Source organism: Pseudomonas sp. NPDC087817, from assembly GCF_044742875.1.
In the GTDB taxonomy this organism is placed as follows: domain Bacteria; phylum Pseudomonadota; class Gammaproteobacteria; order Pseudomonadales; family Pseudomonadaceae; genus Aquipseudomonas.
Genome location: NZ_JBIUVJ010000038.1, coordinates 1 through 49553, shown reverse-complemented (window position 1 = coordinate 49553; position 49553 = coordinate 1). Strand labels below are relative to the sequence as shown.

Sequence of the window (49553 nt, the reverse complement as noted above, 5' to 3'; positions counted from 1 at the left end):
CGGGGATCCCCCTGAACGACGACGACCGTGCCGGCTGGCTCGACAGCCTGTGCGATGAACTGCGTCGCGTCGATGCGCTGGGCGAACACCCGGTGCTGACCTGCTCGGCCCTTAAACACAGTTATCGCGAAGTGTTGCGCAGCGCCTTGCCGGGCCTGGGCTTCGTGTTTCTTGAGCTGACCCCTGAAGTCGCGGCCGACCGCGTGTCCCATCGTCCGGGCCATTTCATGCCGGCCACGTTGATCGAAAGCCAGTTCGCCACCCTCGAATCGCCCAAGGGCGAGCCGTTGACCCTGGCGTTGAATGCCTCGATCCACAGCGTTGAAGAACTGGCGTCCCAGGCTCATGTCTGGTGGCAGGCCCACGGTTTGAAGCAGGCGGTATGAGTGTGTTGAAAGAGCTAGCGCTGTCCTCACGAATTCTGTTTAACCCGCTTTAATAACAACAACAAGCCAGGAGACACCCCCAATGTTTGGCATGTCCCACGACGCCTACCTGCTGCTCGATGCAGTAGTGACGGTGATCGGACTCATCATCCTGATCACCAAGTTCAAGATTCATCCATTTATCTCCCTGACCATCGCGGCCGCGTTCCTCGGCCTGACGTCCGGCATGCCGATCGGCACGATCATCAAGGCGTTTCAGGACGGCTTCGGCGGCGTGCTCGGCTTCGTCGGCATCATCCTCGCGCTGGGCACCATGCTCGGCAAAATGATGGCCGAGTCTGGCGGCGCCGATCAGATCGCGCAGACCCTGATTCGCGCGTTCGGTAAAGACAAAGTCCAGTGGGCGATGATGTTCGCCGCGTTTCTGGTGGGCATTCCGTTGTTCTTCGAAATCGGCTTTGTCCTGCTGATTCCGCTGGTGTTCATCGTCGCTCGTCGTACCGGTGTGTCGATCATCAAGATCGGTATCCCGCTGCTCGCTGGCCTGTCCGCCGTGCACGGTCTGGTGCCACCGCACCCGGGCCCGCTGCTGGCCATCGGCGTGTTCGGCGCCGACATCGGCAAGACCATTCTGTACGGTCTGATCGTCGCGCTGCCGACGGCAATTATCGCCGGTCCGATCTTCGGTACGTTCATCGCCAAGCACATTCCGGGTCACCCGAACCAGGAACTGGTCGATCAACTGGCCCGTGAAAACGATGACTCGGCGAAACTGCCGAGCTTCAGCATCACCCTGATCACTGTGCTGCTGCCGGTGTTCCTGATGCTGCTGAAAACCTTTGCTGACGTGGCGCTGCCGGACGGTCATTTCTTCCGCACCTGGATGGACATGATCGGTCACCCGATCTCGGCACTGCTGCTGGCGTTGCTGCTGTCGCTGTACACCTTTGGCCACAAACAGGGCATCGGTTCTCAGCAGATGCTCAAGTGGCTCGACGCGAGCCTGGCGCCGACCGCCGCGATCATTCTGATCATCGGTGCCGGCGGCGGCTTCAAGCAGATGCTGGTGACCAGCGGCGTGGGCGACGTGATCGGCCACATGGCGGTCAGCGCGCAGATCTCGCCGATTCTGTTGGCTTGGCTGGTAGCTGCGGTGATCCGCATTGCAACCGGTTCGGCGACCGTTGCGACCATTACCGGTGCAGGCATTGTGGTGCCGGTGGTGGGGATGATTCCGGGCGTCAACCGTGAGCTGCTGGTGCTCGCGACGGGTGCCGGTTCGCTGATCCTGTCCCACGTCAACGACGCCGGTTTCTGGTTGGTGAAGCAGTACTTCAACATGACCGTCGCTGAAACCTTCAAGACCTGGACCGCGATGGAAACCATCCTCTCCATCGTCGCGTTGGGCTTTATCCTGCTGTTGTCGCTGTTCGTTTAAGCGGCGCTTTCGCAGGCACAAAAAAACCGCAGCGATGCGGTTTTTTTGTGGGCGGATCGTTCCCACGCTCTGCGTGGGAATGCCTCAATGGACGCTTTGCGTCCGCTTTGGGACGCGGAGCGTCCCGGGCTGCATTACCACGCGGAGCGTGGGAACGATCATGCGTTAACCAGTGGTTTTCGGGGCCAGGCCATCCGCCCGAAACATCCCGCGAATCCCGCGCACGGCCTGACGAATCCGGTCCTGGTTTTCGATCAACGCAAAACGCACGTGATCGTCGCCATACTCACCAAAGCCAACCCCCGGCGAGACGCAGACCTTGGCCTCGGCCAGCAGCTTCTTGGCGAACTCCAGCGAACCCAGATGCGCATACGCCTCGGGAATCTTCGCCCAGACATACATCGACGCCTTTGGATTCTCGACCATCCAGCCCAGTTCATGCAGGCCTTTGACCAGCACGTTGCGGCGCTGACGATATTGCTCGGCGATATCGCGCACGCACTGTTGATCGCCTTCCAACGCAGCAATCGCCGCGACTTGCAGCGGGGTGAAGGTGCCGTAGTCGTGATAGCTCTTGATCCGCGCCAGAGCGTTGACCAGTTCCGGATTGCCGACCATGAAGCCGATGCGCCAGCCGGCCATGTTGTAGCTCTTGGACAGGGTGAAAAATTCCACCGCGATGTCCTTGGCGCCCGGCACCTGCATGATCGACGGGGCTTTCCAGCCGTCGTAGACGATGTCGGCGTAGGCCAGATCATGAATCACCAGCACGTCGTATTGCTTGGCGAGGGCGATCACCCGTTCGAAGAAATCCAGCTCCACGCACTGCGCGGTGGGGTTGGACGGGAAGCCGAGGATCATCATTTTCGGCTTCGGAATCGAGCCGCGAATCGCTCGTTCCAGCTCGGCGAAGAAGTCTACACCGGGTACTAACGGCACCGAACGCACCTGCGCGCCGGCAATCACCGCACCGTAGATGTGAATCGGATAACTCGGGTTTGGCACCAGCACCGTATCGCCCTGATCCAGGGTCGCCAGCATCAAATGCGCCAGGCCTTCCTTGGAACCGATGGTGACAATGGCTTCGCTTTCCGGGTCGATATCGACCGCGTAGCGTTCCTTGTACCAGTTGGAAATGGCCCGACGCAGGCGCGGAATGCCCTTGGACGTGGAGTAACCGTGGGTGTCTTCACGCTGTGCAACCTGTACGAGTTTTTCGACAATGTGCGGCGGCGTGGCCCCGTCGGGGTTGCCCATGCTCAAGTCGATGATGTCTTCACCACGACGCCTGGCGGCCATCTTCAGCTCGGCGGTGATGTTGAAAACGTAAGGGGGGAGTCGATCTATGCGCGCAAAGCGGCGCGGCGAACCTTGTTCGGCCATTGTTGCCTCGGATAACGTAAGCGCCCGGAACCGTCCGAGCGACGCTGGTCACTGCGGTGACCTGTTGGCGAAGATAAGGGCTGTGATGGCAGACTGTCCAGCCTGTGCGTAAACAAATTTTCCCAAGGAAATCGGTAGATGGAATTCACCAGCGGCTTCTTGCTGAGCCTTTCGCTGTGCCTGGACATTGGCGTGGCCAACATCGCAATGATCACTTTGGCGATGCAGCGTGGTTACTTTCAGGGCTTCGCGCTCGGCCTCGGCACCTGCGTTGGTGATCTGATTTATGCGGTGCTGGCGCTGGCCGGGATGACCGTTTTGCTGCAATACGAAAGCGTGCGCTGGGTCCTGTGGATCGGCGGTTCGGCGCTGCTGATCTACTTTGCGGCGAAGATGATTTATTCGGCGATCCATCACGAGGCGCAGTTGGCGGCGACGGCCGAAGTGGGGCATAACTCCCATCGCAAGGAGTTCTTTCGCGGGATCTTCCTCGCGATGTCCTCACCGAGCGCAATCCTCTGGTTCGCCGCCGTCGGTGGCACGCTGATCGCCCGTTCCGGTGGCGGCGGGCCCCTAAGTTCGGCGTTGTTCCTTGGTGGTTTTCTCTGCGCGGGGCTGCTGTGGTCGGCCGGTTTGTGCTTCGCCGCGAGCCACGGCGGCAAGCTGCTGGGTGACAAGCTGTTGCGCTATTCCTACATGGCATCTGCGGCGATCTTCTGCTATTTCGCGGTGTACGTGATCGTATCGGGTTATAACGAGTTTGTCGGGTCCGGTGCCGTCGAGCAGTTGCATTCGCTGTAATCGTGCGAATTGGTTTTGGCTTTCTATACTCCCAGCCGAACCCCTTTTCTGTTCCAGGAGTCGAGTCATGGATGAGCAAAAACGCGTCGAAGTGGCTGAACCTCGCTTCGAACATGGACACTTTCTGCTGATTGCAGGTTTTCGCGGTCGATTTACCCAAGACACCGCAAAGGACATTCCCGCGCTGTGGGAAAAGTTCTTGCCGCACCTGGGGAAGATTCAGGGACAAAAAAACGAAGTGACCTACGGGGTTTGCAGCAACTTCGACGGCAAGGGTGGCTTCGATTACATCGCCGGGGTGGAAATCAGCAAACTCGATGACCTCGACCAGAAGGTCTACCAGTGGGTCGAAGTGCTGCCTCGGCAGTACGCGGTGTTTGAACACAAAGGGCCGCTCGATCAGTTGCCGCAGACCCTGCAATACATCTACAAAACCTGGCTGCCGAGTTCCCACTACGTGGAACTCAACGCCCCGGAGCTGGAACGCTACAGCGCCGATTTCAATCCGAAGCTGCACACCGGCAAGCTGGAAATCTGCGTGCCGGTCGACAGCAAAAGAGCCTGAGCACACAACAATGAGGCGGATCAATGATCCGCCTCATGCTTTCACCGCTGTTTACGGCGCGCCCGCAACAGGTCGATGCCCAAGGTGATAAAGCCGAACGTACTGATGCCCAACACCATCAACAGACCGATTTCAACGCTGCTCATAAACGGTTTCCCCCAAGGGTAATCAGAGACACCCCACAGCAATAGCCGCCCATGGACCTGAAGAAAAGCGCTTATACGCAGGCTTTACGCTGCCCGCACGGATCGATATGAACACCTTATTCCTTTAAGCTGGGCGCACTTTTTCCGCTGATTTCCGAGCTGCCATGAACACCGTCATTCGCAACGTCACCGCTGCCGACCTGGACCGCTGCTACGCCATCGAAACCGTTGCCTATGAAGGCGACGAAGCCGCCACCCGCGAAAAGATCGCCACGCGCATTGCCACCTGGCCCGAGGGCTTTATCGTGGCCGAAGTGGATGGCGTGGTCGCCGGTTTCGTCAACTCGGGAGCGGCGTTTGATGTGCAGATGTCGGACGAGGCGTTCAAGGAATTGATTGGCCACGATCCGGCGGGGCCGAACGTGGTGATCATGTCGGTGGTGGTGCACCCGGATTATCAGGGCCAGGGCCTGGCCAAGCGCTTGATGGCCGAGTTCATCGACCGCATGCGCGGGATGGACAAGGCGACCATTCACCTGATGTGCAAGGAAAAGCACATTCCGCTGTATGCCGGGTTTGGCTTCGCCTACATCAAACCCTCGGAGTCCGACCACGGCGGCATGGCGTGGCACGAGATGATCCTGACTCTGTAAGACATCACACATAACCTGTGGCAACACATAACCTGTGGGAGCTGGCTTGCCAGCGATAGCGGTTGGTCAGTCGACACCAATGTTTTGATGTGCCGACGCCATCGCTGGCAAGCCAGCTCCCACAGGGTTCTGCGTTGTTTGTAGTTCAGCGTTTAGTAGAGCGTGTCGAGTACCCTTTTTGGCGCTTCGCGGTCGTAGCTATCCGCATCAAACTGGCCGTCATTCAATCGCTTGTGAAAAGCGCCGGCAGAGGGCAACGCCGATCGCGGCAGGTGGGTCTCGGGGTTCCACGCATCCGAGCGCACAAACGCTTTCGAACAATGGAAAAACGCCGCTTCCACTGTTACCAGCAACACGGTTTTCGCCGGTTTGCCATTCACTGCAAAGCTTTCCAGCAACTCAGGATCAGCACTGATCTGCGCCGTGCCATTGACTCGCAAGGTCTCGCCAATCCCCGGAATGATGAACAGCAGCGACACCCGTGGATCGTGCAGCACATTGCGCAAGGTATCGATGCGGTTATTGCCTGGGCGGTCCGGCAGGGCCAGGGTGCGTTCGTCGATAATGCGCACAAACCCCGGCGCATCGCCACGGGGTGAATTGTCGAGGCCATCGGCGCCGACCGAGCTGACCACCACCAAGGGCGAGACGCGCACCATCGCCTGATAGTCGTCGTTGAGAAAGGTGATCTGCTTGCGCACCGCACGTTCGTGCGGCAATCCGTAAATAGCTTCCAGTGCTTCGATTGAATCGATCATCGTGCATCCCCTTGATGACTTAAAAAAACATTCCCATGCGCCGCTCGTAACCGATTCGACCTTTGTACGCTTCGCCGCTGTCGACGAAACCGTATTTGGCGTACAGCGCGATCGCCGCCTCGTTGTCGGCGTCCACCGACAATTCCAGCCCCTTGATCTCTGGCCATGCCTCGCGCGCAACGTGCGGTAGCGCTTGCAGACAGGCCTTGCCGTAGCCTTTGCCCTGGGCGCGATGATCGACCTGCAACGCATGCAGTGTGGCGCTGTGTTCGTCGGCCCAGGCGGGTAACACAGGCGGGCGCTTGAGCAACAGAAATGCCACCGGCACTTCCTCAGCCAACAGCGCAAAGCCTTTCACGCCAGGGCCGGGTTTCGACAGCAAAGTGTGCAGGGCGCCATGAATGTCGCCGGAGAACTTGATTTGCTCGGGGTGGATCTCAATCGCCTCGACCTGCTGTCGCTGTAAAGCGTTCAGGCTGTCGTACGGCACGAGTTGGGCTGACACGGGAATTTCCTTTTTCCTACAAAGATGAGTCTCGGATTCTAGCGATTTTGTCTTCGGCGGAAATTTTTTGTTTCGTCTGTCGATCTGTCCAATGGCCGAACGACTAAAGGTGTCTTCACAACAAAAACACGGAGAACACCATGAGCGCACAAAGCGAAATCCAGACCCTGATCAATACCTACCGCGAAGCGGTCATGACCAAGGATGTGGAAAAGGTCATGGCGCTGTACGCCGACGACATCGTTTCTTTCGATGCGATCAAGGCCCTGCAATTCAAGGGCAAACCGGCCTACCGCGCGCACTGGGTGGCCTGCATGGAAATGTGCCCCGGCCCGCACATTTTCGAATTCCACGAAATCGCCATCGAGAGCGCCGACAACATCGCTTTCGCCCACTGGGTGGCCAATTGCGGCGGCACCAATGACAAAGGCGAAACCCAAAGCTGCTGGATGCGCGTCACCGCCTGCTATCGGCAAGTCAGTGGGCAGTGGCGGATCGTCCACGAGCACTGGTCGGCGCCGTTCGATCCGATGAGCGGCGCCACCCTGTTTGATGTGCAACCCTGATCTTCAGCCATAGTTGATCCGTTCGAATCAGGAGAACGCCATGAAATATCTATGCCTGGTCTACAGCGATGAGCGCCTGCTGCATTCATCGCCCGACAGCCCGGAAGACGCCGAATGCTGGGCCTACGCCGAGTCGATTCAGGGCAGCGGGCGGATGGTCGCGGCCGAAGCGCTGGAGTCGGTGCAGACCGCCACCACGGTGCGCATGCGTAACGGCAAACTGTCGATCACCGACGGTCCGTTCGCTGAAACCAAGGAGCAGTTGGCGGGGTTCTACCTGATCGATGCCAAGGATCTCAACGAAGCGATTCAGGTGGCCGGCAATATCCCGGCAGCGCGAGTCGGCAGCGTCGAAGTGCGCCCCGTGCGGCAGTTGAATGTCTGAGGTCCGGGCGCGGGTCGAGCAGGTCTACCGCGAAGAATCGCGGCGGATCCTGGCGACGCTGATTCGCCTGCTCGGCGATTTCGACCTCGCCGAAGAAGCCTTGCATGAGGCGTTCTTCGTCGCGGTCGAGCGCTGGCAGCGCGACGGCGTACCCGACAACCCGCGCACCTGGCTGGTGTCCACCGGGCGCTTCAAGGCGATTGATGTGTTGCGCCGACGGGCGCGCTTCAAGGCTTCGCAACCGTTGTTGCTGGCGCAACTTGAAGCGTTGGAGCAGGCCGACTGGAGTGGCGAAGACGTGGAAGACGATCGTCTGCGGCTGATCTTCACTTGCTGTCACCCGGCGCTGGCGGCGGATGCGCAAGTGCCGCTGACCTTGCGTGAAGTCTGCGACCTGACCACCGAAGAAATCGCCCGGGCGTTTCTCTCGGCACCGGCGGCGATCGCCCAGCGCATCGTGCGGGCGAAAGCGAAGATTCGTGACGCGAAGATCCCCTATCAGGTTCCGAGCCTGAGCGAATTGCCCGAACGCCTCGACAGTGTGTTGCGGGTGATTTATCTGGTGTTCAACGAGGGTTATTCGGCGTCGATGGGCGCGGAAGTGACGCGTGAGGAGCTGACCCGCGAAGCGATCCGGCTGGGGCGGTTATTGATGGAGTTGTTGCCGGAACCGGAGGTGATGGGGCTTCTGGCGCTGATGCTGTTGCATGAGTCGAGACGGCCGGCGCGTACCTCGCCCAGTGGTGAACTGGTGCTGCTGGATGATCAGGATCGCGCGCAGTGGGATGCCGAGCTGATCGCCGAAGGTTGTGCGCTGGTGGAACGGGCGCTGACTACGCGGCGGTTCGGGCCGTACTGTTTGCAAGCGGCGATTGCGGCAGTGCATGCCGAAGCGCCAACGGCCGCAGAGACGGATTGGCAAGAGATCGTCGGGCTGTATGACGTGCTGCTGCGGGCGGTGCCGTCGCCGGTGATCGAGTTGAACAGGGCGGTGGCAGTGGCCAAGCGTGATGGGGCGCTGGCCGGGTTGCGATTGATCGAAGGGATTCTGGATCGCGGTGAACTGCAGGATTACCACCTGGCGCATTCGGCGCGGGCGGAGTTTTGTCGGCAGTTGGGCAGGGTGGAGGAGGCGCGGGCGGCATACCTCCGCGCTTTGGAATTAACCCGACAAGAGCCCGAGCGGCGATTTATCGAGGCGCGCCTGTCGCAATTGGATTGATCCGAAACCTTCAATGGCAGTGCCGACCCTTTCGCGAGCAGGCTCGCTCCCACATTTGGAATGCATTCTCCTGTGGGAGCGAGCCTGCTCGCGAATGGGGTCACCCCTATTCCAACATCTTGCTCAGCAACCAGCTCCCCGCCGGTCCCGGTGGGTACAGCCGCGACCACAGCGCATCGACAAACACCGGTTTCGGCCAGCCGCGCACGTTCAATTCCACCAGCGTGTCATTGCCGAAACGCTCCACCAGCCAACGCGGCAGCGGTGCCCAGCCGAAACCCATTTCGGCCATTTCCATCAGCATCAGGTAGCTCGGCGCCGACCACACACGGCCTTTTGCGCGACTGTCGTACGGATTGATGATCGTCGCCAGGCGCAGTTCTCGATGTTGTTCCAGGATGGTTTGATCGATGTTTTCCAGTGTCGTCAGCGGATGCTCAGGGCTGACAAACAAGGCGATATCAGTGCGCTCGGCGACGGTCGATGTCACCAGGTCTGGCGGATAAATATCCTGCATTTCGGCAAAGGCCAGATGCGCCCGGCCGCGCTGGACCAGCTCGATCAAGTCATCGCACTCGGCAATCAGGCATTCCAGCTCCAGATCCGGATAACGCTGCTCGAACTCCATCAGCGCCGCTTCGAAACGCGCCGATTGGTAGGTGTCGGACAGCGCCACCGTCAGTTTCGGCTCGACGCCCTGGGACAATTGCCGCGCAGTCATTTCCAGACGGCTGTTGGCCGCGAGAATCGCCTCGGCTCGCTGCAGCATGACGTGACCGGCCGGGGTCAGGGTCGGTTTGCGGCTGCTGCGGTCGAACAGCACAAGGTCCAGATCAATTTCCAGACTCGCCACTGCCGCACTGATGGTCGACTGACTGCGCCCCAGTTTGCGTGCCGCTGCGGAAAACGAACCTTGGGTTGCCGCCTGGACAAACGCCAACAGCACTTCTTGGGAGGCCATGAACTATCGCCTTGATCGATGGTTATTGGTTATGAAGTATCGGTGTGAGGGCAGATCATGGCAACCATCTTCACTCAAGGAGTCAGGCCATGACTGCCAACAAGTCCCTCACTGAACGTATCTTCCAGGCCATCGGTTTCGAGCTGCTGGCGATCATTATCTGTACGCCGCTGCTGGCGTGGATCATGCAAAAACCGCTGCTCGACATGGGCGCGGTGACGGTGTTGATCGCGTTGCTGGCGCTGGCCTGGAACGTGGTGTTCAACCGCTTCTTCGACCGCATGCTTGAGCGCATGAACATCGCGCACAACGCTTGGGTGCGGGTGGTGCACGCGTTGCTGTTCGAGGGTGGTTTGATCGTGATGGGCGTGCCGTTGATTGCGTGGTGGCTGTCGGTCAGTCTGTGGCAGGCGTTTTTGCTCGACGTTGGTGTGCTGTTGTTCTTCCTGCCGTACACCTACGTGTATCACTGGGGCTATGACGTGCTGCGTGAGCGCTTGATGACCCGCCACGCCTGTGAGGGTTAACTAAACCTGTGGCGAATGTAAAACCTGTGGTGAGGGGATTTATCCCCGATGGGGCGCGTAGCGGCCCTTCTTTTGATCCAGAAAGGAGGGGCCTGCTGCGCAGTCCATCGGGGATAAATCCCCTCGCCACAGAGGTATCACCGCGCTGGATAAGTTAGAGGAACATCCCGCCGGATGCCTCAACCCGCTGGCCGTTGATCCACTGCCCACCGTCCGACAACAGCAGCGCCAACGCCCCGCCAATGTCATCCGGCTGACCGGCCCGGCCCAGCGCCGTGTTGCTGGCAACCATCGCGTTCAATGCCGAATTGTCGCGCACCGCGCCGCCACCAAAGTCCGTCTCGATCGCCCCCGGCGCCAGAATGTTCACGCCGATCTGCCGCGCGCCCAGCTCCTTGGCCTGGTATCGGGTCAGCACTTCCATCGCACCCTTCATCGCTGCGTAGGCGCCGTAACCCGGCAGGCTGAAGCGGGTCAGGCCGCTGGAGATGTTGATGATCCGCCCGCCGTCGTTGATCAGCGGCAGCAGTTGCTGGGTCAGGAAAAACGGTCCTTTCAACTGAATGTTCATCAGCAGGTCGAACTGCTCTGGCGTGGTCTCGGCAAACAGTGCATGTACGCCAATCCCGGCATTGTTGATCAGGAAATCGAAGCGCTGACGATCAAACTGCTGCAGCGCCTGTTCGACTCGCGCGGCGAAATCGGCGAAGCCTTCGCTGCGGCCGACATCCAGTTGCAGCATCACGGCTTTGCCGCCGAGTGCAGCGATTTCGCTCTCCAGCGCCTGGGCTTCATCGGCGCGGCTGTTGTAGGTGCCGATGATGTCCACGCCCTGGGCGGCGAGGTGCAGTGCGGCGTTTTTGCCCAGGCCACGACTGGCGCCGGTGATCAATGCGATTTTGCGGTTCATGGGACTTCCTCGGGTGCAGTGGAGTAGATGGATCAAAGTTTATTTATCCGCCCCGAGGTGATAAACAGGCTGAAAGCGGAATCACTGGTCGGTTAATCCGAACAATCAACAGGTGGCCCATGAACAAACTGGAATTGCTGCGCACCTTCGTCCGGGTCAGCGAGTTATCGAGCTTCACCCTCGCCGGAGAAAACCTTGGCCTGCCGCGCTCCACGGTGTCCGAACATGTGCAGGCACTGGAAGCCTTGCTCGGCACACGGCTGTTACAACGCACCACGCGTAAGGTGCAAGCGACGCAGGACGGGCTAGTGTTGTACGAGCGCAGCAAGGATCTGCTGTCGCACATGGACGAGATCGAAGGCTTGTTTCGTCAGGACGAGGCCTCACTGACCGGTCGCATTCGTGTCGATATGCCGAACATTCTCGCCCGGCGCGTGGTGATGCCACGGCTGCCGCAATTCATCGATCGCCATCCCAATCTGGAGATGGAAATCAGCAGCACCGACCGCCGCGTCGACCTGCTCAGCGAAGGTTTCGATTGCGTGCTGCGCGTCGGCGCGCAGCCGGACCAGTCAGTGGTGGCGCGGCATCTGTGCGACGTCAACATGATCAACTGCGCCAGCCCTGCTTACCTTGAACGATATGGCGTGCCGCAGACACTTGAGGATCTGGCGCAGCATCGGCTGGTGCATTACGTCGGTGTGTTGGGCTCGCGTTCGGAAGGGTTTGTCTATGAGGAGGCGGGACAGACCCGCCGCGTACCGATGGCCGGCAGTGTGACGGTCAACAGCACCGATGCTTATGAGTCGGCGTGTCTGGGCGGCTTCGGGATTGTGCAGGTGCCCAATACCGGCCTGCACTCATATCTGCAAACCGGCGAGTTGGTGGCGGTGCTGCCGCAGTTCAATGCGCCGGCGATGGGGGTTTCATTGTTGTATGCGCGGCAACGGCATTTGCCGCTGCGGGTGCGGGTGTTCATGGATTGGCTGGGCGATGTGATTCGCTCCGCTCTCTGATCGACACCCGGAACACTGTGGGAGCGGGCTTGCCCGCGATGGCGCCGGCACATTCAGCATTGATTTAGCTGATACACCGCAATCGCGGGCAAGCCCGCTCCCACAGGGATTTTCCTTGTTCAGAAAATCTGGGTGAACAGCCAGTAGAGGCTGCCCGACAGCAGGATCGCCGCCGGCAAGGTCAGGACCCAGGCCATCAGCAAATTGCGGATGGTCTTCATCTGCAAGCCGCCGCCATTGGCGACCATGGTCCCGGCCACGCCCGAGGACAACACATGGGTGGTCGACACCGGCAAGCCGAACATATCGGCGGCGCCAATGGTCAGCATCGCCACGGTTTCCGCCGACGCGCCCTGAGCGTAAGTCAGGTGGGTCTTGCCGATTTTTTCACCCACCGTCACCACAATCCGCTTCCAGCCGACCATGGTGCCCAACCCCAGAGCGATGGCCACGGCGATCTTCACCCACAGCGGAATAAACCGCGTGGCGTTGTCGATCTGCTGCTTGAACAGCTGCAGCTTGCTGCTGGTGTCAGCGTCGAAGTTACCGACCTTGTTCTTGTCCATCAGGCGAATGCTTTCGCTGGCCAGGTACATGTCGTTACGCACGTTGCCCATGGCCTCAGCCGGAACTTTCGCCAGCGAGCCGTAGCCTTTGACTTCTTCGCCGATGTGCCCGGTGAGGGCGGCGAGGGCGGGGATCAGCTGCGGCGTGGCTTCCTTGCTGCGCACGTAATCGGAGAGCACTGCGCGGGGATCGGCCGGTGTCGGCAGCGGCGCACTCTTCACCAGCGCTTGCTGGGTGACTTGCGCGACGGCGGCGAACTGCAACGATTGCTCTTCTGGCATGGTGCGGTTCAATGCGTAGGCCATCGGCAAGGTGCCGACCAGAATCAGCATGATCAGGCCCATGCCCTTCTGGCCATCATTGGAGCCGTGGGCGAAAGACACGCCGGTGCAGGTGAGGATCAGCAAACCGCGAATCCACCACGGCGGCGGGGTGTTGCCTTCCGGAGCTTTGTACAGCGAACGGTTCTTCACGAAGGCGCGCAGCGCCAGCAGCAACAGCGCCGCGCAACCGAAACCCACCAGTGGCGACAGCAGCAGGGCGTAACCGATCTTGGTTGCCTGCGCCCAATCGACGCCGCTGGTGCCGTCGCGTCCGTGCATCAAGGCATTGGCCACGCCGACGCCGATGATCGAGCCGATCAAGGTGTGCGAAGACGAGGCCGGCAAGCCCAGCCACCAGGTGCCGAGGTTCCACAGAATCGCGGCGATCAGCAGGGCGAAAATCATTGCGAAACCGGCCGACGAACCCACCTGCAGAATCAACTCCACCGGCAGCAAAGCGATAATGCCGAACGCCACCGCGCCGCTTGAGAGCAGCACCCCGAGAAAGTTGAAGAACCCCGACCAGACCACGGCCACATTCGGCGGCAACGAGTGGGTGTAAATCACCGTGGCGACGGCGTTGGCGGTGTCGTGGAAACCGTTGACGAACTCGAAGCCCAGCGCAATCAGCAGCGCCACGCCGAGCAGCAGGAATGGCGTCCAGGTGGTGACCACCGTGCCCAGTTCGTGCATGTCGTGCATCAGGCTGTAGGCGGTGAACAGCATCCTCATCGCCAGCACGGCGAAAAAGATCACGTAGGTGAACGGGCCGGTTTTCTTGTCCAGAGCCGGCCTGCCGCTGGGGGCGGACGCCTGGCGGGTGGTCAGGGAGGGAGTAGCCATGAGCGGACAATCCTGAGCGAGGGAAGGAGTGTCGCCCATGATCGTTGCTAAATATTACAGAGAGACTGCGGCAGATCAGTGTTTGGATGTATAGCCCTGCCGTCGGTCTACTGCTCGTTCCCACGCTCTGCGTGGGAATGCCGCCCGGGACGCTCCGCGTCCCTGTGACGCAGAGCGTCACTTGATGCATTCCCACGCAGAGCGTGGGAACGAGCGTGTGGAGACGTCAGTAATCGCCGCGTTTACGAAACGCCCAGCGCCCGGCAATCACTGTAAACGTCGCCACCAGCGCCACCAATATCCAGAACCCCTCCGGATCCTGCGACAGCGGCACCCCTCCGACATTCATCCCGAAAAAACCGGCAATGATGTTGATCGGCAGCGCCAGCACCGTCACCACGGTCAGGGTGAACAGCGTGCGGTTGCTCTGTTCGTTGAGGTTGGCGGCGATCTCTTCCTGCAGCAGTTTGATCCGCTCGCCGAGGGCGGTGAGGTCGTTGATGATCAGTGCGAACTCCTCGGTGGATTTGCGCAGCTCCTTGACGTCCTCCTTCTGCAACCACGGCGGCGGACGATTGAGCAGGCGCAATAAGGAACCCGGCTCCAGCGCCAGCAGCCGCTGCAAGCGCACCAGCACCCGGCGGTTGGCGCCGAGTTCGGCGCGGTTGGTCGACAGCCGCGAGGAGAGCAATTCATCCTCGACCTGATCGACGCTCAGGCTGGTCTTGCGCACGATCTGCGTCAGCACTTCGCCCTGATCGCGCAGCAAGTGCACGAGCAGTTCCGACGGCGAACGAAAGCGCTCGCCGGCCTTCACCGACGAGCGCAGTTTGTCCACCGAGTGCAACGGTTGCAGGCGCGCGCTGACAATCAACTTGCTGCGCACGCAGACCCACAGCGTCGAGACGTCCGAGGAAACCATGCTGCTGAGGTTGAACACCACGTCGTTGACCACCGCCAGCAACGCCGAATCGACATGCTCGATGCGCGTCGAACGCGAGCCTTCGTGCAGCGCCTCGAAAAATTCTTCGGGCAGTTGCAGATGACTTTTCATCCAGCGCTCACAGGCAGCGTGCGCCAGGTTCAGGTGCAGCCAGAGGAATTCACCGCTGTCGCTGTCGTCCTGCAAACAACGCAGAGCCGTCGCCGAATCGACTTCGCGGCCACGCTCACCGGGCAGGAAACGGAAACCGTAGAGCAAGCCAAACAGGTCAGGATCGCGATGGCTGGTATCGAGGCTGTGGTTCATGAAGGCTCGCTGCGAAGAGGGCGCGTCGATCGCGGGAATGGCAGGTTCACTGAGCCGGATCATCGCAAGCGCACATGACACTTGTGTGACTGAAAAATGACGTCAGATCAATGTCTTACCGGCGGTCGGATTTTCTTCAAGAAGCGCTCTGGCACGCCGATCACGCTTAGGTTACGTTGCGCGCGCTTGGCCATCAGCCAAGGCTCGCCGACATGGATGTCCGGCAAAATCCCACGCCTCACCGGGCGTGCCTCATCCCTGTCCTGAGTATCTTGCGATGCTGCAAAAATCCCTGAGAGCGCAAATTCTCGCCCTGCTGAGCGGCAGCCTGCTGGCGATGCTGTTGATCGCGCTGGCCTGTTTCCATTTCCTGTCCAACGGCGTGCAGAGCTACAGTCAGTTGATCGCTGGCCCGTTGCACACCTCGCAACTTATCGACGAGGCCAACCTGCAATTCAAGGTGCAGGTACAGGAATGGAAAAACGTGCTGCTGCGCGGCAAGCAACCGGCAGACCTGGCCAAGTATTGGGGCCAGTTCGAGGATCGTCAGCGCGATGTGCAGAACATCCTTGGTGAACTGGCCAGCCAGAAGGGCATCGAGCCGAGCCTGAAAAACCGCATCGAGCGTTTGCGCGAAGAGCATCGCCAGCTAGGCAGCGCCTACCAGAAGGGCCGCGATGCCTACGTCGCTGCCGGTGGCGATCCAACGGCGGGCGACACCGCCGTCAAAGGCGTCGACCGTGCGGCCAGCGATCAGATGAGCGAACTGGTCAGCGAACTGCGCAAGCAGGGCACCGAACAGTCGGTGCAGATCAGTGCCGAGGCCGATCGCACCGTATGGCTCGGGTTGTTGGTAATGCTTGCTTCGGGCCTGCTGATTGGCCTGCTGAGCCTGTGGCTGGTCAATCGCAACCTGGTCGAACCGATCCGCAAACTGATTGACTACGTCACTCAACTGAGCCGCGGCAAACTCGCCGAACGCGTGGTCAGCGACCGCCAGGATGAACTCGGCAACCTCGCCGCAGCCGCCAACACCCTGCGCGATTTCCTCGCCGACACCTTCGCCCGTTTGCAGCGCAGCGCCAGTGATCTGGACAGCGCCAGCGGCGAGTTGAATGCGATCGCCACAACCATGGCCGGCGGCACCAACGAGCAGTTCAACCGCACCGATCAAGTGGCCACGGCGATGAACGAAATGTCCGCCACCGCCCAGGAAGTGGCACGTCACGCCGCCGACGCAGCGCGGGCCGCCGACGATGCCGACCAGTCCGCCCAACAGGGTGAAAAGGTCATGCAGAGCACTATCCACAGCATCACCCAGATGCGCGGCGAAATCGCCAACACCGCCACGGTGATCCGTCGTCTGGAAGCTGACAGCGGGCGCATCGGCAAGGTGCTGGAAGTGATTCGCGGCATTGCCGAGCAGACCAATCTGCTGGCGCTCAACGCGGCGATTGAAGCGGCGCGGGCGGGTGAGGCCGGGCGTGGTTTTGCCGTGGTCGCTGACGAAGTGCGCAATCTGGCGCAGCGTACGGCGGAGTCGATCATCGAGATCAATCAGATCATCCAGAGTGTGCAGACCGGCGCGGTGGACGCGGCCCAAGCCATCGACAGCGGGCAGACCCGCAGCGACGAAAGCGTCGAGCAAGTGACTCAGGCGGGCGCGATGCTGGAGCGCATCACCCACGCCGTGGAGGCGATTCGCGACATGAACCGCCAGATCGCGACGGCGGCAGAAGAACAGACGTCGGTGGCCGAAGATATTTCGCGCAACCTGACCGAAATCACCTCGATCGCCAGCACCAACCTCGACAACGTCCAGCGCACCGAAAGCGCCAGCCAGAACCTGCATGGTCTGTCCGGGCAACTGAACGAAGTCACCGCGCGCCTCAGTGCCTGACGCGATTGAATGTGTACCGGTTCGGATACCGAATCGGTACACAGTCGATCTCAAGTTGAGCTGACCACCGACGATGACCGGTTATTCATAACCGGCATTGGAGCCTTCCCATGGTCAGCATCACATCCGTTTCGATCACTCAGCCCGTCGCTACCTCGGCCAGCAAAGCCGCAGTCAGCGACACCAGTGAAGAAAACTCCACCAGCGCAGTCGCCAGCACTGGCGCCGCCAGCGATGCACCGAAAGCGGCGGGCGGCGCTGCGCCTTCTGGCGATAGCAGTTCCAGCAGCAGCGATGAATCGGACACGGTGAAAGAACTGCGCAAGCAGATTGCCGAACTGCAGAAGCAATTGCAGGAACAGCAGCAAGCGTTGCAAGCGGCGCAGGCGAAACAGGAAAGCGCGGATGCCAAGGCGACTGAAGTGGCGGCGGCTCAGGCGCAAATCACTGCCACTTCCGCCTCCCTGTCCACCGCAACAGCCTCATTGTTGCAGGCGTTGCAGGATACCGATTCAAGCACCTCGGGTTCGCTGGTCAGCACTTCGGCGTAAACCCTGCAGGAGCTGCGGCACGCTCGTTTCACTCGACAGCTCCTACAGAATCTGGATCGGCCATAAATCCTACGGCAGGCAGAAAAACCTGTAGGAGTGAGCCTGCTCGCGATGACGGTGGGTCAGCAACGGTGATGTCGACTGATCCACCGCCATCGCGAGCAGGCTCACTCCTACAAGGGATTTGTGCGGGCATGAAAAAGCCGCACGATCGATGGATCGTGCGGCTTTGGATGGGCGTTGAATCAGGTGTCTTGCTTGTTGCTCAGCACCTTGCCGGTGGTGGCGTCGAAGTCGACGTCGAACTCTTTGCCATCAGCGGTTTTCAATTCAACTTCGTACTCATACCCGTTGAAGTGGTTATCCAGATCGGTGTCGGTGATGGTCGCACCCGGATGCAGTTTCAGCGCTTCGGCGTTCATCGACTCCAGCGACTTGATCTTGCCGGACTTGACCAACTCAGGGATCTGATCGACGCGGACGTCAGCCTGGGCCAGGCCAGCGGTGAGGGTCAGGGCAGCGGCGGTAAACAGGGCAGTCAAAGTTTTCATCGGTTCAATCCTTTAGTGTTTGTCTGAGCGGGTGTGCTGTTTCAGTGAGTTCAGATTAACCAGCGCAACTTAACTCACCCTTAAAACCGCCCGTTCGATTGCGTCGTTTGTTCAATTACCCCACGCCGGGAGATTTCATGCTGTGCCTTCGATCAATGGAGGTGCACATGAAGCGTTTGATGGCCGGGTTGTACGCGCCGTTGTTCTGGGGCGGCTTTATCGGACTGGGTGTGTGGCTGGCAGAGGTCTCGACACTGTGGTTGTTGCCGCTGTTTATTGCCGCGCTGGCGGTGTCGTTCATGGCCGAGTGGGCGCTGCCTTACGAGGTGTACTGGAATCGTGCGGCCGGTGATCGCCGGCGCGACATACTCCATGCGCTGGTCAACGAAGCGTTGAGTGCCTTGGGGTTGCTTGCACTACCGGGACTGGTCGTCGTGCTGGCGATTGACGGTGTGTGGCCAAGGGGCTGGCCGTTGTGGTTGCAACTGGGGCTGGCGATTGTCATTGCCGATGCCGGTATCAGCCTGATGCATTACGCCAGTCATCGCGTGTCGTGGCTGTGGCGATTACATGCCGTGCATCACAGTGTTGAACGTTTATATGGCTTCAACGGTTTGATGAAGCATCCGTTGCATCAACTGCTCGAAGCCTCGGCGGGGTTGTTGCCGTTGCTGGTGCTGGGCATTCCGTTGCAGGTCGCAACGCTCTTGGCATTCGCCATTGCGATCCAACTGTTGTTGCAACATTCGAATGTCGATATGCGCCTCGGCTTTCTGCGCTGGATCTTCGCCTGGGCACCACTGCATCGTTTCCATCACATGAAGTACGGGCGAGCCGGCGACATTAATTTCGGGCTGTTCTTCACCGTGTGGGACTGGCTGCTGGGCACCGGTTTCTACACCGAGGATTACCGCATCGGCCAAGGCGATCTGGGGATTGGCAGCCGCCCGGATTTCCCTCGCGACTATGTGGCGCAATTGCTCGATCCGTTTGAAACAGTGACGTCGAGTCGCGAACCGCAAGTGCCCGATGCGCTGCGCCGCTGACTCAGTCGAGCAGTGTCAGGTCGATGTGTTGCAAGGCCTGGCGCGCGGTGACGCCGAAGAGTTTTTTCAGGCTGCGCGAGAAGTGCGCCGAATCGGCGAAACCTGCGTTGTGTGCAGCGGATGTCACTGACTCGCCCGCCAGAATCGAGGCCATCGCCCTGCGCAGACGCCGCCACAACACCAGCCTGCGCACCGGCAAACCGACCTGACTGACCAACAGTCGCTGCAACTGGCTCAGGGATAAATTCGCCGTATCGGCCACGGCGCGGGCGGCGACTTTATCGGTCAGTGAAGCGTCCAGCGCCGCTAGCGCACGTTCGATGCGCGGGTCACTCAGCGAACGACGCGGGCATTGGCGTATCGCCAGATCAAGCGCAGGCAACGTCAGTTCGGCGTTAAACAACGCCTCACGCAACGTGGGCGCAGCAAACAGCAACGGTTCGGCATAAACGGTAAACAGCGGGTCCGGCGCTTCAACAATCGCATGGCGCACGTTTGAGGCAATCAACAGCTGCGAGACGCTGAGGGTTTCGCCATCGAGCCATACCGTCGCCGGTCGCTCAGGGGCAAGAATAATCTGGTGGGCATAGTGGGAATGGGGCGCCGTGCGCCCCGACACTCCGTGGATCAGGCCATAGTCGTGCCCCAGCCAGAGGCGGCCTGTCCACTCGGTGTGTGTGGTCACTCAGAAACCGTTGTTCTTCAACACCTGATCGACACTGGCAGCGGCCGGGCGTTTATAGAACTTCAACAGTTCGCTGGCGCGGTTGGTGAAAATGCCGTCCACGCCTGCAGCCATGACTTTCTCGAAGTCCACTGGCTCGTCGACGGTGTAGACGTGCACCAGCAGGCCCTGATCGTGGGTGTATTTATTCATCCACGGTTGCACCAGATCCGAATAGCTCTGATCGCCGCCCTTGGTCAGCTTCGCCGAAGGACCGGTACCGATTGCACCTTGAGCCTTGGCGTAATCCACCCACTGCTTGAATTCGGCTTCGGACTTCGGTTCCTGTTTACCGTAGAAAACGTTCTTGTCCTTCTCGCCGGAGTCGGCAAAGGTCACCTTGGATTTCGGCTCGATGCTGCCTTCGCCGACCCACAGAAGAAGGATCTTCGGCACTTGCGGCATTTCCTTTTGCAGCAGTTCGAGGCTGTTTTTCTCGAAGGTTTGCAGGATCACCTTGCCTTTGCCCTGACCGACACCCAGCGCACTTTTCGCCAGTTTCGAACCGGCCGGGCTCAGCCAGCCGCGGTCCTGAAGTTTCTCTTTCAGGTCTTTCTCGATGCCTGGGAACAGTTGCGGCTCTTTGGTCTCGATGTACAGGCCCGGCTTATGCTGCGGATTGGCCTGGGCGATGTCGATGATTTCATCGAGGGTCAGAATTTTCAGCCCGGCGTAGGACGGGCGTGCGCGATCCGGGTAGGACTTGTTGTACCAGCTACCGGCGTCGAGGGTTTTCAGTTCGGCCATGGTGAAGGCTGTGGCCGGGCTGTCCTTGCGCTCGGGGAACTTGGTTGCGACGTCGGTGGTGCGCTGAAGGTTGTTGTCGTGCAGGGCGAACAACACGCCATCCTTGCTGCGTTGCAGGTCCATTTCCAGATAATCGGCACCCAGGTCGCGCGCCAGTTTGTAGGAAGCGGCGGTGGATTCCGGAGCATCGAACGACGCGCCACGGTGGGCGATGACCGCCGGGTGCGGAATGCCGTGGGCGGCGGCCAGCGCATCGACATCGGCGGCGTGCGCCTGACCGAGACCGAGCAGCAGGCTCAGCATGAGGGCGCTTTTGGTGAAAGTGGCGGGCATGTTCGAGTTCCTTTCGCAGGGCATTTTCAAAGACGTACCTTTTAACAACTGAATCGATTGCGTGCTATCGCCAGACCGACATAAACCCTATTAAAAGCGATTTTTCCTGCACTTTTGTGGCGCCGTTTGCAGTACGCTTGCCCACGGCAGACGTCCCGGCAGAGGGCGCGCCTACTGTTTCGCCCTGCGTGTAAACCATCGATCAACATTTCGTGAGGTTTACCATGCGCATCACCTCCCAACTCATCTGCCAGGCAGCCGACGACCTCAAGGGCTTTGTCGGCCTCAACCGCAAGACCGGTCAATACATCGTGCGCTTCAGCGAAGATTCGTTCGGCATGGACGTGGCGGATGACGGCATCATTGCGACCAGTGAATTTGTCTGGGCGCGGGTATCGGAAACGACCATGACCCTTAAACGCGAGTTGATCCAGTTGCTGCTGGATCAGAATATCGATGACCGGATCAACATCACCGAGCCGTTGCGGGTTTACATGAGCAAGGTTGAAGTGCCGGAGATTGTCGCGGTGCGCAGTCTGGTGCGGGGCTGAAGGTTTTTGCGGTGAAGCTTCTGGCCCCTTCGCTGGCAAGCCAGCTCCCACAGGTACAGCGTGACCTTCAGAGCCACGCAATACCCTGTGGGAGCTGGCTTGCCAGCGATGAGGTCATTGATTACCCAGAAAGCTCACTGCCCAAACCGATACTCCCGCTCAACCCGACACACCCGCGTCTGAAACGCCGAATACCAGACCGCCCGCCCACGTTCCTGAATCACCCGATGCTCGGGATGGTTGCGCCACGCCAGAATCGCCGACTCACTGTCCCAGTACGAAATCGTGATCCCGACCCCATCCGCCCCGCGAATCGAGTCGATGCCGAGAAATCCCGGCTGTTCGCTGACCAGTTCCATCATGCGCTCGGACGCCTCGGCGTAACCGTTGTCGCCCTCGGTGCGGGTCGAGGTGAAGATCACCGCAAAACATTCTGGTTTCATCGACTTTGCTCCGTGCAGGCTTCGATAAACGCTCGCACCAGTGGCGGCATCTGGCCCTTGAGCGCTGCGCGTTCCGGTTGGAACAGCGTGGCGACAAAGAACGGGTGGTTTGCGAGTTCGATCGCCCGCAAGTCGCCCGCCGAATCGTGCCCCACGGCTTGTAGCTGATTGTTTAACAGATCACGCTCGAACTGCGGATTCACACCGAAGCGGCAGCGATAGCCTTCACGAATCTCGGACGTTTCGTACGCCTTGGCGATCAACGAACCGGGCAGCAGATGAATGCTGTCCACGGCTTCCTCCAGCGAACAGGTCAGTGGCGTGAGCACGGCTCTTGCGGAATCGGGCGCGGTTTCGCCGTGTTCGGCATCGGCCCAGCCCAGCACATTGCGGGAAAATTCCAGAACGGCATGCTGAAAACCACCGCAGGTGCCGAGGAAAGGACGCTGTTGTTCGCGGGCAAAACGGATCGCCCGCAGCGCGCCGTCTTCGCTTTTATAGGGGCTGGCGGGGACGCACCAGAAACCGTCGAAGTCTTGCAGCGCGGTGTTGGCGTCGATTTGGTTAGTGGCCAGCCAGCGGAAAGTCAGTGGACGGTCGAGGTGTTCGGCCACCTGCCCGAGGGCCACTGGAATGGCTTGGTGGGCGGTGACTTGCGGGTCGTAATCGCCGATCAGGGCGATGGAAATGGCGTCCATGGGATTTCCTTTTCTAAACTCGGTGAGTTGAAACTTATCTGTGGTGAGGGGATTTAGCGAAACGTCGCACCGCCTCCGATCGGCTGCGAAGCCGTCGTTGCTCTTGAAATTATGGGGCCGCTTCGCAGCCCATCGGGGATAAATCCCCTCGCCACAGATTTTGGGTTTGGCTCAGAGAGAACATGATTGTCGGTTGTTGGTGACCACTATAGATTGGCGCTCACGCACTCAATATGGGCGTTTCCCCAAGTGATTAATGCAGCGGCGCACTATCGGCTCGACTACCCGGATCTGGCGCTGATCCTCGCGCTGGTGCGCGGTGGCTCGCTGGCCCGCGCTTCGCAACTTTTAAAAGTAGACGTCTCGACCGTGTTTCGCGCCGTGCGCCGTCTCGAAGCCGCCCTCGGTCAGCAACTGTTCGAAAAAAGCCGTGCCGGTTACTTGCCGACGACGCTGGCGCAGACGCTCGCCGAGCAGGCCGAACGCGCTGAACAAGCCCTCGAAGCTGCGCGGATCGGTGTGGAGCAGGGCGGTGAAGTGGTCAGCGGCACGGTGCGCCTGACCTGCACCGACTCGGTGTTGCAAGGTTTGCTGCTGCCGGCGCTGGCGCAGTTCATGCCCAACTACCCGGCGCTGACCATCGAGTTGAGTACCTCCAACGATTTCGCCAACCTTAGCCGTCGTGACGCTGACATCGCCCTGCGCCTGACACGCACACCGCCGGAGCATCTGGTCGGACGGCAATTGGCGAAGATTTCCTACCGGGTCTGCGCCAGCGAACGCTATTTACAGCACGTCGACGCGTCAGATCTGGCCGCGCTGACCTGGATCGCCCCGGACGACTTTCTGCCCGATCACCCGACCATCGCCTGGCGTCGCCAGCAGTTGCCCGGTGTGACACCGGGTTATCGTTGCAACAGCATGCTTTCAGTCACGGAACTGGTGCGGGCCGGCCTCGGAGTTGCGGCGTTGCCGGATTTTCTGATCACCGACGGTTTGCGGGCCTTGAGCGAACCCTTGCATGGTTACGACACCGCGCTGTGGCTACTGACACGCCCGGATTGCCGGGCATTACGTTCGGTAGTCACGCTGTTCGATGAACTCGGGCGGGCGCTGCGTCTGCCCTGATCAGCGTTGCGGGTTCTGACACACATGCGCGTGCAGCTCGCGCGTCAGGCCTTCGATGCGTTCGGTCAGGCTCTTGGTCATCTCGGTGAGGCGCGTGTTCTGCTCCAGCAACTCGAGCAATTGCGCGGAGTTTTTCGCAGCCTCCGCCTGGCGTTCGGTGTTGGCTTGCGCCAGAGCTTCGCGGTGTTGCGCGTCGGCGTCCGATTGCGCCTTGTCGCGTGCAGCCTGACGGGTTTGTGCCAGCAGGATCAGCGGCGCGGCGTAGGCCGATTGCAGGCTGAACGCCAGATTCAACAGAATGAAGGGATAAACGTCGAATGTGGTCACGCCAAATACGTTGAGGCTGACCCACAACACCACGATCAGGGTTTGCGCACCGAGAAACATCGGCGTGCCGAAGAACCGCGCGAACGCCTCGGCACGCAGGGCGAAGGTGTCGTTGCCGAAGGTGGTGGCCAAATGGGCGTGCGGGCGATGGAAGCGCAGGTGATCGACAGGGGCGGGTGTTTCGGTTTTCTCGGAATTCATGGCGCTCTCGGCAGGGCATTGGGACGTCGCGTCACTATAGCCCTGCGCGCGTCGCCGAGTGACTCAACGCCACGCTGATGGTGTTGCGGCCGGTATGTTTGGCGGTGTACAGCGCCTTGTCGGCGTCATCCAGCCAGGCAATCGCATCACTGTAGTTCGGCTGAAACCGAGCCAGACCGATACTCAGGCTGACGCGCATTTCCGGCACATCCGGATGGCGGTATTGATCCAGTGCCTGACGCAGTTGCTCCATCAAAGACTCTGCTTTGTTCAGCGGCAGATCCGGCAGAATCACGCAGAACTCATCACCGCCGTAGCGCCCGGCCAGTTCACCGGCATCGAGCAGACGTTTAAGTTCGCGGCTCAATTGCTGCAGCACCGCATCACCGACGATATGGCCGTAGCTGTCATTGATCAGCTTGAAATGGTCGATATCAATCAGCGCCAGAATCGCTTGCGTATTGTGCTGACGGCATTGCTGAAACTTCAGGTGCAGCAGGTCTTTCCAGGCACCATGATTGAGCAATCCGGTCAGGCTGTCGGTGCGGCTCAGGGCGCTCAACGTGCGTTTGTGCTGGGCCAGTTTGATTGCCAATTGGTAACAGACCATGCCCACGGCCAGCGGATACAGCGTGAGCATCGGCAAGCAGGCCCAGACCTGGGTTTGCGTCATCATCGGGTTGAACTTGAAGCCGAAGATCAATCCACCGAGCAGCATGCCCGCGACTTGAGTGATGGCACCCAAGACAAACAGACGTCGACCACCGGCAGCGACGTTGTTCATGGTCATCATTGACAGGATGGTCACGGCGGTCAGCGGATTGAACTGACAACACGCGGCCCAGAAACCGCCGCACAGCGAGTCATACAACAGGTTGCGGCGTTCGGCCTGATAGGGGAATGCCGAGCGGGTCGATACTTGAAAGGCCAGATGCGGCCAGATAAACCCGTTGAACACCAACAGCACCCACAGCCAGGTCGGCATGTTCAGCGGATACAGTGCCGCGCCGACGCTGAAAAAACCAACACCGAGACCGATGGCCCGTGGCAGATAGATGCGTCTGGCGAATGACAAGCCTTTGCCGCGTTGGTTTTCCATGATGTCCTGCGCGCAATTCATCCTGAAATACTTTGCAGTATCTTTTTCAGGTTGACCGTCCGTCGGTCGATTGTCGGACATTGTCATTTATTCCAGCGGGAATAATCAGTGTCCTTTCGAGCCATTTAATCGATGAGACGCGCAAGACAGGGCCGTTTTAGAGCTGATAGCGCGCCAGAAACATCTCCAGCGCCGATTCGGCCACCGCATTCTGCATCTCGGCATCCAGCGGTGGCTGACCCAGCGACATCTGCGGCCAGAACCCAAAGGTCTTGAGCAACCCCTGCACCTGATGCGCGGCAAATTGCGGATCGACCGGTTTCAACCGGCCATCGGCCTGCGCGGCGCGAATCCACACGGTCAGTGCTTCCTCGCGTTCGCCCATACGCTCGACCATGTTTTGCGCACGCTCCGGAGAATGAATCGTCGCCGCGATTGCCACCCGCGCCAAGGTCAGAAAGTTTTCATCCGCCATCATCTGCACTTTGGCCAGCAGCATCTGCCACAACTGATCGCGCAGTGGCTGTTCAGGGTCATAGGTGACCGACTGTTCCGCGCTGATCCGCGTCCACAATTGATTGAGAATTTCGGCGAACAGCTCTTCCTTGCTGGGGAAATGGTTGTACACCGTGCGCTTCGACACCCCGGCGGTGGCCGCGATCTTGTCCATGCTGGTGATCTCGAAACCGTTGGCACGAAATTCGGCAATCGCCGCCTGAATGATCGCTTCGCGTTTACGGTCGGTGAGGCGCTGTGGAGCTGTCATAAGTACGCTTCGGCAGGTCAATAATGAAATTACACTTGGCAGTTTACTTGTCGGCGGCTTTGATGCAACCTAGAAACTACACCGACCAGTGTAATGTTGCGTTAATCCTCGCAACCTAAAAAACAGAAAGTTCGGCTGATGCGTGCGTGCCTTGGCCATTTATCGTCCCACCGTGAAATACCGCGAATTGCGCGGTTTTTCTGGAGTCATTCAGTCATGGCCAATCCAGTTTCCCTCCCGGATAAAATTTCCACGCCTGAAGCCTCTCGACAGGATCAAGGGCTGTTCCGCAATCATGCACCGGTTCAGCGCGAAGGCTTGCGCAAGATGCTGCGCATCATGTGGAACATGATCTTCCACAAACCGCGCAACACCCGGCCAGCCGCGCCGATTCCGGTACAACCGCTGACCCGTGAAGACCTGCTCGCGGCGCCAAACCACAGCGTCTATCGCCTCGGTCACTCGACCTTGCTGCTGAAGATGCAGGATAAATTCTGGATCACCGACCCGGTCTTCGCCGAGCGCGCCTCGCCGGTGCAATGGGCCGGCCCGAAACGCTTTCACCAGCCACCGATCAGCATCGACCAGTTGCCGCCGATCGAAGCGGTGATCCTGTCCCACAATCACTACGACCACCTCGATTACGAAGCCGTGCTCAGGCTGGCGGTCAAGACCAATCTGTTCCTCACGCCGCTGGGCGTCGGCGACACTTTGATCAAGTGGGGTATCGATGCCAACAAGGTCCGCCAGTTCGACTGGTGGCAGGGCACCGAAGTCGCCGGCATTCGCTTCATCGCCACGCCGTCGCAGCACTTCTCCGGTCGTGGTCTGTTCGACGGCAACAGCACGCTGTGGGCCTCTTGGGTGATGATCGACGGCGACACCCGGATCTTCTTCAGCGGCGACAGCGGCTACTTCGACGGCTTCAAGCGCATCGGCGAACAGTACGGCCCGTTCGACCTGACCCTGATGGAAACTGGCGCCTACAACGTCGAATGGCCGCACGTGCACATGCAACCCGAGCAAACCCTGCAAGCCCACCTCGACCTCAAGGGCCGCTGGCTGTTTCCGATTCACAACGGCACGTTCGATCTGGCGATGCATGCCTGGCATGAACCGTTTGACCGCATTCTGGCGCTGGCCTGGGAGCGCAGCGTTTCGATCACCACGCCGCAAATGGGTGAAGCGTTCAACATCGCTCAACCACAACGCGGGGATGCGTGGTGGTTGGGGGTTGAAGGGGAGAGTGGGGCGGTGGTGCAGAACGCCTGACGAGTGTTCGTGTTAGGCGAATACAACCTCAATACGCCCCTCTTTCCTTGATCGGGGGGCTGACTTCACTACGATCTGCACGTCTCGCCCAAGATGTGAAAGACATTCCATCATTTTGGCTTCACTGATGCCTCGAAATTTCCCTCGCAGCATTTCGGAAAGTTTCGGCTGAGATAGCCCTAGAATTTCAGAAGCCTGAATCTGAGTGAGATGGCGTGCCTTGATGATCTCGCCGATCTTTGCCGCGAGTTGCGACTTGACCTGCATTTCACTGGCATTGGGCAATTCGAGGTCTTGGTAGACGTTGCCGCTGCCTTCTTCAATTTCTATCATTTTCTGATCCTTTCGCGTGATCCTGAGCGGCTCGAAGTCTGCCTCGGATCAAATCGATGTCGGATTGGGCGGTTTTAATTCCGCTTGTCGACTTCTTCTGAAAACAGTGCAAAACGTAAATTGCACTGCCGAAACGAACCGTATAAATGGCGCGGTAGGTTCTTCGATCAGCTCTAGTACATCTGCGCCTCCAAACCCTTTCAGGGGTTTGGCATCTGGGTGCTTCAAGCCACTTTGGGCCAGATCCAGTGCATAACCAAAAACATCCTGTACGTCTGTGGGCATCTGCTTGAGATCTTTCTTGCTACTGCAGACCCACAAGAGTGGCTTCCTTGCACTCATGCGAAAATATACCTATTTAGGAATAAAAATCAACTTGTCCTTTCAATCAGCCATCGCATAATCCCCACGCCCGGCCGTTTCCGAAGCCATCGCGTTCAAACTCGCACTGCGTCCCGGCGCAAATCCGGGAAAGAACACCAATCCGCGCGATTCAAACCGATACGCCAGCGCCAGACGCGCCGCATCCGCCACCTCTTGCTGCGCTTCAAACCGCAGAATGTCGTCGACCGAAACCTCAGCTTCCCGCGATAGCTGATCCACGCTCCAGCCCAGCATCGCTCGGGCCTGCACGCAGTGAGTCGGGGTGAACTGGAAAAGGGCAATGCGTTCGAGGATGTGGTTCATCGCAAGAGAGGCCATGGTGTGCTCCGGGCTCAAGAGTGCTGATTGAAAATGTACTGTGTTTTTGTACAGTTGTTTTCGGCCGGGATCAAACGCATTTTTTGATTTGCGCTAATTTGCCGCCTCCAACCAGACGGACGGTGGCTGGCCGAGAATGCGCCGGAACATCGTCGAGAACGCCGCCGGGCTTTCATAACCGAAGTCCAGCGCAATACGCGTCACCGCTTTACCGGCGGCCAGTCGCGCCAGCGCCTGCACCACACAGGCCTGTTGCCGCCATTGGCTGAAGCTCAACCCGGTCTGCTGGCGAAACAGTCTGTTGAATGTGCGCAAGCTTATGTGTAACTGCTCGGCCCAGTGCTGTGGCGACTGATGGGCGTTCGGCTGATGAAGAAAGTTCTGACACAGCGTGAGGAGTTTTCCGTCAGATGGCAGCGGAATATGCAGCGGTAAAGGTGCGCTGCGTTGCAGTTCATGCAGTAACAAATCGATCAATACACCATCGCGACCGCTCGGGTCATACGTCAGCGGCACCTCCACCGCCTCCATCAGCAAGTGCCGCAGCAACGGCGAGACATTGATCACCTGGCAGCGCTCCTCCAGATCCACGGCACCCGGTTCGATATACACACTGCGAGTGCTCACTCCCAGCATCAACACCTCATGCGCCACCCCCGGCGGAATCCACACCGCCCGCTGTGGCGGCACGATCCAGTTGCCATCATGGGTGCTGACCTGCATCACCCCGGTCGCGCCGTACAGCAATTGCGCCCGTCGATGCGTATGAAAGGGCAGCAAGTGACCGTGGGAATAATCCGTACCAATCGCCACCACCGGGCGTGGTGTGTCATCCAGCAGATTGATCGAAACATTGCGCATCGAGTGGCATCCGGCAGTTGGCGTAAACGCAAACATTATTGGCTGACTTGCTGAAGCAGGCCAAGCGCTGCCGCTCTATCGTCGACCGCTCCCCACCCACGGACGACGCGCCATGTTCTATCTTCTGCTGACACTCTTCGGCTGCCTGACCGGCATCACCTCCGTGCTCTTTGGCTTCGGCGGCGGCTTCGTCGTCGTGCCGCTGCTCTACCGCATGCTCAACGCCAGCCACGGCGCCAACGATTCCATCGGCCAATCGGCAATGCACATCGCTGTCGCCACCTCGACCTGCGTGATGATCGTCAATGCGCTCATCGCCACCGACAAACACCGCCGCGCCGGTAACCTGATCGGTCATTACCTGTGGCCGCTCGGCGGCTTCATCGGACTGGGCGCGGTTATCGGCGCGATAGCAGCCGTGTGGGTCAGCGGTGAAGTCATCCGCTATGCCTTCATCGCCTACCTCGGCGTGACCATCATCGACTGCTTGCTCAGACGCGGATTTCTCACACACACGGAAGGCGTCATCCCACGCCGACTTGGCAATACAGAAACGTCCGGCGGAGGTGTAGGCATCGGCGCCATCGCGACGTTTCTTGGTGTAGGAGGAAGCGTCATGACCGTGCCGCTGTTGCGTCGTTGCGGGCTGAGCATGTCCCAGGCAACGTCCATGGCCAATCCGCTCAGCGTACCGGTGGCAGTGGCCGGAACGTTGACGTACATGGCAATGGCCGGTTTCAGCGAGACAGACCTGGGGCCATGGTTCGTCGGGTATGTGGACTTGCTGGCGTTTGCGGTGCTGACGCTCGGCTCGTTGTTGGGGATTCGACTGGCGACGCCGTGGATCGGACGGATTCCGGATCAAGTGCATGCGCGGGTGTATATTGGGTTGCTGGTTGTGGTGGTGCTGAGTATGTGGACGTAATGAGTTGATGCTTTGTATCGTTGAGGCATCAGACAACACATTCGAACGTTTCAAGAAAAAGTGCAGAGGGGAACCAGTTCGATGATTGAGAGTGACTGGTAGAAGTTCAAGGAACTGCGCAAGATTGCACTTGATCGATTTTGCCAAGGCGTTCTCGCCGACACCAAAACCATTACTCAGCACGGTGCTCTTTCGGCGCATTCCCGCTACGGCATGATTTACGGACTGATCAATGATCGGAATCGCGATATGGCTCGAATGTTCGATGGTCTCGCTCGATCCTCCGCGTCATGGAAATTGACCATGATGGTCTCGCATGACCTGCTGACTGACGCGGAGTTGTCGATATTGAGCGATGATGCCCGCAGGAAGTTTTCCGATATTGAGCGCCGACCCTACGAAATCGACTGGGTTGAAGAAACTGCTCATCACGACTGATTGATGCGACCCACACTGACTAGAGAACCGGGATGTTGATCTTCAATTGCACCGAAGCTGCCAGCAAGTTCTTCAGCCGCATCCATAAAGGCAAAAAGATTACACCGGTGGACAACAAACCGCCGTCGCCAGCCATCGAAGATGACGAGGCCAGCCGTTCCGTAGAGCAGTGGCTAGTCCATGCGATCACTGTGCAACGTAAGCACGTTTTGTTTGTTATCCATGTGAAAACCCGTTACTGCATGGTCTTCGCCGATGCGAAAAAGGCTGACGCAGAAGGTTTCGTTGCCTGGTTTGCTGATCGTTGGCGTGAAGGATTGATCCACGATGCGATCAATCATGGCCTTATGGATTGGGTCGATGCCGGCATCATGCCGGAGCGCATGGACCAAGGTTGTCGCGAGTACAGCTTTTATCGGCGCAGCCATCGCAGCGCACAAAAACACATTGATGAAATCGCCTGGTATTTTCAGGGCAGTGCAGCTGAATGGGGCTGTTTACCACAGGGTGAACGTGCAGCCATTGGTTTCGATGCCGCGATGAATGACACGCCCAGAAGCAGCAAAGGTCAGAAAGATACTTACTGGCCGAATGTTGAAATGGTCGCTCATTGGTTACGGGAATATTGCGCTGTTGATGAGGCGGGTATCGAAAGAGCCCTGGAGCGGCGTCTGGCGGCGTGGCGAGAGATCGAAGCTTTTCATTAAGCGCCAGGGTGCAGCCGAAATGTGCGGTTGCACTCGATTCTCCGCTTTAGCCTCGCCATAATCCGCGGTGTTTCTTTCGGGCGCCTGCTCGCTCACTCAAGGATGAATTGATGCATCGCGGATTGTTACGTTTTTCCGGCGTTTGTGTGCTCGCCGGTTTATTGCTCTCAACCCGGATATGGGCTGACAACAGCAAGCAGGTTTACACCGGCACATTGGGTAAAGCAGCGATTGTCCTGGAACTGGACACGCGCAATGGAGAGGGTCGTTACTTCTACAAAAAGTACCGCAGAGACCTTGCGCTCGACGGTAGCCGAGAGGGCGACGTACTGGAGATGGTTGAAGGCTCTCCAATGGACAGCGATTCGCGCCCGACCCTGCGATTGCAGCCCAGGCTCAACGGCTGGACCGGTGAATGGAATAGCCCGAGCGGTAAATCCCTCAAGGTCGAATTGCAACCCGCCACGATCCCCGACGTCCCCGACGGTGCATTGCCATACTTCGCCGAACTGCACGACAACTTCCCGTACGAATACCTGCGCCTGCAAGGTCTTCAACTTAAAAAGGGCAGCACCCAAACCTTCATGGGGTACACGCTGCAATGGTGGAGCGAGCCGACATCGGAGACATCGCTGTTTGAAGTGGTCTCGGGCTACTCCCCTGAAGAGCGTCAGCGCATCAATCAACAGTTGATGGGGCGTTTATGGGGCGAAGTCTTAGCGTATTTCAGTTGCTCGGGGAGCTACTCGCAATCCAGTCAGCCGCTGTGGATTGCGTCCTCTGTGATGAGTGTGCGCATTTCGACTGAATATTATTGCGGCGGCGCGTACCCGAATCAGATCAATGAATCGCTCAACCTTGATATCAAAACAGGGAAATTACTGACCCTTGAAGACGTTTTTTGGGTGGGCCAGGGCAAGCCATTGCATTACGAGTCTTACGAAGGATTTGTAGGGGCTTCTTCTGAGGACTATTACAATTACCGCTCCAAAGAATTCGCCCCTTGGCTCGTCACGCAGTTATTAAAACGCTATCCCAAAGAAATGACGGTGACGGCTGAAGGTGAAAACGACTGCGGTTACAACGAGCCAGAACCCTGGCAATTTCCTTCGTGGTACTTCTCGGAAAAAGGCATCACGTTTACACCGTCGTACCCGCATGTCTCAGCGGTTTGCGGATACGTCGAGTGGGGTCTCCTGCCTTATGATCAAGTCAAACAGCACCCCGGCGGCGTCGCACTGCAATTGCCCTGAATCGATGTTTAAACAGAACCTCGATTCCTGAGTCCATCCCCGCCATAATCCGCCCCGGCGTTCAAACCCCGGCGCTGCCTCCGCCTCTTTCAAGGAACGATCAATGCTCAAGGGACTGCTGCGCCTGGCGCCATACGCCGCTGCGCTGTTCACACTGATTTCCACTGCCCAGGCCGAAGATGGCCGGCAGGTATTCACCGGCACTCTGGGCAAGACACCCATCGTGGTGGAACTCAACACCACTCAACAGGATGAAGTGACCGGTCGTTACTTCTACGAGAAATATCATCGCGACTTGCCCCTGAGTGGCGCGCTACAGGGCAATACGCTGACCCTGACCGAAGGCAATAATCGCTACGGCGACGATAAACCACTGCCCACCCTGAAACTGGAAGAAACCGGTAATGGCTGGCAAGGCGAATGGCAAAGTCCGCAGGGTAAAAAGCTTTCGGTGAAACTGACCGAGGCCAAACTCCCTGCACCGCCCGCCAACGCTTTGCCGGTTATTGCCGCGCTGCCCAAGGGCGAAGCTTATGAATACTTGCGCCTGCAAGGACTCAAGCTCAAACCCACCAAGAAAGAAAATTTCATGGGCTACGACCTGCAATGGTGGACCGAGCCTGATTCGAAGATCTCCCTGTTCAGCGTGGAATCCGGTCTGCCGAAAGATGATCAGCAACGGGTTAACCAGCAATTACTGGGCAAACTGTGGCTTGAAGTGATCAGCTATCACAGCTGCCAACTTCAGGGTGGAGAAAACGTCGAGTTCATGCAGCAGGCAGAACCCAAGATGATTTCGCCAGCTGTCGTCAGCCTGAACATCTCCACCAGTTATTACTGTGGCGGCGCACATCCGGACTTCGGCGATGCTCCGCTTAACATCGACGTGAAAACCGGCCATCCACTGTCGCTGGAAGATGTGCTGTGGGTAGGTAAGGGCACGCCTATTCTGCATGCCGAGCGCGACAGCCTGGGCGACAAGCCTTTGAGTGAAGCGGAAAGTGGCGAGCGTTATCAGTATGAAAGCAAAGAGCTGGTGCCATGGATTATCAAGCAGTTCATCGCCCTGTACCCCGAGGAGATGAAGAAACCGACGCAAGAAGACGACTGCGACTTCCAGGAGGAAAGTATTTGGGGATCTTCACCTTGGTACTTCACCCCGAAGGGTTTGTACCTCGGCGCCTACTTCGCCCGCGTACAACGCTCTTGCGACAGACCCGACTGGTCAGTCTTGCCGTACTCAATCGTCAAACAACACCCCGGCGCCGTCAAACTGCAACTGCCCCAGGGTTAACCCTCACTCCAGACCCGGCGCTTCACGAATAATGAAGTGATCCAGGTTCTCGATATTGGCATTGAAGAACTCGAAAGGCTTTTCGGGGTTCTTCTTGCCGGGCACCTGCTTCAACTCCGGCGTCACCCCATAGAAGAAACAGAACAACGCCTTGTCGCTATCCGCCGCGTGCTTGATCTCCTCCAGAAACGCCTTGCGCTTGCGGTAGTTGTCGATCAGCTTCTTGTTCAGATAAACACTGACCGGATACGGCTTCTTCTTACTGTCCTCGGGCTTCTTGAACCAGACCTTGTCCACGAAATCGATGCGGAAACTGGCGCCGCTGTGGAAGTCCTCGATCTTCTTGATCCGCCCCCAGTAAATCAGCCCTTTGTTGTCCGTCAGATACTCGATTTTCTTGAAGAACGAACTGTAAGGCGCCGTGTGCTCACCGACCTTCAAAGGCATGCGCTTGAGCAACTCCTTGTCGGCGAAGTTCGAAACAAAACACTCCACCGGATGCGCAAACACGCTGGTCTTATCCGGCGCCGACTCACGACTCGCTGACTCTTTACCAGTGTCCGCCACCACCCGCACCGGATCATCGCGCAATACATCCGCCGCCACCGCAGGCGCGGCAGGCTTACGCACATACTCACGCCGGGTGAGCAACAACTCCGACGGGAAATGTTCCTCACGCCCGTCATCCACTTCGCCATCGGCCGTCTCAACGCCAGACGCTGAAGCCTTCAAACTCACATACGGACAACCCGCCACATGCTGCGTCGTGGGCAGATTCTTGAAGTGCGGCGTGCGCACGTAATTCACATTCTTGGCGTTGAACGTACCCAACTCATTGGAATCCTCGAACGCCGAACGACAGGCATCGTTGGGGCACTGGAAGTGTTCCTTCGCGGAATCAAACGCCACCGTCTCATCGAAATTGAGATCGCGAACGTCATAGATCGACAACTTGTCGTCGAGGCTGAGGCAGTAGGCGAGATCGAATTTCATGGTGGGGCTCGGATCCTTGAGTGGGGGAGGGGTATTAATAGCGGGAGGCGGCGCGGGTTGCACTGATTGTTTTCAGGATGATGCGGAATCTGTGGGAGCCAGCCTGCTGGCGATTGGTGGGATCAACCTAATCTCGAATCCAGACACCCACCCAGCAGCAACATATTGAATTGTGGTGAGGGGATTTATCCCCGTTGGGCAGCGAAGCTGCCCCATTTATTCCAAAACACAAAAAATCCGCTGCTTGGACCTCAAACAGCGGATCTTGAAACCCTCAGCAACCACGCAACAATCGCGAAGCCCTACGCCACCATGATTCCTGCCGATTGAACGGATCCTCCGCCAACAAACAAGGCATATCCCGCAACCGAATCCACGGCTCGTCCTGCCAGTGCAACGTACTAAGCGACATCTGCGGCCAACTCAAAACACTTAACGTCGGACGCTCAACCGAGCGCGCCGTACGAGCATCACGCAGAGCAGGCACAACCTGATGCGTCAGCCACTCACGAAGCTGCCGATGCTCAGGACAGTAGTGATAGATCAGCAGTGCATACACACCGGACTCACTCACCATCATGTGTTTCTCCGCTCCGCCATAGGTCTCCACGCGCATCATCTGCTGCTGATCAGCGTCGAGTTTACGTAATTGGCGCTCATCAAGATGTTTGCCCATCAACCGGCCCAGCTCATGGACACAGAACCACGCTTGGTTCTCAACTAGAAGGGCGTGCAGGTGGGTTTTGTTGCGGGTGAAACGAGTAGGAAGAAGTGGTTCAGACATGGCATGCCTCCTGATCAAGAGGCACGGGATTCGAACGGCGGGTACAGCGATTCACCTTCATCATGAAGGTTGGATAGTCAGGCATTTCCATTTACCTCTGGCTGCTTTCTTAGGGCATTCGTTAGGGTGTCGGGAGCTAAGAAACCCACCAGAGACGGGCCGGACATATTCCCCTTTCGGGTCTTGTATTCGCCCACTCCCGACATAACGGGATTTTTCGCAGACGTAGAGAAACCGCAGACGAAAAAAAGCCGCATGACTGTCGGGTGCGGAGAACCGCTCTGGTTTAAGGCGTTTCTTAGGCGCCGAATCGAAAGCCTACGGGCTCAGCGCTACACGGTCAACCGATCGATATCGATCAAATTGTTTCGAAGAGGTAACGCGAATTTTAAATGTTTAATTTGAAGATTTTTTGTATTTCAGTGCGTAAAAGCTCACGATTTTTCGTTTGGCATTCCCAAATGATTGCCACTCTCCATCCATCATTTTTGAGGGCTTCTTGCGCATTTTTATCTCGTTCAACGTTCTTCGCCAATTTGGGGAGCCAAAAATCCTGCCTACTTTTGGGTGTATATGCATATTTGCAATCAGTATGTCTATGCCAAAAACAGCCATGTACAAATATGCACAAACGATGTTTGGGGAACACCAAATCAGGTTTTCCGATTAGATCCTTCCTATGCAGACGATAACGAAGTCCCATTTCATGACATACCGAACGTACGGCCATTTCAGGCTGTGTATTTTTTCCCCTGATCATTGACATGATCTTGGAACGATGTGTCGGTGAGACTATATCTGCACTCATAAGATTTTTTCGTCGTCTCCGCGAATCGACTTTAAGACGGATGCGTTTTGGGAGGGGGTAGTCCAAGGCGTCCTCTTGGTAAGCCTAGTGGTTTTCGAGATCCTATCTGAATTTAGTTTTCGAAAGCGGGCGCCGATTTTGGCAAGGACACTCCATGAACGACGTAGTCTGTCTTACTCGGGAAGTTTTACCCTTTAGCCTCAGTTGTAGTGCTCTTCCTTTACGCGCTTCTGACAAGTAGATATTGTGGATGGCATTGCGCCACCGTTAATCCATTTTGGTATGCCAAGAACCAAATGATTTCTTTGAGTCACGTCTGTTGGATGGCTATCGGTAAGATCCTTCAATACCAAGCTGTAGGGCGTGCGAAATTGGCAAGCGGATCAAAGACAAGGAGTCGGCTCTGAAAGCAAAAAATACTTGTAGCAAGCTCATCATCGCGAAAGCAACGGTTGAGGTGAATGCATGGGTGTGTGGGTAGCGCTATGGCTAAGCTGAACCCTTTGCTTCGCATGGCAGTCATTGCCGGTGTTGAGGTTGCAGTTAAACTCCACATCAGACGGGGTGACAACCTCGATGCTAGCGATGGGAGTGGCGCAACCCCTCTAATGCTGGCCTCCGCTCGCAAGAAAGCGGGTGTTGTGCGGCTGCTGTTGGCGGCCGGAGCAAACCCACAGTTGCTCGACCCCAACGGCAAGTCTGCCCTTGAATATGCACAGAAGGGCGAGTGTTCCCAATGTATCTCTCAGTTAAGAGATGCACTTGAGTACCCCGTACGAGCGAATCATTACGACGTAAACGGAGAGCTCCTAGCTCATTTCGGCGGTAAGCCGGGAGAGCTATTTCATCTACGCCAATCGAACGAGTCTCCGCGTCAATCCTCGGACAGTGAAACGCCCGCGTCCAGATTTCAGATTGAGGAGGTAGTTCTGTCTGTACATCCTCCAGTTCTTGGTCCCGGTAATAGTGAGGAGCAGAGTTGCATCGTCGTGAATGAAGTGGCGGCGTACTCAAGTCTGATTGATCTTGACGACGAACCTCTCGATTTAGGGTTCGAAGATGAGTGGATGGTCGAGTCGGAAGCGGTTGCCCCCAAGGGAGACGCAAACGTAGCTAAAGCAATCGTTGAATTGCAAAGAGCGATGAGGCATCACAAGGCCATCGACACTGATATGGGGTGGGATGATGTCGATCTGTTTCTGCCAGAAAGGGCACATCCTTTAGAGATTAGTGATGGCGATGAAATCCGCGGTTTGCTCTTCCGAGGTTTGCGCGAAGGCACCGTATCTGAGACAGCTCTTATCGATTTATGTCTTAAGCCTGAATTCTCCAGTAATGAGAGTTTTCGGCGTCTTCTGACTATTGTATTAGGCGACCTTGGCGTCGTAATTGATGAATGGGAGAGAGACGACGAACAATCCGATCTTCTCGATCCTACAATGGACGAAGACGTCACACTATCAGAGGCCATGGAATTTGCAGCAGACCTCTCGTCAGGCCGCAATGAGCCGCTAAGATTTTATGCAAAGGGGTTGAAAAAAGAGTTGCTCGGGGCAGCAGAAGAAATTTCTTTAAGCCGCGAGATGGCGGAAGCAAAAGCGCAAGCCCTGGATGAGCTTTCGTGCTGGCAATCGGGGCTTCATGTCGTTTTTGATGCTGCTGACAAGGTTGCGCTCGGGGAGGCAAGTCACGAGCAGTTCATGTCCCGAGATGATCTTCTAGGAGACTATGAGGGACTGGAGCGCAATAGTGAGATATCTGCGAGTGAGGAAGTTTATCAGGCGGACGAAGAGTTCGGACTTGATCCTATCGCATCATCCTTTGTCGCTGCAGTTTCAGCTGCTCGCTCTGCCGGCAACGACTCATCGAAAACCCGTGATGCACTTATTGCCGCTAATCTTTCCCGAATTTTTCTTATCGAACTTTCGAGAATTGCAAATTGTGATTTGGCTGGTGCAGGATTCGTTTCTGCAATTCAACGCCAAGAGGCTGCGCGGAAGATGATGATTGTTTCCAATCTTCGTTTGGTACTTTCTATAGCCAATAAGTATCGATGGTCCGAGCTGCCTTTTGATGATCTTGTGCAAGAAGGCAATATAGGTCTGATGAGGGCCGTTGAGCGCTACGACTGGCGTAAAGGATTCAGGTTTTCTACCTATGCTACTTGGTGGATTCGCCAGCAAATTACGCGTGCAATTGCCAATCAAGAGCGGGCGGTCCGTGTTCCTGTTCATATGCAAGATTTGGCGAGAGGTGTTTTACGAGAGCGGGATAAATTTGAGTTTCAGATGGGTGGGGCTGAAAGTGAGCGGAGTACGTCTGATCGAACAGGTATAGCTCTCGACAAACTCAAAATCCTTTTGACGGTATTTGAGAAGGTCAGCAGTCTGGACGAACCTATTGAAGAAAACTCAAGATCGTTGGTTGATCTCTTGGTAGAAGAAGAACCATCAGACCCGGCGATTGCAGCAGAAAATGCTTCCTTAAGGGAAATTCTGCTGAGCATGATTGGAGAACTCGACGAGCGTTCGGCCAAGGTTATAACTCTCCGTTTTGGCTTAGGCCAAGATGACGCCATGACCTTGGAAGAGATCGGTTGCCTATTTGATGTCACTCGTGAACGTATTCGACAGATTGAGTCAAAAGCGCTTAATAAACTATGTCATCCGATAAGAATGGAAAAGTTGATCTTGTATGTAGGCGACTACTTCGAGATGAAACAGTTCCGTTCCTCAGGGGGGCAGCTAGAATCCGACTCAGTTCAATCTGCTGAGCACAGCGGTAAAATTAAGACAAGTAAATCGTTAGCTGTGAGGGAGGGCGAAGTCTAGATGAGGCTGCTTTATCCGGGGCTCCGACAAAGACAAGTATTCTTTCACGAGCGATTTTTATTCGATCTTCTAGACTAGGGCTCTTGGCCTTTGTGTTGAAAAGGAAGCTTCCTGTGACAGGCGAACTCATGCATCGCTGCCAGCACAGCTAGATGATCAGGTTCGTAGGATAGCCCGCCGTATGGCTGATGTGGGCTTCACACTTCTTTCTGGAACTACTTATTTCAAATGAACGAACGCACCAGGTATGCCCCTCCGCGAGCCAGCGCGATGTTGGAAGCCCTACGTGGCCTTGGATACTCGACCTCCTCAGCATTAGCTGATGTGATCGACAACGGTGTTTCCGCCGGAGCGTCTGAAATACATGTAACGTTCACTTGGGATGGTGACAAAAGCCGGATTTCGATTTTGGACAATGGGCGAGGTATGGACGACGCTGAGTTAGAGGTTGCAATGACTCTTGGTGCAAAATGCCCACTTGATGATCGTGCGTCGAATGATCTGGGTCGTTTTGGGATGGGCTTGAAAACCGCGTCCTTTTCTCAGTGCCGCCGTCTCACTGTTGCATCTCGACAAATGAATGGGCCTCTTTCCTGTCTGCGATGGGATCTCGATGCCATAGCAGCATCGAGGGACGTTGGATGGAGAATGTTTGAGGGGGCAGCTCATGGTTCCGAAGCTTTCGTTGAGCCTGCTTATTCCTCGCCCTCCGGAACAATAGTTCTCTGGGAAAACCTGGACCGAATCGTTACGCCTGGCTATACCTCTGATCATTTTGCCGACTTGATAGACGATGTTGAGCTACGTTTGGCAATGGTTTTTCATCGATTGCTAGAGGGGGCGAACCCAGTTTTCCGGCTATACCTCAACAGCAAGATAGTTAATCCATGGGATCCCTTTATGACGGGGCATCCTGCGAAGCCATGGCATTCGCCAGTGGCCAGAATCCACACGCCTTCAGGCATCGTGGAAGCTCAGTGTCACGTGTTACCACATAAAGATAGACTGTCTGAAGAGGAATTCAGTAGGTCGGGTGGGGCAGAGGGATGGACCTCTCAACAAGGATTTTATGTATATCGCAATCATCGCCTGCTTCTTGCCGGCGGATGGCTAGGAATTGGGCAAGGCCGTGCATGGAACCGAGAGGAGCCTCATCGGCTTGCTAGGATTAGGTTGGACATACCTAATACAGCCGATTCCGATTGGAAGATTGACGTTAAGAAATCCACCGCCCGGCCTCCTGTAACAGTGCGTCCGTGGCTTACGAAATTGGCTGAAGATACGAGAGAAAGAGCCAGAAGGGTATTTGCTTTTCGCGGCACGCAAATGCCTGGGCTTGGGGGAGTTAAGATTGAGCAACAAGCATGGCGTGTCGATAGGCTGAAGGATGGTGTTCGTTACCGCATTGATCAGCGGCATCCGGCCGTGGCCGCAGTAATTGAGGCTGTGGGTGGTAATGCAAACCTTGTGAAAGCCATGCTACGGGTTGTCGAGGAAACTGTGCCTGTGCAACGGATATGGCTCGATACAGCCGAGAATAAGGAAACGCCGCGCACCGGGTTTGAGGGGGAGCCCAACGCGGCAGTGATCGAAGTTGCAGGCGTACTTTTTAATGACTTGATCGAACGTAAGGGGTTAAGCATAGAAGATGCTCGTAAATCGATGCTTCGTACTGAGCCATTTCAAAAGTACCCAACACTGATTGCCAAATTAGGTGAAAACGAATGACCTCAGCGGAAGAGATAGCTGCGCAACTAGAGCTACTGGAAAATGTGATCGCTACAGCGCAAAGACTGGTAAAAACCGAGAAGGATAAGTCAAAAGTTACCCCAACCTTTATTGCCGATAAGGTTCGGCTCGCGGCGGAAATGTTCTCCGGTGATTCATCTTTTATAGTGGATCAAGGAAAGGTCGTAGCCACGCTCATCCAGCGTTTCAGCCACTGGATCGGCAAATCGACCACGCTTAAAGACAACGCGGGGCACTTTGACTGGCTCACAGCCACGCGTAAACGAGATTGGCAATACTGGCGGCGTTATGAAGACTATTTGGAGTCTAAACTTTCCGACACAGTGGTCGAAGGAATTGATGAGGCTACTGATGACATCCTTGGCCTGTTGGAAGATCCGCAGCGTGGAGATGACTGGGATCGCAGAGGCCTTGTGGTCGGACACGTGCAATCCGGGAAAACCAGCAATTACTCAGGGCTTATTTGTAAGGCCGCCGATGCTGGCTATAAAATAATCATAGTGCTAGCGGGTATGCACAACAACCTGCGCTCGCAAACCCAAATGCGGCTAGAGGAAAGTTTCCTAGGCTACGAGACGACCATTGACCGTGATCCGGGCATGCCCATTGGCGTTGCGGAATTCGGCGAAGACCTAAAGACCAACTCTGCGACCACGCGAGCAGAGAACGGCGACTTCAACAACGCTATCGCTAAACATTTCCATGGTATTTCTCCTGAAGAGCGGCCGTGGCTTTTTGTGGTTAAGAAACAGAAATCTGTCTTAACTGCCCTGTTGAATTGGATACAAAAACGGGTAGCCGATAGCACCGATGCAAGTAATGGACGAAAGCTCGTCACAAAGCTACCTCTATTGATGATCGACGACGAAGCAGATAACGCCTCGGTTGATACAGGTGAGCAGATGTTCAACGACGACGGCACGCCGGATGAGGAGCACCATCCTAAAACTATTAATAGCCTCATACGCCAATTACTACACGCATTCTCACGTAAAGCCTATGTCGGTTACACGGCTACGCCCTTTGCAAACATTTTCATTCATCACAAAGGCGCTACGGCTAAGGAAGGCCCGGACCTTTTCCCTAGGTCTTTCATAATTAACCTGGCCGCTCCTTCCAACTACGTTGGTCCTGCCCGCATGTTCGGCAAAATGACTAAGGAAGGACGCAAAGGCGCGCTTCCCCTCTCACGAAATATCGCGGATCACTATGATGCTGAGTCGGATTCGGGATGGATGCCACCCAAGCACAAAAAGACACATGTTCCTACGTACAAAGGGCAGGAAATCATTCCACCGTCCTTGAACGAGGCAATATGCGCTTTTGTGCTGGCTTGTGCCGTGCGAGAGCTACGCGGCCAAGATGGTCAGCACAATTCGATGCTAGTGCACGTTACCCGCTTCGTGGACGTGCAAAGTCATGTACGCGAACAAATTGAGGCGGCCGTGCGTCGCATGCGCCAAAAAATCACTCGCCGTATTGATGCTCAAGAGCAAATTGAGCAGCTGCGCAATCTTTGGGAGCACGATTTTCTTCCGATTCGTGATGAAGTGGTAAAACTTTCTCCTGTTGAGGATTGCCCCCCAGAGATGCCTAGCTGGGATGACATCCTTGCAGTCCTGCCTGATGTGCTGAATGACATAGAAGTCCGTTCCATCAACGGCACGGCTAAGGACGCGCTGGATTATGCGACACCCGGCGCGGTGCTGAAGGTAATTGCTGTTGGTGGTGACAAGCTTGCCCGTGGTCTGACGCTGGAGGGGCTGTGTGTGAGCTACTTCGTGCGTACGACAAAGATGTACGACACCCTCATGCAAATGGGACGTTGGTTCGGCTATCGTCCAGGCTATCTTGATCTATGTCGCCTATACACCTCTGCTGATCTGGTGAAGTGGTTTGGGCATATTGCCGATGCTTCGGAGGAACTACGGGAAGAATTCGATTTTATGGCTGAAGCGAAGCTGACGCCGGAGCAATACGGGCTTAAGGTAATGTCGCATGAGGTACTTACTGTCACCTCTCCGTTGAAAATGAGAAACGCGCAAACGCTTTCGTTGACTTATAGCGGGACTCGACCACAGACCATCCTATTTCATCGTGACGCCAAGATTCAGCAACAGAATCTTGACGCTACCGACACTCTAATCAGGTCACTTGGCAATTCATGGGAGAACTCGCCAAAGCACGATCGCGATGGTGAGCCAGACTCATGGCCAAATGCGCGTCTTTGGAAGGACGTAAACGTATCTGATGTTCTAACGTTCCTTGGCGCTTATGTGACGCATCCGAATGCCACCAGTGCCAAATCTGTTTTGCTATCGGAATTCATAACCAAGATGGTCGGTACCGGGCAATTGACGAAGTGGAGCGTCGCTTTGCTCGGCGGTGGTAACGGCGTCGGTGATCAGCACGAATTCCCCGGAGGCGAACCTTCGAGCAGTTATTCGATCCGTAAGACTGAGGACTCTGTCGATCCTCAAAGGGTTGATCAAAAGAGTTTTGCTATAGGCGTGCTCACCGACCCAAAAGATGAGGGTATTGACCTAAGCGATGATGCTTGGCGAGAGGCACTAGCTCTTACTCGTGCGGCTTGGAAACCTGAACCTTCACGCGGACGAACCTCGTTGCCGAACTTCCCGAGTGGCAAAGGCATTCGCGAAACTCGCGGAAGACTTGGTGGAGATGTGGACCGTGGATTGCTTTTGCTCTATCCGCTAACACCGCATTTTTACAAGGAAAAGACGCCTGAACGATTGATCGTTCCGGGGTGGAGCAAGCCTATTATGGCTTTTGCCATCGCGTTCCCTAGCAGTGACAATCCAATTAGCGTGGAATACGAAGTTAACCTCCTCTACTGGATGCAAGAATATGGTCCGTCCGAATAAAGAGTTTCTGCTTGCATGGTCGTCATTGTCCGGAAACGACATTATACCTGGCTGGCAGGTTATTTCCCTCGCTCCTGCAGGCCCTGTCGAAGTACAAGCAGGACGACGATCACCGTCCAACGTCGAGGCGATATTGTTCTGCTTTCCGACGGCCAAGCTGCCTCGCACAGAAAAATTGCCTGAAGGGCAGGGCTTTTTGGTAGAGCGAGCCGAACAATTAAATTCTCCAGGATTTAGGCTCGCACTCACTCGAAAAGAAGCTGGAAGTATTCAACTCTTCACTGCGATGGTTTGTGATGTCGTTGGTGCATTAGACGAGACTGCAGCTACTGGCGTTGACGAAACTAAACTGTTGCGAGTTTTAATCGGTCGAGTATTTGCTTGGAAGCAGTTCATGTCGCGCGGTGCGAATCCTCTGAGTATTGAGGCAGAACTCGGCCTGATAGGCGAACTCAATTTCATGATTGCTCTCCTAGAAATAGGAGTCTCGGTTGAAGAGGTCCTTAAAGGCTGGGTGGGGCCAGATGACGCTCCACAAGATTTCCTATTGGGAGATGGTGCGTTTGAAGTCAAGGCGACGATGTCCACGTCTGGCTTCCCTGTGAGAATAACTTCTCTTGAGCAATTGGACGACTCCGTAGCGTCGCCTCTCTTTCTCTCCGCGGAGCGTTTCTCGCGTGAGGAGGGCGGGCAAACTCTTCCCGAGTTAGTCGTGAAAACTGAGCTACGGTTAGGTGGAGAACTTGGAACTGTTAACTTTCTAAGAGAAAGGCTTATGGTTGCTGGTTATTTCGAAGGACACTCAAGTCACTACACAAGAAAATTCGAATCGAAAGAAAGGCGGGTTTTTTCTATATCTAAAGGCTTCCCGAGATTGACACCCGGGACTGTTCCCGTTGGAGTCAGTCGGGCCCTCTATGAAATCAATCTAGACTACGCCGGAGATTTCCTATTGAGCCTCGATGTAGCACTGAAACAACTAGGAGTGAAGGGATGACGCTAGATGATTTTTTCGCAGAGACTCGGAGCGAGATAGCGATCCAGATGTTAGACGGCGCCACCTTTGGTGAGCTCGTTTTTTCCGAGGTGGTAATGCAGCACCTTGTTGACGCTGGAATGACTTTCGATCCAGTTGTTTGCCATTTTCAAGGGAAGGTAGGGAACGCAAATTTACGCTTAAGCGGATATGCGATGTCAGAGGACGCTGACCAGCTTGACCTTTTCGTAAGTCTTTACGAGGGCTTCGAAAGCCTAAGCCCGATCTCCGATCAAGACATCAAAACAGCAGCGGCCCAATGTGTTCGCTTCTTAGAGCTTTGCGCAGCCGGGCGCATCGCCGAAAAACTCGATCCCTCAAGTGATGTCCATTCACTTGCATTGACGATCCGCGAAATTTATGACGAGCTGGAGCAGGTTCGTGTCTACGTACTTGCAGACGGTATTGCAAAATCGAAGAGTTTCAAGCCCAGAGACGTTGGCGGGAAGCATGTGAAACTTGAAGTCATGGATATGGAAAGGCTTTATCGACATCGTTCGGAAGGTAAGCCGCGTGATGAACTTGTAATCGATTTCAATGAGGTTTCCGGGTCTCCGCTTCCGTGCGTATTTGTGCCAGGAGAGACTGGCGATTATGACTACGCTCTTACTGCGATCCCAGGAGAAGCACTCCGGTTTATTTATGAGAAATTTGGCCCTCGGTTACTCGAAGCTAACGTACGCTCCTTCTTAAGTGTGAAGGCGAAAGGCGTGAACGCAGGATTGCAGAACACTTTGCGGAGTGCACCTGAAAGATTCATGGCTTATAACAATGGGATTGTATTAGTCGCGGACGAGATGCGGTTGGATCGCGCTGGGGATGGATCGCCTGGTATTGCATGGTTACGTGGTATGCAAATCGTAAATGGAGGTCAAACCACTGCTTCAATTTTCTTTGCCAAAAAGAAATATGCGGATACAGATCTGAGCAAGGTTCGCGTCCCAGCTAAAATCATCGTAATGAAAGAGCAAGATCCAGCGAAAGAAGAGGCGCTTGTCTCTGATATTTCGCGGTATGCAAACAGTCAGAATGCTGTTCGGCAATCAGATCTATCAGCTAATAAGCCGTTCCATGTTGATATCGAACGGTTGTCTCTTTCTGTTTATTGCCCTGATGGAATGGGAAGGTGGTTTTACGAGAGGGCTGCGGGCAGTTACAACACTCTGCTCTCCCGAGAAGGTACTACTCCAGCTAAGCTTCGAGCTCTGAGGGATTCCGTACCAACCTCAAGGAAAATTACAAAAACTGAGTTGGCTAAGTATTCAACTGCATGGGATGGATACGCTGACATTGTTAGTCTTGGCGCACAGAAGTGCTTTGATCGGTTTATGTTTGGTGTGACTGACGCTGAGGCTAAAAGCACTTCCTTTAGTCCGGATGTCTCCTATTTTAAAGCTATCGTCTCGAAAGCTTTGTTATTTAAGGCTGTTCACAAAACTGCGCGGCCATTAGTGCCTGCTTTTTTAGCAAACGTTGCAGCATATACTGTTGCATTGATTTCCAAAACTTACGGGAAGTCTTTCAGTCACGAGCGAGTTTGGAGTAAGCAGGGAGTTTCCCCTCAGCTTGTTAAGCAAATTGAAATATGGGCGCGGGAAGTCAATGACCGTCTTCATGAGACAGCGAACGGCAGGATGATCTCTGAATGGGCAAAGCGTCCAGAGTGTCGGGAGGCTATGTTCTCTCGACCGTTCTCTTTGCCGTTGGAAGATATTCCTGAGGCGTTGTAATAATTGTTTTAACCCAGAAGATCTTCAAGCCATTGGAGAAGGGTGAGTAGATTTATACCTCCGTTGTCGGAGGCAGGTCAGAAATTAAACTCTATTTTGAGTTCCTGCCTCCGAAACTACTGGTTGCCTTTGGTCGACAGCCTATCCGACTCGATCAAATACTAGTTGATGTTTAGCCGTTTTTTCCTGATCGATACGAGTCGATGATCGCAGCAACAACTGCCGCGATTTTTCTGGCAAGAAGCGGGGGTACTGCGTTTCCGATTTGAGTGTACTGCTGTGTTCTGGTTCCTTCGAAGAAATAATTGTCAGGAAAAGTCTGCAATCGAGCAGCCTCTCGAACAGTCAGGCTTCGGCACTGGCTTGGATCCGGGTGAATGTAGTAATGACCATCTTTAGCTATGTGGGCGACCACTGTAGTTGAAGGGCCAGATGCTATTTGAACTCTGAAGCGGTCGTTAAAGGGAACCGAGTCGGAGGTGACATTTTCATGTGCTGGTAGGAGCCGCGCAGGAAATTGATGAATTTTGGGTGAGGTGCCATTCAAAGTTGCGTAGCTTGCTGCAAATATATATCTATGAAGGTCGGAGCGCATATGGCCTCTAGCCTCGTGCTGCAATACTCCCTTCAATCGTGAGTCGAGGAACCATTCGCGCTGCTTTGTATTCATTTCTGGAAATATTTTCCAAGGTATGAATCTATTGCCGCTAGAAGTCAGCTTATTTGCGTCTTTAGCGGCATTTTTCATAGCATCTATTAATTTTCCCTGACCAACTTCATAGGAAGGAAGAACCAAAGAGCTAGCTTCCTCCAGAGTGGAAAGCCAAGCTTCGAGGGAGTCTCCCCCCCTGGAAATTTTGCTCCGAATTGGAGGGAGTCCTGATAAAGCCTGACCAACTGTGAAAGTCGTTTTGCTAGGCTCCATGACAAGCCCTTTCTGATTTTCCAGTAGCGCTCGGCAATTCGAGGCAACGTCAGAGCGGACTCCAAGTAAGATAACCCTGTGCCGAGCCTGCGGAAGACCGTAACGTTCTGCTTGAATAATAAAATCGTGTGGATCGGGTCTATCCGCATTTTTAGGGACAACTAAGGAGCGGATGTTATACGAAAGACCGTCACCAGGAGTCGACAGATCCTCGAGAATTTGCTCGAAAATATTCGAGCCGCTGTGCTTCGAGGACAATATGCCCTTCACATTCTCCATGACGAAGATCGTTGGTTTGAACTCGCGAATAATCCGCAGATATTCTTTGTAGAGAAAGTGCTTCTCATCGCTTTCAAACTCTTCTTGGCTTTCGCGTGTTCGACGGGAACGCCCAGCTAAGGAGTATGCTTGGCACGGAGGTCCACCAATTAGAACCCATTCGTCTGCACCTACCAGTGCTTTTCTAATCCAATTGTCCACTTCATCGGGCGATATTTTACCAAGCTCCGCGAGTTTGGCTTCTTGCGAAGCTTCCACTGCTTCCGCTGGTACGTCTTTATGTTTGAAAAACTCTTCACGAGTGATATCACCGCGAACATAGTCGTAGTAAGCCTCGGGCACTTCGCCCTTCGGAAAAGAGCGGAACAATGCCCGGAGCGACAGAGTAGCGTGAGCGACAGGATCTTTCTCGATCGAGACACGAAGCTGGAACTTACGGATTCCTTTCTCATGGCCACCGATTGAAGAGAATCCCTCACCGAGTCCGCCCGGGCCAGCAAAGAGGTCGATGACCGGAATAGATTCCTTATATTTCATTGAATTATTCGATGCGCCTAAGACAAAAATAATAAAAGCGCATGCAGCGCTTAAAGAAGTCGTATCCCCAAAGAGGCACGCACTATGTTCGATAAATGGTAACGGTTCACTAGGTGGTGGGCAAGAAATGAACCTTGGGCAGAGGATCAAAACAATACCGGATGTACGCGGAAAAGCGTCCAGTCATTTGCCTTTATTAGGCAATGCCCATAATCGTCAAATTAACGTTACGGTTGGTATGGTTTTAGGTGGGTGACGGATGGGTATCGGTTTCAAGTGGGGTAGTATTTTTGACGTCTACGTATGAGGTAGTGAGCACCTATTTCCCATAAAAAAGCCCCGATCAGATCGGGGCTCTTTGCTTTCTCGACTCGCCGACTCAAACCGCAATCGTCAAATCATGCCGAGCGAGACTATTAGTCCCAGCTAAGCGCCCCACCAGTCTGATACTCAATAACCCGAGTCTCAAAGAAATTCTTCTCTTTCTTCAAGTCCATAATCTCGCTCATCCAAGGGAATGGGTTAGTCGTCCCTGGGTACTCTTCCTTCAAACCAATCTGGCTCAAACGACGGTTAGCGATGAACTTCAGGTAGTCCTCCATCATCGCCGCGTTCATGCCCAATACGCCGCGAGGCATGGTGTCACGCGCGTATTCGATCTCCAGCTGCGTACCCTGCAGGATCATCTGGGTCGCTTCTTCTTTCATTTCGGCATCCCACAGGTGCGGGTTTTCGATTTTGATCTGGTTGATCACGTCGATGCCGAAGTTCAGGTGCATGGATTCGTCGCGCAGGATGTATTGGAACTGCTCGGCGACGCCGGTCATTTTGTTGCGGCGGCCCATGGAGAGGATTTGGGTGAAGCCGCAGTAGAAGAAGATGCCTTCCAGACCGCAGTAGTAGGCGATCAGGTTGCGCAGCATCTCTTTGTCGGTGTCCGGG

Annotated in this window: 49 protein-coding genes and 1 pseudogene; 26 read left to right on the top strand and 24 right to left on the bottom strand. The window is 56.2% G+C overall.

The window, feature by feature from the left end; all coding sequences use genetic code 11:
- Both ACIONG_RS20950 and ACIONG_RS20945 read left to right on the top strand, forming a co-directional pair.
- Nucleotides 1–386 (top strand): gluconokinase (locus tag ACIONG_RS20950; RefSeq protein ID WP_401302464.1); only part of this gene is annotated, 386 nt, incomplete at its 5' end.
- A gap of 82 nt (nt 387–468) precedes the next feature.
- A complete protein-coding gene (locus tag ACIONG_RS20945; protein ID WP_103304020.1) occupies nt 469–1824 on the top strand; it encodes a GntP family permease in 1356 nt (451 codons plus the stop codon).
- Nucleotides 1825–1989: 165 nt separating this feature from the next.
- On the opposite strand, the gene alaC is transcribed toward ACIONG_RS20945, so the two are convergent.
- Nucleotides 1990–3207: an alanine transaminase gene (alaC, locus tag ACIONG_RS20940; RefSeq protein WP_064588850.1), complete on the bottom strand. Its 1218-nt coding sequence runs from the start codon at nt 3205–3207 to the stop codon at nt 1990–1992.
- 138 nt (nt 3208–3345) lie between these two features.
- Here alaC and ACIONG_RS20935 point away from each other — a divergent pair, with 138 nt between their 5' ends.
- From ACIONG_RS20935 to ACIONG_RS20925, 3 genes are all read left to right on the top strand, one after another.
- Nucleotides 3346–4008, top strand: a complete 663-nt coding sequence (locus ACIONG_RS20935; protein WP_401302462.1) for a LysE family translocator — start codon at nt 3346–3348, stop codon at nt 4006–4008.
- Between the two features lie 67 nt (nt 4009–4075).
- Nucleotides 4076–4573 (top strand): GyrI-like domain-containing protein, encoded by a 498-nt coding sequence (locus tag ACIONG_RS20930; RefSeq protein WP_103304024.1) that lies wholly within the window; start codon nt 4076–4078, stop codon nt 4571–4573.
- A gap of 310 nt (nt 4574–4883) precedes the next feature.
- Nucleotides 4884–5372: a GNAT family N-acetyltransferase gene (locus ACIONG_RS20925; protein ID WP_103304025.1), complete on the top strand. Its 489-nt coding sequence runs from the start codon at nt 4884–4886 to the stop codon at nt 5370–5372.
- A 152-nt stretch (nt 5373–5524) separates the two neighbouring features.
- Here the strand turns inward: ACIONG_RS20925 and ACIONG_RS20920 are convergent, their stop codons facing one another.
- Complete coding sequence (locus tag ACIONG_RS20920; RefSeq protein ID WP_401302459.1) at nt 5525–6130, bottom strand: pyridoxamine 5'-phosphate oxidase family protein; 606 nt, start codon at nt 6128–6130, stop codon at nt 5525–5527.
- Between the two features lie 19 nt (nt 6131–6149).
- Nucleotides 6150–6635 (bottom strand): N-acetyltransferase, encoded by a 486-nt coding sequence (locus tag ACIONG_RS20915; protein ID WP_103304027.1) that lies wholly within the window; start codon nt 6633–6635, stop codon nt 6150–6152.
- Nucleotides 6636–6775: 140 nt separating this feature from the next.
- Between ACIONG_RS20915 and ACIONG_RS20910 the strand changes: the two genes are divergently transcribed.
- From ACIONG_RS20910 to ACIONG_RS20900, 3 genes are read left to right on the top strand one after another with little or no spacing between them, the layout of a single operon-like run.
- Complete coding sequence (locus ACIONG_RS20910; RefSeq protein WP_103304028.1) at nt 6776–7201, top strand: SgcJ/EcaC family oxidoreductase; 426 nt, start codon at nt 6776–6778, stop codon at nt 7199–7201.
- 40 nt (nt 7202–7241) lie between these two features.
- On the top strand, nt 7242–7586 hold the full coding sequence (locus ACIONG_RS20905; protein WP_008081988.1) for a YciI family protein: 345 nt from the start codon (nt 7242–7244) through the stop codon (nt 7584–7586).
- Nucleotides 7579–8808, top strand: a complete 1230-nt coding sequence (locus ACIONG_RS20900) for an RNA polymerase sigma factor (protein WP_401302458.1) — start codon at nt 7579–7581, stop codon at nt 8806–8808. The genes ACIONG_RS20905 and ACIONG_RS20900 overlap by 8 nt, the downstream gene beginning before the upstream one ends.
- A gap of 106 nt (nt 8809–8914) precedes the next feature.
- On the opposite strand, the gene ACIONG_RS20895 is transcribed toward ACIONG_RS20900, so the two are convergent.
- Nucleotides 8915–9769: a LysR family transcriptional regulator gene (locus tag ACIONG_RS20895; protein WP_103304031.1), complete on the bottom strand. Its 855-nt coding sequence runs from the start codon at nt 9767–9769 to the stop codon at nt 8915–8917.
- An 89-nt stretch (nt 9770–9858) separates the two neighbouring features.
- On the opposite strand from ACIONG_RS20895, the gene ACIONG_RS20890 reads away from it, so the two are divergent.
- Nucleotides 9859–10296 (top strand): multidrug/biocide efflux PACE transporter, encoded by a 438-nt coding sequence (locus ACIONG_RS20890; RefSeq protein ID WP_213026370.1) that lies wholly within the window; start codon nt 9859–9861, stop codon nt 10294–10296.
- Nucleotides 10297–10450: 154 nt separating this feature from the next.
- Here the strand turns inward: ACIONG_RS20890 and ACIONG_RS20885 are convergent, their stop codons facing one another.
- Nucleotides 10451–11206 (bottom strand): SDR family NAD(P)-dependent oxidoreductase, encoded by a 756-nt coding sequence (locus ACIONG_RS20885; RefSeq protein ID WP_401302456.1) that lies wholly within the window; start codon nt 11204–11206, stop codon nt 10451–10453.
- A gap of 119 nt (nt 11207–11325) precedes the next feature.
- Here ACIONG_RS20885 and ACIONG_RS20880 point away from each other — a divergent pair, with 119 nt between their 5' ends.
- Nucleotides 11326–12222, top strand: a complete 897-nt coding sequence (locus ACIONG_RS20880) for a LysR family transcriptional regulator (protein ID WP_103304034.1) — start codon at nt 11326–11328, stop codon at nt 12220–12222.
- A 119-nt stretch (nt 12223–12341) separates the two neighbouring features.
- On the opposite strand, the gene ACIONG_RS20875 is transcribed toward ACIONG_RS20880, so the two are convergent.
- Together ACIONG_RS20875 and ACIONG_RS20870 are read right to left on the bottom strand one after the other, a co-directional pair.
- Nucleotides 12342–13955 (bottom strand): inorganic phosphate transporter, encoded by a 1614-nt coding sequence (locus ACIONG_RS20875; RefSeq protein ID WP_401302454.1) that lies wholly within the window; start codon nt 13953–13955, stop codon nt 12342–12344.
- Nucleotides 13956–14181: 226 nt separating this feature from the next.
- The gene (locus ACIONG_RS20870; protein ID WP_166219057.1) at nt 14182–15204 is read right to left on the bottom strand and encodes a transporter; all 1023 of its coding nucleotides are present in this window, start codon (nt 15202–15204) and stop codon (nt 14182–14184) included.
- Nucleotides 15205–15481: 277 nt separating this feature from the next.
- Between ACIONG_RS20870 and ACIONG_RS20865 the strand changes: the two genes are divergently transcribed.
- Together ACIONG_RS20865 and ACIONG_RS20860 are read left to right on the top strand one after the other, a co-directional pair.
- Nucleotides 15482–17104, top strand: coding sequence for a methyl-accepting chemotaxis protein (locus tag ACIONG_RS20865; RefSeq protein WP_213026367.1), 1623 nt, complete (start codon nt 15482–15484; stop codon nt 17102–17104).
- A 110-nt stretch (nt 17105–17214) separates the two neighbouring features.
- Nucleotides 17215–17655, top strand: a complete 441-nt coding sequence (locus tag ACIONG_RS20860) for a hypothetical protein (protein ID WP_315445644.1) — start codon at nt 17215–17217, stop codon at nt 17653–17655.
- Nucleotides 17656–17900: 245 nt separating this feature from the next.
- Here the strand turns inward: ACIONG_RS20860 and ACIONG_RS20855 are convergent, their stop codons facing one another.
- Nucleotides 17901–18206: a PepSY domain-containing protein gene (locus ACIONG_RS20855; RefSeq protein ID WP_007917758.1), complete on the bottom strand. Its 306-nt coding sequence runs from the start codon at nt 18204–18206 to the stop codon at nt 17901–17903.
- Between the two features lie 167 nt (nt 18207–18373).
- Here ACIONG_RS20855 and ACIONG_RS20850 point away from each other — a divergent pair, with 167 nt between their 5' ends.
- Complete coding sequence (locus tag ACIONG_RS20850; RefSeq protein ID WP_401302451.1) at nt 18374–19252, top strand: sterol desaturase family protein; 879 nt, start codon at nt 18374–18376, stop codon at nt 19250–19252.
- A 1-nt stretch (nt 19253) separates the two neighbouring features.
- Here ACIONG_RS20850 and ACIONG_RS20845 read toward each other — a convergent pair whose 3' ends face one another.
- Both ACIONG_RS20845 and ACIONG_RS20840 read right to left on the bottom strand, forming a co-directional pair.
- Nucleotides 19254–19937: a helix-turn-helix domain-containing protein gene (locus tag ACIONG_RS20845; protein ID WP_401302449.1), complete on the bottom strand. Its 684-nt coding sequence runs from the start codon at nt 19935–19937 to the stop codon at nt 19254–19256.
- A complete protein-coding gene (locus ACIONG_RS20840; protein ID WP_401302447.1) occupies nt 19938–21056 on the bottom strand; it encodes a glycerophosphodiester phosphodiesterase in 1119 nt (372 codons plus the stop codon).
- A 224-nt stretch (nt 21057–21280) separates the two neighbouring features.
- On the opposite strand from ACIONG_RS20840, the gene ACIONG_RS20835 reads away from it, so the two are divergent.
- Nucleotides 21281–21607, top strand: coding sequence for a DUF2025 family protein (locus ACIONG_RS20835; RefSeq protein WP_103304041.1), 327 nt, complete (start codon nt 21281–21283; stop codon nt 21605–21607).
- A gap of 134 nt (nt 21608–21741) precedes the next feature.
- On the opposite strand, the gene ACIONG_RS20830 is transcribed toward ACIONG_RS20835, so the two are convergent.
- On the bottom strand, nt 21742–22050 hold the full coding sequence (locus ACIONG_RS20830; RefSeq protein ID WP_103304042.1) for an antibiotic biosynthesis monooxygenase: 309 nt from the start codon (nt 22048–22050) through the stop codon (nt 21742–21744).
- The gene (locus ACIONG_RS20825; protein WP_401302444.1) at nt 22047–22748 is read right to left on the bottom strand and encodes a CTP synthase; all 702 of its coding nucleotides are present in this window, start codon (nt 22746–22748) and stop codon (nt 22047–22049) included. Before ACIONG_RS20825 ends, ACIONG_RS20830 begins: the two co-directional genes overlap by 4 nt.
- A 213-nt stretch (nt 22749–22961) precedes the next feature.
- Between ACIONG_RS20825 and ACIONG_RS20820 the strand changes: the two genes are divergently transcribed.
- On the top strand, nt 22962–23876 hold the full coding sequence (locus tag ACIONG_RS20820) for a LysR family transcriptional regulator (protein ID WP_401302466.1): 915 nt from the start codon (nt 22962–22964) through the stop codon (nt 23874–23876).
- Here ACIONG_RS20820 and ACIONG_RS20815 read toward each other — a convergent pair whose 3' ends face one another.
- The 3 genes from ACIONG_RS20815 to ACIONG_RS20805 form a co-directional block, all read right to left on the bottom strand.
- Nucleotides 23877–24404, bottom strand: a complete 528-nt coding sequence (locus ACIONG_RS20815; RefSeq protein ID WP_401302442.1) for a DUF1003 domain-containing protein — start codon at nt 24402–24404, stop codon at nt 23877–23879. It lies immediately after the preceding gene.
- 34 nt (nt 24405–24438) lie between these two features.
- Entirely contained in the window at nt 24439–25503 is a 1065-nt protein-coding gene (locus ACIONG_RS20810) for a diguanylate cyclase (RefSeq protein WP_401302440.1), read from the bottom strand.
- 157 nt (nt 25504–25660) lie between these two features.
- Nucleotides 25661–26269, bottom strand: a complete 609-nt coding sequence (locus ACIONG_RS20805) for a TetR/AcrR family transcriptional regulator (RefSeq protein ID WP_401302438.1) — start codon at nt 26267–26269, stop codon at nt 25661–25663.
- Nucleotides 26270–26485: 216 nt separating this feature from the next.
- On the opposite strand from ACIONG_RS20805, the gene ACIONG_RS20800 reads away from it, so the two are divergent.
- A complete protein-coding gene (locus ACIONG_RS20800; RefSeq protein WP_103304047.1) occupies nt 26486–27541 on the top strand; it encodes an MBL fold metallo-hydrolase in 1056 nt (351 codons plus the stop codon).
- Between the two features lie 12 nt (nt 27542–27553).
- Here the strand turns inward: ACIONG_RS20800 and ACIONG_RS20795 are convergent, their stop codons facing one another.
- The 4 genes and pseudogenes from ACIONG_RS20795 to ACIONG_RS20780 form a co-directional block, all read right to left on the bottom strand.
- Nucleotides 27554–27874, bottom strand: coding sequence for a helix-turn-helix domain-containing protein (locus ACIONG_RS20795; RefSeq protein ID WP_047295878.1), 321 nt, complete (start codon nt 27872–27874; stop codon nt 27554–27556).
- Nucleotides 27861–28216, bottom strand: a pseudogene (locus ACIONG_RS20790) (type II toxin-antitoxin system RelE/ParE family toxin). Before ACIONG_RS20790 ends, ACIONG_RS20795 begins: the two are co-directional and overlap by 14 nt.
- Before the next feature lie 42 nt (nt 28217–28258).
- Nucleotides 28259–28576 (bottom strand): XRE family transcriptional regulator, encoded by a 318-nt coding sequence (locus ACIONG_RS20785; RefSeq protein ID WP_401302435.1) that lies wholly within the window; start codon nt 28574–28576, stop codon nt 28259–28261.
- 93 nt (nt 28577–28669) lie between these two features.
- Nucleotides 28670–29437: an AraC family transcriptional regulator gene (locus ACIONG_RS20780; protein ID WP_401302433.1), complete on the bottom strand. Its 768-nt coding sequence runs from the start codon at nt 29435–29437 to the stop codon at nt 28670–28672.
- Between the two features lie 112 nt (nt 29438–29549).
- Between ACIONG_RS20780 and ACIONG_RS20775 the strand changes: the two genes are divergently transcribed.
- From ACIONG_RS20775 to ACIONG_RS20755, 5 genes are all read left to right on the top strand, one after another.
- Complete coding sequence (locus ACIONG_RS20775) at nt 29550–30362, top strand: sulfite exporter TauE/SafE family protein (protein ID WP_401302431.1); 813 nt, start codon at nt 29550–29552, stop codon at nt 30360–30362.
- A 303-nt stretch (nt 30363–30665) separates the two neighbouring features.
- Nucleotides 30666–30800 (top strand): hypothetical protein, encoded by a 135-nt coding sequence (locus ACIONG_RS20770; RefSeq protein WP_401302429.1) that lies wholly within the window; start codon nt 30666–30668, stop codon nt 30798–30800.
- Nucleotides 30801–30832: 32 nt separating this feature from the next.
- Nucleotides 30833–31507: a DUF6933 domain-containing protein gene (locus ACIONG_RS20765; RefSeq protein WP_103304052.1), complete on the top strand. Its 675-nt coding sequence runs from the start codon at nt 30833–30835 to the stop codon at nt 31505–31507.
- A gap of 110 nt (nt 31508–31617) precedes the next feature.
- The gene (locus ACIONG_RS20760; protein ID WP_401302427.1) at nt 31618–32760 is read left to right on the top strand and encodes a hypothetical protein; all 1143 of its coding nucleotides are present in this window, start codon (nt 31618–31620) and stop codon (nt 32758–32760) included.
- Between the two features lie 103 nt (nt 32761–32863).
- Nucleotides 32864–34054, top strand: a complete 1191-nt coding sequence (locus ACIONG_RS20755; RefSeq protein WP_401302425.1) for a hypothetical protein — start codon at nt 32864–32866, stop codon at nt 34052–34054.
- Between the two features lie 3 nt (nt 34055–34057).
- On the opposite strand, the gene ACIONG_RS20750 is transcribed toward ACIONG_RS20755, so the two are convergent.
- The 3 genes from ACIONG_RS20750 to ACIONG_RS20740 all read right to left on the bottom strand — a co-directional run bounded on the left by ACIONG_RS20750 (nt 34058) and on the right by ACIONG_RS20740 (nt 36639).
- A complete protein-coding gene (locus ACIONG_RS20750) occupies nt 34058–35047 on the bottom strand; it encodes a hypothetical protein (RefSeq protein ID WP_401302423.1) in 990 nt (329 codons plus the stop codon).
- Between the two features lie 274 nt (nt 35048–35321).
- On the bottom strand, nt 35322–35831 hold the full coding sequence (locus tag ACIONG_RS20745; RefSeq protein WP_401302421.1) for a Bro-N domain-containing protein: 510 nt from the start codon (nt 35829–35831) through the stop codon (nt 35322–35324).
- A 388-nt stretch (nt 35832–36219) separates the two neighbouring features.
- The gene (locus ACIONG_RS20740) at nt 36220–36639 is read right to left on the bottom strand and encodes a very short patch repair endonuclease (protein WP_401302419.1); all 420 of its coding nucleotides are present in this window, start codon (nt 36637–36639) and stop codon (nt 36220–36222) included.
- Between the two features lie 485 nt (nt 36640–37124).
- On the opposite strand from ACIONG_RS20740, the gene ACIONG_RS20735 reads away from it, so the two are divergent.
- From ACIONG_RS20735 to ACIONG_RS20715, 5 genes are all read left to right on the top strand, one after another.
- Nucleotides 37125–39470, top strand: coding sequence for a sigma-70 family RNA polymerase sigma factor (locus ACIONG_RS20735; RefSeq protein WP_401302417.1), 2346 nt, complete (start codon nt 37125–37127; stop codon nt 39468–39470).
- A gap of 270 nt (nt 39471–39740) precedes the next feature.
- Nucleotides 39741–41198: an ATP-binding protein gene (locus ACIONG_RS20730; RefSeq protein ID WP_401302415.1), complete on the top strand. Its 1458-nt coding sequence runs from the start codon at nt 39741–39743 to the stop codon at nt 41196–41198.
- On the top strand, nt 41195–44104 hold the full coding sequence (locus ACIONG_RS20725; RefSeq protein WP_401302413.1) for a Z1 domain-containing protein: 2910 nt from the start codon (nt 41195–41197) through the stop codon (nt 44102–44104). Before ACIONG_RS20730 ends, ACIONG_RS20725 begins: the two co-directional genes overlap by 4 nt.
- The gene (locus ACIONG_RS20720; protein ID WP_401302411.1) at nt 44088–45101 is read left to right on the top strand and encodes a PD-(D/E)XK motif protein; all 1014 of its coding nucleotides are present in this window, start codon (nt 44088–44090) and stop codon (nt 45099–45101) included. Before ACIONG_RS20725 ends, ACIONG_RS20720 begins: the two co-directional genes overlap by 17 nt.
- Nucleotides 45098–46870 (top strand): AIPR family protein, encoded by a 1773-nt coding sequence (locus ACIONG_RS20715; RefSeq protein WP_401302409.1) that lies wholly within the window; start codon nt 45098–45100, stop codon nt 46868–46870. Before ACIONG_RS20720 ends, ACIONG_RS20715 begins: the two co-directional genes overlap by 4 nt.
- A 172-nt stretch (nt 46871–47042) precedes the next feature.
- Here the strand turns inward: ACIONG_RS20715 and ACIONG_RS20710 are convergent, their stop codons facing one another.
- Both ACIONG_RS20710 and ACIONG_RS20705 read right to left on the bottom strand, forming a co-directional pair.
- Entirely contained in the window at nt 47043–48611 is a 1569-nt protein-coding gene (locus ACIONG_RS20710; protein ID WP_401302407.1) for a DNA cytosine methyltransferase, read from the bottom strand.
- Between the two features lie 416 nt (nt 48612–49027).
- Nucleotides 49028–49553 (bottom strand): ribonucleotide-diphosphate reductase subunit beta (locus tag ACIONG_RS20705; RefSeq protein WP_401302405.1); only part of this gene is annotated, 526 nt, incomplete at its 5' end.

Excerpts from the sequence above, each read along its gene's own strand:
- ACIONG_RS20795 (WP_047295878.1), bottom strand. The coding sequence starts at position 27,874 with ATGATAGAAATTGAAGAAGGCAGCGGCAACGTCTACCAAGACCTCGAA.
- ACIONG_RS20835 (WP_103304041.1), top strand. The coding sequence starts at position 21,281 with ATGCGCATCACCTCCCAACTCATCTGCCAGGCAGCCGACGACCTCAAG.
- ACIONG_RS20935 (WP_401302462.1), top strand. The coding sequence starts at position 3,346 with ATGGAATTCACCAGCGGCTTCTTGCTGAGCCTTTCGCTGTGCCTGGAC.
- ACIONG_RS20725 (WP_401302413.1), top strand. The coding sequence starts at position 41,195 with ATGACCTCAGCGGAAGAGATAGCTGCGCAACTAGAGCTACTGGAAAAT.
- ACIONG_RS20755 (WP_401302425.1), top strand. The coding sequence starts at position 32,864 with ATGCTCAAGGGACTGCTGCGCCTGGCGCCATACGCCGCTGCGCTGTTC.
- ACIONG_RS20925 (WP_103304025.1), top strand. The coding sequence starts at position 4,884 with ATGAACACCGTCATTCGCAACGTCACCGCTGCCGACCTGGACCGCTGC.
- ACIONG_RS20750 (WP_401302423.1), bottom strand. The coding sequence starts at position 35,047 with ATGAAATTCGATCTCGCCTACTGCCTCAGCCTCGACGACAAGTTGTCG.
- ACIONG_RS20870 (WP_166219057.1), bottom strand. The coding sequence starts at position 15,204 with ATGAACCACAGCCTCGATACCAGCCATCGCGATCCTGACCTGTTTGGC.
- ACIONG_RS20920 (WP_401302459.1), bottom strand. The coding sequence starts at position 6,130 with ATGATCGATTCAATCGAAGCACTGGAAGCTATTTACGGATTGCCGCAC.
- ACIONG_RS20770 (WP_401302429.1), top strand. The coding sequence starts at position 30,666 with ATGATGGTCTCGCATGACCTGCTGACTGACGCGGAGTTGTCGATATTG.
- ACIONG_RS20830 (WP_103304042.1), bottom strand. The coding sequence starts at position 22,050 with ATGAAACCAGAATGTTTTGCGGTGATCTTCACCTCGACCCGCACCGAG.
- ACIONG_RS20875 (WP_401302454.1), bottom strand. The coding sequence starts at position 13,955 with ATGGCTACTCCCTCCCTGACCACCCGCCAGGCGTCCGCCCCCAGCGGC.
- ACIONG_RS20880 (WP_103304034.1), top strand. The coding sequence starts at position 11,326 with ATGAACAAACTGGAATTGCTGCGCACCTTCGTCCGGGTCAGCGAGTTA.
- ACIONG_RS20765 (WP_103304052.1), top strand. The coding sequence starts at position 30,833 with ATGTTGATCTTCAATTGCACCGAAGCTGCCAGCAAGTTCTTCAGCCGC.
- ACIONG_RS20800 (WP_103304047.1), top strand. The coding sequence starts at position 26,486 with ATGGCCAATCCAGTTTCCCTCCCGGATAAAATTTCCACGCCTGAAGCC.
- ACIONG_RS20735 (WP_401302417.1), top strand. The coding sequence starts at position 37,125 with ATGGCTAAGCTGAACCCTTTGCTTCGCATGGCAGTCATTGCCGGTGTT.
- ACIONG_RS20910 (WP_103304028.1), top strand. The coding sequence starts at position 6,776 with ATGAGCGCACAAAGCGAAATCCAGACCCTGATCAATACCTACCGCGAA.
- ACIONG_RS20895 (WP_103304031.1), bottom strand. The coding sequence starts at position 9,769 with ATGGCCTCCCAAGAAGTGCTGTTGGCGTTTGTCCAGGCGGCAACCCAA.
- ACIONG_RS20740 (WP_401302419.1), bottom strand. The coding sequence starts at position 36,639 with ATGAGTGCAGATATAGTCTCACCGACACATCGTTCCAAGATCATGTCA.
- ACIONG_RS20805 (WP_401302438.1), bottom strand. The coding sequence starts at position 26,269 with ATGACAGCTCCACAGCGCCTCACCGACCGTAAACGCGAAGCGATCATT.
- ACIONG_RS20715 (WP_401302409.1), top strand. The coding sequence starts at position 45,098 with ATGACGCTAGATGATTTTTTCGCAGAGACTCGGAGCGAGATAGCGATC.
- ACIONG_RS20710 (WP_401302407.1), bottom strand. The coding sequence starts at position 48,611 with ATGAAATATAAGGAATCTATTCCGGTCATCGACCTCTTTGCTGGCCCG.
- ACIONG_RS20780 (WP_401302433.1), bottom strand. The coding sequence starts at position 29,437 with ATGCGCAATGTTTCGATCAATCTGCTGGATGACACACCACGCCCGGTG.
- ACIONG_RS20840 (WP_401302447.1), bottom strand. The coding sequence starts at position 21,056 with ATGCCCGCCACTTTCACCAAAAGCGCCCTCATGCTGAGCCTGCTGCTC.
- ACIONG_RS20825 (WP_401302444.1), bottom strand. The coding sequence starts at position 22,748 with ATGGACGCCATTTCCATCGCCCTGATCGGCGATTACGACCCGCAAGTC.
- ACIONG_RS20930 (WP_103304024.1), top strand. The coding sequence starts at position 4,076 with ATGGATGAGCAAAAACGCGTCGAAGTGGCTGAACCTCGCTTCGAACAT.
- ACIONG_RS20945 (WP_103304020.1), top strand. The coding sequence starts at position 469 with ATGTTTGGCATGTCCCACGACGCCTACCTGCTGCTCGATGCAGTAGTG.
- ACIONG_RS20785 (WP_401302435.1), bottom strand. The coding sequence starts at position 28,576 with ATGGCCTCTCTTGCGATGAACCACATCCTCGAACGCATTGCCCTTTTC.
- ACIONG_RS20760 (WP_401302427.1), top strand. The coding sequence starts at position 31,618 with ATGCATCGCGGATTGTTACGTTTTTCCGGCGTTTGTGTGCTCGCCGGT.
- ACIONG_RS20775 (WP_401302431.1), top strand. The coding sequence starts at position 29,550 with ATGTTCTATCTTCTGCTGACACTCTTCGGCTGCCTGACCGGCATCACC.
- ACIONG_RS20900 (WP_401302458.1), top strand. The coding sequence starts at position 7,579 with ATGTCTGAGGTCCGGGCGCGGGTCGAGCAGGTCTACCGCGAAGAATCG.
- ACIONG_RS20850 (WP_401302451.1), top strand. The coding sequence starts at position 18,374 with ATGAAGCGTTTGATGGCCGGGTTGTACGCGCCGTTGTTCTGGGGCGGC.
- ACIONG_RS20720 (WP_401302411.1), top strand. The coding sequence starts at position 44,088 with ATGGTCCGTCCGAATAAAGAGTTTCTGCTTGCATGGTCGTCATTGTCC.
- ACIONG_RS20730 (WP_401302415.1), top strand. The coding sequence starts at position 39,741 with ATGTTGGAAGCCCTACGTGGCCTTGGATACTCGACCTCCTCAGCATTA.
- ACIONG_RS20815 (WP_401302442.1), bottom strand. The coding sequence starts at position 24,404 with ATGAATTCCGAGAAAACCGAAACACCCGCCCCTGTCGATCACCTGCGC.
- alaC (WP_064588850.1), bottom strand. The coding sequence starts at position 3,207 with ATGGCCGAACAAGGTTCGCCGCGCCGCTTTGCGCGCATAGATCGACTC.
- ACIONG_RS20885 (WP_401302456.1), bottom strand. The coding sequence starts at position 11,206 with ATGAACCGCAAAATCGCATTGATCACCGGCGCCAGTCGTGGCCTGGGC.
- ACIONG_RS20865 (WP_213026367.1), top strand. The coding sequence starts at position 15,482 with ATGCTGCAAAAATCCCTGAGAGCGCAAATTCTCGCCCTGCTGAGCGGC.
- ACIONG_RS20860 (WP_315445644.1), top strand. The coding sequence starts at position 17,215 with ATGGTCAGCATCACATCCGTTTCGATCACTCAGCCCGTCGCTACCTCG.
- ACIONG_RS20810 (WP_401302440.1), bottom strand. The coding sequence starts at position 25,503 with ATGGAAAACCAACGCGGCAAAGGCTTGTCATTCGCCAGACGCATCTAT.
- ACIONG_RS20745 (WP_401302421.1), bottom strand. The coding sequence starts at position 35,831 with ATGTCTGAACCACTTCTTCCTACTCGTTTCACCCGCAACAAAACCCAC.
- ACIONG_RS20905 (WP_008081988.1), top strand. The coding sequence starts at position 7,242 with ATGAAATATCTATGCCTGGTCTACAGCGATGAGCGCCTGCTGCATTCA.
- ACIONG_RS20855 (WP_007917758.1), bottom strand. The coding sequence starts at position 18,206 with ATGAAAACTTTGACTGCCCTGTTTACCGCCGCTGCCCTGACCCTCACC.
- ACIONG_RS20890 (WP_213026370.1), top strand. The coding sequence starts at position 9,859 with ATGACTGCCAACAAGTCCCTCACTGAACGTATCTTCCAGGCCATCGGT.